This is a genomic window from Pedobacter paludis, from assembly GCF_003173575.1.
In the GTDB taxonomy this organism is placed as follows: domain Bacteria; phylum Bacteroidota; class Bacteroidia; order Sphingobacteriales; family Sphingobacteriaceae; genus Pedobacter; species Pedobacter paludis.
On sequence record NZ_QGNY01000007.1, the window covers coordinates 1 to 57,671 of the forward strand.

At 42.3% G+C, this 57,671-nt stretch carries 49 protein-coding genes, 1 tRNA gene and 1 pseudogene (1 of these 51 running past the window's edge); 30 read left to right on the forward strand and 21 right to left on the reverse strand.

What is annotated here, in order from left to right; all coding sequences use genetic code 11:
- Positions 1-101 precede the first annotated feature (101 nt).
- The 3 genes from DF947_RS17595 to DF947_RS22130 all read left to right on the forward strand — a co-directional run bounded on the left by DF947_RS17595 (position 102) and on the right by DF947_RS22130 (position 2,794).
- On the forward strand, positions 102-896 hold the full coding sequence (locus DF947_RS17595) for a 3'-5' exonuclease (RefSeq protein ID WP_146202937.1): 795 nt from the start codon (positions 102-104) through the stop codon (positions 894-896).
- Between the two features lie 152 nt (positions 897-1,048).
- Entirely contained in the window at positions 1,049-2,215 is a 1,167-nt protein-coding gene (locus tag DF947_RS17600; RefSeq protein WP_109931371.1) for a tetratricopeptide repeat protein, read from the forward strand.
- 180 nt (positions 2,216-2,395) lie between these two features.
- Positions 2,396-2,794 (forward strand): DUF5655 domain-containing protein, encoded by a 399-nt coding sequence (locus DF947_RS22130; RefSeq protein WP_146202938.1) that lies wholly within the window; start codon positions 2,396-2,398, stop codon positions 2,792-2,794.
- A 39-nt stretch (positions 2,795-2,833) separates the two neighbouring features.
- On the opposite strand, the gene DF947_RS17605 is transcribed toward DF947_RS22130, so the two are convergent.
- Entirely contained in the window at positions 2,834-3,274 is a 441-nt protein-coding gene (locus tag DF947_RS17605; RefSeq protein ID WP_146202939.1) for a hypothetical protein, read from the reverse strand.
- 163 nt (positions 3,275-3,437) lie between these two features.
- On the opposite strand from DF947_RS17605, the gene DF947_RS17610 reads away from it, so the two are divergent.
- The 5 genes from DF947_RS17610 to DF947_RS17630 all read left to right on the forward strand — a co-directional run bounded on the left by DF947_RS17610 (position 3,438) and on the right by DF947_RS17630 (position 10,454).
- Positions 3,438-4,214, forward strand: coding sequence for an ImuA family protein (locus DF947_RS17610; RefSeq protein WP_109931373.1), 777 nt, complete (start codon positions 3,438-3,440; stop codon positions 4,212-4,214).
- Positions 4,215-4,221: 7 nt separating this feature from the next.
- Positions 4,222-5,706, forward strand: coding sequence for a Y-family DNA polymerase (locus DF947_RS17615; RefSeq protein WP_240615406.1), 1,485 nt, complete (start codon positions 4,222-4,224; stop codon positions 5,704-5,706).
- A 5-nt stretch (positions 5,707-5,711) separates the two neighbouring features.
- Positions 5,712-8,900 carry an error-prone DNA polymerase gene (locus DF947_RS17620; RefSeq protein WP_109931375.1) on the forward strand — a complete coding sequence of 1,063 codons (3,189 nt, stop codon included), beginning with the start codon at positions 5,712-5,714 and terminating at the stop codon, positions 8,898-8,900.
- A 122-nt stretch (positions 8,901-9,022) separates the two neighbouring features.
- A complete protein-coding gene (locus DF947_RS17625) occupies positions 9,023-9,835 on the forward strand; it encodes a helix-turn-helix domain-containing protein (RefSeq protein WP_109931376.1) in 813 nt (270 codons plus the stop codon).
- Positions 9,836-9,902: 67 nt separating this feature from the next.
- Entirely contained in the window at positions 9,903-10,454 is a 552-nt protein-coding gene (locus DF947_RS17630) for a cupin domain-containing protein (protein ID WP_109931377.1), read from the forward strand.
- A gap of 403 nt (positions 10,455-10,857) precedes the next feature.
- On the opposite strand, the gene DF947_RS17635 is transcribed toward DF947_RS17630, so the two are convergent.
- The 3 genes from DF947_RS17635 to DF947_RS22430 form a co-directional block, all read right to left on the reverse strand.
- Entirely contained in the window at positions 10,858-11,406 is a 549-nt protein-coding gene (locus tag DF947_RS17635) for a hypothetical protein (RefSeq protein ID WP_109931378.1), read from the reverse strand.
- A 159-nt stretch (positions 11,407-11,565) separates the two neighbouring features.
- Entirely contained in the window at positions 11,566-12,075 is a 510-nt protein-coding gene (locus DF947_RS22425; protein ID WP_205940816.1) for an FAD-binding domain-containing protein, read from the reverse strand.
- Positions 12,076-12,335: 260 nt separating this feature from the next.
- The gene (locus DF947_RS22430; RefSeq protein WP_205940821.1) at positions 12,336-12,947 is read right to left on the reverse strand and encodes a deoxyribodipyrimidine photo-lyase; all 612 of its coding nucleotides are present in this window, start codon (positions 12,945-12,947) and stop codon (positions 12,336-12,338) included.
- Between the two features lie 326 nt (positions 12,948-13,273).
- Between DF947_RS22430 and DF947_RS17645 the strand changes: the two genes are divergently transcribed.
- Together DF947_RS17645 and DF947_RS22135 are read left to right on the forward strand one after the other, a co-directional pair.
- On the forward strand, positions 13,274-13,855 hold the full coding sequence (locus DF947_RS17645; protein WP_109931379.1) for a UPF0758 domain-containing protein: 582 nt from the start codon (positions 13,274-13,276) through the stop codon (positions 13,853-13,855).
- A 107-nt stretch (positions 13,856-13,962) separates the two neighbouring features.
- Positions 13,963-14,400 (forward strand): DUF6908 domain-containing protein, encoded by a 438-nt coding sequence (locus DF947_RS22135; protein WP_146202940.1) that lies wholly within the window; start codon positions 13,963-13,965, stop codon positions 14,398-14,400.
- 63 nt (positions 14,401-14,463) lie between these two features.
- On the opposite strand, the gene DF947_RS17655 is transcribed toward DF947_RS22135, so the two are convergent.
- Positions 14,464-14,871, reverse strand: a complete 408-nt coding sequence (locus tag DF947_RS17655) for a hypothetical protein (RefSeq protein ID WP_109931381.1) — start codon at positions 14,869-14,871, stop codon at positions 14,464-14,466.
- A 433-nt stretch (positions 14,872-15,304) separates the two neighbouring features.
- Here DF947_RS17655 and DF947_RS17660 point away from each other — a divergent pair, with 433 nt between their 5' ends.
- Entirely contained in the window at positions 15,305-15,757 is a 453-nt protein-coding gene (locus DF947_RS17660) for a DUF6908 domain-containing protein (protein WP_158526290.1), read from the forward strand.
- A gap of 153 nt (positions 15,758-15,910) precedes the next feature.
- Here the strand turns inward: DF947_RS17660 and DF947_RS17665 are convergent, their stop codons facing one another.
- Entirely contained in the window at positions 15,911-16,228 is a 318-nt protein-coding gene (locus tag DF947_RS17665; RefSeq protein ID WP_146202941.1) for a hypothetical protein, read from the reverse strand.
- A gap of 435 nt (positions 16,229-16,663) precedes the next feature.
- Here DF947_RS17665 and DF947_RS17670 point away from each other — a divergent pair, with 435 nt between their 5' ends.
- Entirely contained in the window at positions 16,664-16,867 is a 204-nt protein-coding gene (locus tag DF947_RS17670) for a hypothetical protein (RefSeq protein ID WP_109931385.1), read from the forward strand.
- 10 nt (positions 16,868-16,877) lie between these two features.
- A pseudogene (locus DF947_RS22705) lies at positions 16,878-17,657 on the forward strand (recombinase family protein); the annotation flags it as partial.
- 742 nt (positions 17,658-18,399) lie between these two features.
- Here the strand turns inward: DF947_RS22705 and DF947_RS17685 are convergent.
- Positions 18,400-18,473: transfer RNA gene (locus DF947_RS17685), tRNA-His, on the reverse strand.
- A 176-nt stretch (positions 18,474-18,649) separates the two neighbouring features.
- Here DF947_RS17685 and rnhA point away from each other — a divergent pair.
- On the forward strand, positions 18,650-19,123 hold the full coding sequence (gene rnhA / locus DF947_RS17690) for a ribonuclease HI (RefSeq protein WP_109931389.1): 474 nt from the start codon (positions 18,650-18,652) through the stop codon (positions 19,121-19,123).
- 22 nt (positions 19,124-19,145) lie between these two features.
- On the opposite strand, the gene fbp is transcribed toward rnhA, so the two are convergent.
- From fbp to gloA2, 4 genes are all read right to left on the reverse strand, one after another.
- Positions 19,146-20,225 carry a class 1 fructose-bisphosphatase gene (gene fbp / locus DF947_RS17695; RefSeq protein WP_109931391.1) on the reverse strand — a complete coding sequence of 360 codons (1,080 nt, stop codon included), beginning with the start codon at positions 20,223-20,225 and terminating at the stop codon, positions 19,146-19,148.
- A 19-nt stretch (positions 20,226-20,244) separates the two neighbouring features.
- A complete protein-coding gene (locus DF947_RS17700; RefSeq protein WP_109931393.1) occupies positions 20,245-20,736 on the reverse strand; it encodes a metallophosphoesterase family protein in 492 nt (163 codons plus the stop codon).
- Positions 20,737-20,882: 146 nt separating this feature from the next.
- Positions 20,883-21,584 carry a tRNA1(Val) (adenine(37)-N6)-methyltransferase gene (locus tag DF947_RS17705; RefSeq protein WP_109931395.1) on the reverse strand — a complete coding sequence of 234 codons (702 nt, stop codon included), beginning with the start codon at positions 21,582-21,584 and terminating at the stop codon, positions 20,883-20,885.
- A 76-nt stretch (positions 21,585-21,660) separates the two neighbouring features.
- Positions 21,661-22,044 (reverse strand): SMU1112c/YaeR family gloxylase I-like metalloprotein, encoded by a 384-nt coding sequence (gloA2, locus tag DF947_RS17710; protein WP_109931397.1) that lies wholly within the window; start codon positions 22,042-22,044, stop codon positions 21,661-21,663.
- 313 nt (positions 22,045-22,357) lie between these two features.
- On the opposite strand from gloA2, the gene purL reads away from it, so the two are divergent.
- Complete coding sequence (gene purL / locus DF947_RS17715; RefSeq protein WP_109931399.1) at positions 22,358-26,026, forward strand: phosphoribosylformylglycinamidine synthase; 3,669 nt, start codon at positions 22,358-22,360, stop codon at positions 26,024-26,026.
- Between the two features lie 188 nt (positions 26,027-26,214).
- Here the strand turns inward: purL and DF947_RS17720 are convergent, their stop codons facing one another.
- Positions 26,215-27,054 carry an energy transducer TonB gene (locus tag DF947_RS17720; protein WP_109931401.1) on the reverse strand — a complete coding sequence of 280 codons (840 nt, stop codon included), beginning with the start codon at positions 27,052-27,054 and terminating at the stop codon, positions 26,215-26,217.
- Between the two features lie 202 nt (positions 27,055-27,256).
- On the opposite strand from DF947_RS17720, the gene DF947_RS17725 reads away from it, so the two are divergent.
- Positions 27,257-29,431, forward strand: a complete 2,175-nt coding sequence (locus DF947_RS17725; protein ID WP_109931813.1) for a glutamine synthetase III family protein — start codon at positions 27,257-27,259, stop codon at positions 29,429-29,431.
- An 838-nt stretch (positions 29,432-30,269) separates the two neighbouring features.
- On the forward strand, positions 30,270-31,451 hold the full coding sequence (locus DF947_RS17730) for an AIR synthase related protein (RefSeq protein ID WP_109931403.1): 1,182 nt from the start codon (positions 30,270-30,272) through the stop codon (positions 31,449-31,451).
- 66 nt (positions 31,452-31,517) lie between these two features.
- On the opposite strand, the gene DF947_RS17735 is transcribed toward DF947_RS17730, so the two are convergent.
- The 3 genes from DF947_RS17735 to DF947_RS17745 form a co-directional block, all read right to left on the reverse strand.
- Complete coding sequence (locus DF947_RS17735) at positions 31,518-31,799, reverse strand: hypothetical protein (RefSeq protein ID WP_109931405.1); 282 nt, start codon at positions 31,797-31,799, stop codon at positions 31,518-31,520.
- Between the two features lie 269 nt (positions 31,800-32,068).
- Entirely contained in the window at positions 32,069-33,142 is a 1,074-nt protein-coding gene (locus DF947_RS17740) for a hypothetical protein (protein WP_109931407.1), read from the reverse strand.
- A 135-nt stretch (positions 33,143-33,277) separates the two neighbouring features.
- A complete protein-coding gene (locus DF947_RS17745; RefSeq protein ID WP_109931409.1) occupies positions 33,278-34,030 on the reverse strand; it encodes a sigma-70 family RNA polymerase sigma factor in 753 nt (250 codons plus the stop codon).
- 1,030 nt (positions 34,031-35,060) lie between these two features.
- On the opposite strand from DF947_RS17745, the gene DF947_RS17755 reads away from it, so the two are divergent.
- From DF947_RS17755 to DF947_RS17775, 4 genes are all read left to right on the forward strand, one after another.
- Entirely contained in the window at positions 35,061-35,306 is a 246-nt protein-coding gene (locus DF947_RS17755) for a helix-turn-helix domain-containing protein (RefSeq protein ID WP_109931413.1), read from the forward strand.
- A gap of 908 nt (positions 35,307-36,214) precedes the next feature.
- Entirely contained in the window at positions 36,215-37,171 is a 957-nt protein-coding gene (locus tag DF947_RS17760; RefSeq protein ID WP_109931415.1) for a hypothetical protein, read from the forward strand.
- A 31-nt stretch (positions 37,172-37,202) separates the two neighbouring features.
- A complete protein-coding gene (locus tag DF947_RS17765; protein ID WP_146202942.1) occupies positions 37,203-37,862 on the forward strand; it encodes a hypothetical protein in 660 nt (219 codons plus the stop codon).
- Between the two features lie 1,196 nt (positions 37,863-39,058).
- On the forward strand, positions 39,059-39,574 hold the full coding sequence (locus DF947_RS17775) for a sigma-70 family RNA polymerase sigma factor (protein ID WP_109931421.1): 516 nt from the start codon (positions 39,059-39,061) through the stop codon (positions 39,572-39,574).
- A 176-nt stretch (positions 39,575-39,750) separates the two neighbouring features.
- Here DF947_RS17775 and DF947_RS17780 read toward each other — a convergent pair whose 3' ends face one another.
- The 3 genes from DF947_RS17780 to DF947_RS17790 all read right to left on the reverse strand — a co-directional run bounded on the left by DF947_RS17780 (position 39,751) and on the right by DF947_RS17790 (position 41,871).
- The gene (locus DF947_RS17780; RefSeq protein WP_146202943.1) at positions 39,751-40,764 is read right to left on the reverse strand and encodes a hypothetical protein; all 1,014 of its coding nucleotides are present in this window, start codon (positions 40,762-40,764) and stop codon (positions 39,751-39,753) included.
- Between the two features lie 295 nt (positions 40,765-41,059).
- A complete protein-coding gene (locus tag DF947_RS17785) occupies positions 41,060-41,458 on the reverse strand; it encodes a hypothetical protein (protein WP_146202944.1) in 399 nt (132 codons plus the stop codon).
- A 95-nt stretch (positions 41,459-41,553) separates the two neighbouring features.
- Positions 41,554-41,871, reverse strand: a complete 318-nt coding sequence (locus tag DF947_RS17790) for a hypothetical protein (RefSeq protein ID WP_109931427.1) — start codon at positions 41,869-41,871, stop codon at positions 41,554-41,556.
- Between the two features lie 1,182 nt (positions 41,872-43,053).
- Here DF947_RS17790 and DF947_RS17800 point away from each other — a divergent pair.
- Entirely contained in the window at positions 43,054-44,130 is a 1,077-nt protein-coding gene (locus tag DF947_RS17800; RefSeq protein ID WP_109931431.1) for an aminotransferase class V-fold PLP-dependent enzyme, read from the forward strand.
- 188 nt (positions 44,131-44,318) lie between these two features.
- Here the strand turns inward: DF947_RS17800 and DF947_RS17805 are convergent, their stop codons facing one another.
- The 3 genes from DF947_RS17805 to DF947_RS17815 all read right to left on the reverse strand — a co-directional run bounded on the left by DF947_RS17805 (position 44,319) and on the right by DF947_RS17815 (position 48,791).
- Entirely contained in the window at positions 44,319-44,633 is a 315-nt protein-coding gene (locus DF947_RS17805; protein ID WP_109931433.1) for a hypothetical protein, read from the reverse strand.
- Between the two features lie 199 nt (positions 44,634-44,832).
- Positions 44,833-45,417, reverse strand: a complete 585-nt coding sequence (locus DF947_RS17810; RefSeq protein WP_109931435.1) for a hypothetical protein — start codon at positions 45,415-45,417, stop codon at positions 44,833-44,835.
- A 26-nt stretch (positions 45,418-45,443) separates the two neighbouring features.
- On the reverse strand, positions 45,444-48,791 hold the full coding sequence (locus tag DF947_RS17815; protein ID WP_109931437.1) for a TonB-dependent receptor: 3,348 nt from the start codon (positions 48,789-48,791) through the stop codon (positions 45,444-45,446).
- Positions 48,792-49,500: 709 nt separating this feature from the next.
- On the opposite strand from DF947_RS17815, the gene lpdA reads away from it, so the two are divergent.
- From lpdA to DF947_RS17855, 8 genes are all read left to right on the forward strand, one after another.
- Positions 49,501-50,889, forward strand: coding sequence for a dihydrolipoyl dehydrogenase (gene lpdA / locus DF947_RS17820; protein WP_109931439.1), 1,389 nt, complete (start codon positions 49,501-49,503; stop codon positions 50,887-50,889).
- Between the two features lie 134 nt (positions 50,890-51,023).
- On the forward strand, positions 51,024-51,863 hold the full coding sequence (locus tag DF947_RS17825; RefSeq protein ID WP_109931441.1) for an MBL fold metallo-hydrolase: 840 nt from the start codon (positions 51,024-51,026) through the stop codon (positions 51,861-51,863).
- Positions 51,863-52,423, forward strand: a complete 561-nt coding sequence (locus DF947_RS17830; protein WP_158526291.1) for a GNAT family N-acetyltransferase — start codon at positions 51,863-51,865, stop codon at positions 52,421-52,423. Before DF947_RS17825 ends, DF947_RS17830 begins: the two co-directional genes overlap by 1 nt.
- A gap of 826 nt (positions 52,424-53,249) precedes the next feature.
- Positions 53,250-53,609 carry a hypothetical protein gene (locus DF947_RS17835; protein WP_109931445.1) on the forward strand — a complete coding sequence of 120 codons (360 nt, stop codon included), beginning with the start codon at positions 53,250-53,252 and terminating at the stop codon, positions 53,607-53,609.
- Between the two features lie 255 nt (positions 53,610-53,864).
- A complete protein-coding gene (locus tag DF947_RS17840; RefSeq protein WP_109931447.1) occupies positions 53,865-54,392 on the forward strand; it encodes a ferritin in 528 nt (175 codons plus the stop codon).
- A gap of 442 nt (positions 54,393-54,834) precedes the next feature.
- Positions 54,835-56,283, forward strand: coding sequence for a circularly permuted type 2 ATP-grasp protein (locus tag DF947_RS17845; protein ID WP_109931449.1), 1,449 nt, complete (start codon positions 54,835-54,837; stop codon positions 56,281-56,283).
- A gap of 9 nt (positions 56,284-56,292) precedes the next feature.
- A complete protein-coding gene (locus DF947_RS17850; RefSeq protein WP_109931451.1) occupies positions 56,293-57,228 on the forward strand; it encodes an alpha-E domain-containing protein in 936 nt (311 codons plus the stop codon).
- A 53-nt stretch (positions 57,229-57,281) separates the two neighbouring features.
- On the forward strand, positions 57,282-57,671 hold the beginning of the coding sequence (locus DF947_RS17855) for a transglutaminase family protein (RefSeq protein ID WP_109931453.1). 597 nt of this gene lie beyond the right edge of the window; 390 of the gene's 987 nt are visible here — the first part of the coding sequence; it begins with the start codon at positions 57,282-57,284; the stop codon falls past the right edge of the window.

Here is a 57,671-nt window from a genome sequence, read left to right on the forward strand (position 1 = left end):
CTGTAAAATTGGGGAGAGAAGATTATATTTGACCTCCTTTAAGCTACTTGAATCAAACCCCAGAGGCAAAAAGTCGGCTGCACACTTTGGAATAAAACGGAGTGGATACTATTGCTGAAATCCCCAACATGTCGCTGGGCAGGTACGGATTACTGAAGGCCTTGAAAGCAGCGAGCCCTGAGTCGAAGCTGTATGCGGTCGGGGATGACTGGCAGTCGATTTTCCGCTTCACGGGAAGTGATATCAGTATCATTACGCAGTTCTCCAGACATTTTGGGGCAACGGCTGCCAACAGTGTCCTGCAGACCTACCGTTTTAATGACAGGATCCTGGCTTTAAGCAGTAGCTTTGTGATGGCGAATCCCTCGCAACTGAGCAAGCAGCTGTCCTCTCCTTTTAAGGCCAGCCTGCCCCCTTTTGTGCTGGTGCCGCAGGTCCTTTCGGGAAACAGGGCGCAGCGGGCCCTGCAGAAGTTCGATGTGCTTTGCGGGGTGGTGGGCAGGATTTCGATGGACCATACCTGTGGAACGGTGTTTCTGATAGGCCGTTACCACCACAACGCGCCGCCGGACCTGCGGGAACTGCAGCGGCTTTACCCTAAGTTTAAGCTGGTGTACCATACCGCGCATGCCTGTAAGGGACTGACCTGCGAGGTTTCGGTTTTGCTGGATCTGGATGGCGGGGTGTACGGTTTCCCATCGGAAATGGCGGATGATCCGATTTTGGGGAATCTTTTGCATGAGGGGGAAAGTTACGAAAACGCGGAGGAAAGAAGGCTGTTTTATGTGGCCCTGACCCGGGCGCGCCATCAGGTGTATCTGCTTTTTAATCCCAACAACCGCAGCAAGTTTATCGATGAACTGATTTCGGATTTTGGCGTAGGCCGGGATGTTTAGTGGAATGAACGGTATGGGCCTTGCCTGCTGCAGTTTTTCCAGTTATGGCCTACCCTTCCCCCCGGGCGGATTCAGTCTGTAAAACTATATGTTCCACTTGTTTTTTTAAGCGGGAAATTATGCCAATCTTTAGTCAACCAAATTGACCTCGAATGAATTTTGCTCTGATCCTGCTCCTTGGCGGCATTTTGTGCCGGATTTCTTTTATGCTTATTACCGTTATCCATGAACTGGGGCATGCGCTTACCGGGATGCGGTTTTCCGCAGCCGGTGCGACTGTTTACCTGGGCTCGCATGGGGACGTTCATGGATCCTACAAATGCTCAGCGGGCAAACTTACTGTGTATATCCGCAGGAATCCTTTTAAATGGAGCGGCGGGATGTGTGTACTGGATGACCATTCTTTTTCGGTAAACAAAAAAATTGTCGAGCTCCTGGCGGGTCCGCTTAGCCCCTTTCTGATGGCCGCAGCGGCTTTTTCCCTGTCGATGTATTTCGATGCGCACGGTTCGGTCAGACTCCTTCTGGCCGTTTTTCTGGGCGTATCCATTTTCAGTATGTTTCAGAGCCTGATCCCTTCCTCCAGACCGGTGACCACTTTTCAGGGAAAGCAGGTGAACAATGACGGGCGGCAGATCCGGAACCTGGTCAGGATAAAGCGGGCGGAGCCTGCGCTTAACCGGGCAGTGGCGCTGTACGATGAAGGAAATTATGCACAGGCGGGGATGCTCTTTGAGCAGCAGGTGCTCAAGGTAATCCGGGAGCCGGAAATTTTCAGGCTTGCGACCCTGGCTTACCTGCATTCGAAGGACTACGAAAAGGCCTGGCTGTTGTCGGTTGAGCATTTAAAGGTAGCCGGCTTTGAGGCTGACGATTTTTCCAATGCGGCGCTGGCCTGCTCGAACCTGGATAAAACTGAAGAGGCAGTCCACTATTATCGGCAGGCCCTGGCCCTGGATCCGGACCATAAATATGCACTGAACAATTTTGGCTTTACCCTGAATGATATGGAACGCTACGGGGAGGCTGTTGCTGTGTTTGACAGGGCCATCGAGGTTGATCCGCTATTTGCCTATTCTTATTGCAACCGCGGGCTGTCCAGGATTATGCTCGGGGATGCAGCGGGCGGCCTGGCGGATATAGAGAAATCCCTTGGCCTGGATGCGGAGAATGCCTACGCTTACCGTAATCTGGGCATCTATTACCTTAGGCAGGGCGATGCACCAAAGGCCCTTGAGCTGTTTGGGAAAGCGAAATCCGCTGATCCCTGCACGCATAAAATAGATTATTTTATGGAAGCGGCCGCAAAGTTGATCTAGCAATTGATGGTGTATGGCCCGGCATGTCCTCTCTGAGGCAAGGCTGTGGAACTGGCCTGAAGCTTATCACCCGCGCGTATCTGCTGAAGCTTAATTGATGCTCATTTCCCGGCTTGTACAGGTAGCGGTCTCTGTGAGGCTACGGCATGGTTTTCGCTATATCTGGGTAAAAAAAAAGCGATGAGCTGGACCTGCCCCGACTGTGACCGTGAACTGCCCTGGAAGGATTACCGGCATTATTGCCGGCGGGTAGACCTGGACAGTCTGTTTGTCGGGCGATCGGCCGAACTGGTGCTGGCCTTTGATAAGATCCTTGCGGAGGTGTCCTGCTGGCCGGGGGTACTGATCGGGGTGACCCCGAACTGTATTGTGTTTACCAGAAGGGTTGGCTTTCTGATCATCCGGCCGATGAAAAAAGAGCTGGATATCAAGTTTTATTCGGCGGTGGCGCATCCGGAAAAGCCGGTGGCCAAAAGTGCCGCCTCGGGCAAAAAATTTGAGAACCACATCCGGATCAAAACTGCCGATGAGGTTGGTCCGGGACTGTTTATGTACATCCGGAAATCATACACGTTCTAGTTTTTTTGGTCCTGCTTAAGGCCGGATTTCCCTTTTGCTTCATTTTTTTGCCGGAACGGTTTTGTCCATCGAAAAGCCATGGCTGAAAAGTTTGAGGCAGATCTCCCATTCATCCTGGAGCATACCGGAGATATAGGTTGAAAAGATGCGGCTGAAGGCCGCAAAGTTGATCTCCGCTTTGCATACCACAAGGTACTCGTGGTCGGATTGCATGATGACTTCCCTCAGCTGCTTTGGCCAGCGGCCGAGCAGTTCTTTGGGGAGGAAATTAAAGCCGGCCCTATCGATGGCAAGGGTAATCTCCCGGAAGAGCGTTTCCTCTATTTCGGGAAGATAGACCTGCGTCCACTGGCCCTGCTCCTTTTGCAAAATGCCTATGATCTCCCCTTCCGGCAGTACCTGCCAGGGTCCGGTATTGCCGAAGCAGATCAGCTGGCAGCAGATGTTGTCGGCCGATGAAAAATGATCGATTTCCGTCATTTGTTTTGGATTTTGTCTTCTCGATTCTTTAAAATTACTAATTAATTTAGTATTTATCAACATTTTAGCCGCTATAAATCTTCGTTTGAACCGGTTTAAAACCATTCGAATTTATATTTGTTAACAATTTATAATTACTAATATTTTTAGTATTAATTTTGTAATGCTATTAAAATTTTCTTTTTCACTTAAAATTCCCCGGAGCATGCTGAGCGGCAAAAAGGCTATTGTATCGCAGTTGCAGGAGCGCATCCTATCACTGGAAGGCTATAAGCCCGGCGTGGAGGGAAGGGCGATGTCTTCGGGTGCGGGATGTTTGGACGCAATCTTTCCAATGGGCAGGATTCCGCTTGGGGTGCTGCATGAATTTATTGCGGGCGATATGGAATCCCTTGCCTCGACAGGCGGCTTTATCGCTTCGCTGCTTGCGCGTCTGATGGCGGGAAAAGGTGGCTGCATGTGGGTAAGTGCTTCCCGGAAAATCTTTCCCTCGGCCCTGGCAGCCTTTGGGCTATCGCCAGAACGCGTGGTCTTTATTGATTTAGCTTCGGACCGGGATGTATTATGGGCCGCGGAGGAAGCGCTGAAATGTGATGGGCTTTCGGCTGTGGTGATGGAGGTATCGGTGATCAGCTTTGCGCAGTCGAGACGGCTTCAGCTGGTAATGGAAAAAAGCAGGGTAAGCTGTTTTACGCTGCGAAAGAATATGGAAAAATTATCCTCTACAGTGGCAGCGGTCAGGTGGCAGGTATCAGCCTTGCCCAGCGCGCCCAAGGACGGGCTGCCCGGTCTGGGCTTTGCGCGCTGGCAGGTGGAGCTGCTCAAAGTGAAAAACGGGATTCCGGGCAGCGTGGTGCTGGAATGTGTGAATGGTAAACTCTCTGCCGTGGATATTATGGATGATTTGGACATGGAAGAAAGGGAGGCGCAGTATGGCTAGGCGGTACATGTCGATCTGGTTTCCCTCACTCTTGGTCGACTGGAAAAGGATCAAGCGGCCCGAGTTTGCTGGTATTCCTCTGGTTTTTGCCGACAAGGTAGGAAACCGGGTGGTGGTTACGGCAAGTTCTGCTGAAGCGGGCGCGCTTGGTGTTTATCCGGGCATGCCGCTGGCCGATGCGCGGGCGATCCTGCCGGAGCTGGAAGTAGTGGAAAACCAGGGGCATCGCAACATGGTTTTACTTCGCCATCTGGGCCAGTGGTGCATCCGCTATTCGCCGCTGGCGGGCGTGGACGGAGAAGACGGACTCTTGCTGGATATCTCGGGCTGCGCACATTTATGGGGCGGGGAAAAAGGGTACCTGAAGGAAATTGTACTCCGGCTCCGGGGTGCTGGGTATTTTGTCCGGGCAGCGATCTCGGATACCATCGGTGCTTCCTGGGCCGTGGCCAGGTTTGGAAAAGTCTCGCCCATTGTCGCTTCTGGCGGGGAACTGGAAGCGCTATCCCCTCTGCCGCCCATGGCCTTGCGGCTGGAAGCGCTGTCCTCTGCGAAACTGATTAAACTGGGACTATCCAAAATCAGCCTCTTTATCCATATGCCGCGTTCGGTCTTGCGGCGCAGGATTGGCGAGGCGGCGGTGGAAAAGATGGAGCAGGCACTGGGCATGCGGGAGGAAAGTTTTACGCCTGTGGAATTGCCGGCGGAGTTCTCCGGGCGGCTGCCTTGTTTAGAGCCGGTACGGACGCGAACAGCAATTGAGATTGCGATTCAAAAGCTGTTAGAAGGACTTTGTAAGAAACTAAAAGGTGAGGGATTAGGCTTGCGTTCGGCTAGGCTGCTCAGCTACCGGATTGATGGGAAGGTACTGGAAACCAGAATCGGAACGGGCAGTCCGAATATTTCAGTTTCGCATTTAAACAAGCTGTTTTCGCTCAAGATCGAAGAGATCGCGCCGGGCCTGGGTATTGAACTGTTTGTGCTCGAAGGACTAAAAGTGGAAGATTTAAAGGTACATCAGGAATCCATGTGGAAGGTTTTGGGAACTGAGGATTCGGGGATGGCTGAACTCTTGGACCAGATCTCGGGAAAGTTTGGGGCGTCCGTGATCCGGCGGTACCTGCCCCAGCCCTATCACTGGCCCGAGCGATCGGTTAAGGTGGCGGAGAGCCTGGATGAGCCAGTTTTAACCCCCTGGCGGACAGACCGGATGCGCCCGGTGCAGCTACTGGGTATTCCGGAAGCCGTTAGGGTGAGCGCCCCGATCCCTGATTATCCGCCGATGCTTTTTATTTACCGGGGCGTTAAGCATCTGGTCAAAAAAGCGGACGGTCCGGAGCGTATTGAGCGGGAATGGTGGCTGGATGCCGGGGAGCACCGGGACTATTACCAGGTGGAGGATGAAGCGGGCAGACGCTACTGGCTTTTCCGCTCCGGGCATTATGATGAAAAGAAGACTTCTGGCTGGTTTATCCATGGATTTTTTGCTTAAAGGTGATGGAATATACAGAGTTACAGGTGACCAGTAATTTTAGTTTTCTTCGGGGCGCTTCTCACCCCGAGGAACTCATCGGGCAAGGGGAATTGATGGGTTATAAAAAAATAGCGATTACCGATAGAAATACGCTGGCGGGTATCGTGCGGGCGCATGCCGCGGCCAAGGATAAAAACATTTCTTTGATACCCGCCTGCCGGCTGGATTTGCTTGACGGACCATCTTTGCTGGCTTATCCCAGGGATATCGAGGCTTATGGCAGGCTGTCGGGCTTGCTTAGTCTGGGAAACCTGCGGGCAGAGAAAGGTCAATGCCATTTGTATATGGAGGATGTATTTTCGGTCTCTTCCGGCATCGAATTTATTGCGGTGCCTCCGGCAGAGCTTAACCAGCTTTTTGATTTTGAAGATGCTTTTAAGTCCCAACTAGGGGTTTATAAAGAGGCTTTGGGCAGTGCCCTGCATTTATCGGCAAGCCGGAGTTATAGCGGGGATGACCATAAGCGCTTATTCAGGCTGGATAAACTGGCAGCTTCTTTAGGAATTCCGCTGGCGGCAACCAATGACGTGCATTATCACTGTCCCGCCCGCAGGGAGTTGCAGGATATATTGACCTGCACGCGGGAGAAATGTACGATACACAATGCGGGACTGCTATTGCACCATAACGCCGAGCGTCATCTGAAGGACAAGGCGGAGATGTCCAGGCTCTTCAGGCAATATCCCTCAGCGATCAGCAATGCTTATGCGCTGGGGGAACGGTGTCATTTTTCACTGGACGAGCTGAAATATGTTTATCCCGATGAGATCACTTCCGGCGGGCGGTCCCCGATGGAAGAACTGGTTTATCTGACCTGGAATGGGGTCGCTGAAATTTTTGGGGAGGAGGTTCCGGAGAAGATTCGATCGAACATTGCCCATGAGATGAGTTTTATTCGGGAGATGGATTATGCACCATACTTTCTAACGGTTTATGATATTGTAAAATTCGCCCGCAGCAGGGGCATTCTTTGCCAGGGACGCGGTTCGGCGGCCAATTCCACGATCTGTTATTGTTTAGGGATTACTTCGGTCAATCCGGCCAAATTTGATCTGCTTTTTGAGCGCTTTATCTCTTCAGCCAGAAATGAGCCGCCGGACATTGATGTGGATTTTGAGCATGAACGGCGGGAAGAAGTGATCCAGTACATCTATGAAAAATATGGACGGGACCGGGCGGCGATTGTGGCGACTGTCACCCAGCAGCACCAGAAAGGGGCCATCCGGGATGTGGGCAAGGCCATGGGGCTGTCTGCTGATACGGTTGGAAAATTATCCGGTGCGCTCTGGCAGTATACTGATGAATGGTTTGATGAGGCAAGGATTTTGGAAGCCGGGCTGAATCCCAAAGATGGGCATTTAAGGAAGGTACTGGAGCTGACTTCGCAGATGATGGGCTTTCCACGGCAACTGGGCCAGCATACCGGGGGATTTGTGATTACCCGTGGCAAGCTGACCGACCTCTGCCCTATTTTAAATGCCAGAATGGCGGACCGGACCAATATCGAGTGGAATAAGGATGATATAGAGGCGCTGGGATTTTTAAAGATCGATGTGCTGGCGCTGGGCATGCTGACCTGTATCCGCAAGGCCTTTGATCTGGCAAAATTACATTATGGACTGGATCTGACTTTGGCCAAGATCAATGAAAAGGATGACCCGAAGGTGTATGAGATGATCAGCCATGCCGATACCATCGGGGTATTCCAGATCGAGAGCCGGGCGCAGCAGTCCATGCTGCCCAGGCTTCGACCAAACTGTTTTTATGATCTGGTGATCGAAGTGGCCATTGTACGGCCTGGCCCGATCCAGGGGGATATGGTGCACCCTTACCTGCGCAGGCGGAATGGAGAAGAGGCGATCGAATATCCCTCCAAGGAATTAGAGGAGATATTGGGGCGGACGCTTGGCGTGCCGCTGTTTCAGGAACAGGCGATGAAGATTGCGATTGTCGCGGCAGGCTTTACCCCTGCCGAAGCGGACGCCCTGAGGCGAAGTATGGCGACCTTCAAGTTTAAGGGGCTGGTCAACCAGTTTGAGCGGAAGCTGATTGACGGGATGACTTCCCGGGGCTATAGTGAGGACTTTGCGAAACGTATCTTTAAGCAACTCGAGGGTTTCGGCAGTTATGGGTTCCCGGAGAGCCATGCGGCAAGTTTTGCGCTGCTGGTTTACGTATCGTGCTGGCTGAAATGTTACTACCCTGATGTCTTTGCTGCTGCCTTGCTGAACTCCATGCCGATGGGCTTTTACCAGCCCGCCCAGATTGTCATTGATGCCAAAAACCATGGGGTCGAGGTACTGCCGGTGGATGTGAATTATTCTTTCTGGGACAATGTACTGGAGAAAAAATCGGGGAAGTATTATTCGATCAGGCTGGGCTTTCGTCAGGTGACCGGGATCCGGGAGGAGGAAATGGCTGTACTGCTCAGCAGACGAGTGACTCCCTTTGCTTTAGTCCATGAGCTGATGGATGCGGGGCTTTCGCTATCGACGCTGGAAAGGCTGGCGGATGCGGATGCGTTCCGCTCTCTGGGTCTGGACAGAAGGCGGGCACTCTGGGAAGTCTCTGCTCTGGCGGATCGGCCGGTGGAACTCTTTAAGGGGCAGGCATCGGAATCTGCCTCAGAGGGGCAGATCAGTTTGCCGCTGATGGCGGATTCGGCGCATGTGGTGCAGGATTATGCGGCTACCGCGCTGTCTTTAAAAGCGCATCCGGTGAGCTTTGTTCGGGAAAAGCTGTCATTGCTTAGGATTTTATCGACGCGGGAAATTGCGGAATCGCACGACGGGAGATTGGCGAAAGTGGCGGGATTGGTACTGGTTAGGCAAAGGCCTGGGACGGCCGGCGGGGTGTGTTTTATTACCATTGAGGATGAAACGGGGGTTGCGAACCTGGTGGTGTTTGAGGGACTTTTTACCAAGTACCGCAGGGAGGTGTTGGGCGCTAAACTGTTGATGGTGGAGGGCAAGGTACAGAAGGAAGGCGAAGTGGTGCATGTGATTGTGAAAAAATGTGTGGATCTTACCGGGCTGATGAAAAACCTGGCGCAGGATGAGCTAGCGGATGCTTTTATTCCAGTGGATAAACGGACGCAGGTACGGCAGCAAGGGAGTGACCTGGTATTGCCCTCGGGGCGGAATTTCAGGTAAACCGGTTGGTCATCCTATCCAGGAAGATAAATTTTATATCCGAGTTATCTTCAAGATCATTTTTACAGTAAGCTAACGTTTTGTACATAAATTACTTACCTTTAAATCCATAAGGAGTCTGTATGCACTTACGAGAAATTTATCCCAGTCCTGCACTCAGCCAGTTCATCAGGCTGTATCGGATCATAGATTTTGAATTTCAGCATTCGCTCCCCATACCTCCAAAGGCTTATTCTCCCAGGCCCGAACAATGCCTGCAGTTTTTCCCTTGTCCAACGCTGATCGAATATCAAGGAAGAAAGGTGAAGCCCAAGAATGCGCTGCTGATTGGTCAGCATACCATCGTGAACCAACGGACCGTGTTTAAAAAGTTCCTCTCCCTACAGGTGGTCTTTCAGCCAGATGCTTTGCACAGGTTACTAGGGCTTTCGCTTGAGGAACTAACGAATGAATCCATCGAGGCGGAACTTGTGCTGGGCAGTGAGGTTGAATCGGTTAATGATCAATTGTACCATTCTAGAGACCACCGGCATATGATTCAGATTGTGGAATCCTTCCTGTCGAAATTGTTCGGTAATACCCTGTATGATCCGCTGCCCATCGATCGCATGACGCGACTGATGCTTGAGCCCACGCAGCATTTAGATTGGTATGTATCGAATGCCTGCCTTTCTCACCGGCAGTTCGACCGCAAATTTATACAGCGGGCGGGCATTTCTCCTAAGGAGTATCTCAGAGTTGTACGCTTTGACCAGGCCTACCGGATGAAAAACGCTTACCCTGAAATGAGCTGGTTTAATATTGCAGTGGCCTGCGGTTATTATGATTATCAGCACCTGAGTAAAGAAACGAAGGCTTTCACCGGTCAAACGCCATCATCCTTTTTTTCGATGGGTTCTCCGGAAAGACTTCTTGGTACTGAGGAGGTGTATTAAAATGTCCATTTTCTACCACTAAAGCGTTCGCCAGTTTGCCGATTTTTGTCTGTCAAAAGACGATAAAATGGAAAGAAAAAAATTCATACAACAGGGTATTGGCGCAGTAGCATTACTGGCGCTTGGCAAAAATGCAATTGCGGCTAACGCTTCGGCAAAAAAGCCTTTTAAGATCGATGCCGGCAAAGGTAGGTTCAACGAATCCTTTCTCTACAAGGGCAAAAATCCAAATGACATCAAAATTTCAGGAAAGGATACCGATGGGCAGGTTGCGCTATTTGAATACATTGGCCATGAAAAAATAGGGCCTTCCTATCATGTTCATTTTGACCAGGACGAGGTGTTCTATGTGGTCTCGGGCAATTACCGCTTTGTGGTGGACGGCGAGACCTTACTGATGGGTCCGGGCGATACCATATTCCTACCTCGAAATATCCCACATACCTGGATACAGCAAAGTGACGAGGGAAAGTTGATTTATTTTGTTCAGCCTGCAGGTAAGGCGGAGGATTTTTTCAGGACCATGAGTAACCTGAAAGGAATACCTACAAAAGCGCAGATCGAAAAAATCCATGAAGAATGTGGAATGAAAATCGTTGGACCTGCATTAACACTGTAACTGGTGACATAACCAGCGATTTAATCAGTATCAATTTATTTTGATTTATTAAACTGGTCATATTTTTCCTGTTTTGTGCCGGGCTAACTTTGTGTTAACAAAAAAGAAAAAAATATGGTAATGTATAGGTGCTCTTTATCCCGGATGCTTTTAATTAGCTTGACTTTTAGCTGATATTTTTGCATCAGGCTTTCACATTCTTCCCTGGTGTCTTCATGCAGGCTTCCCTTAACTGTAATTGGCCATGTCTGGTTAAAAAACTCAGTTTTCTTTTTTGTATAGGGTAAGAAGGCCAGTACAATGAGATATGGATGCTCCCGCAGGCAGTGCCGAAGTAATAGCCGCCACCGATGCCAGCGACCGCCGAGAAAGAAAAGTTTCGATCTTTTATGCGAGCGAATCGCTATTTCTTTTCTACTCCATTTATTCTTAGTCTTGTCCAATTGCCAGGGAAGCCCTGCCCTTTGATATAACTTACCAGATATGGGTGACCTTTCAGATTGGGGTGATAGATATAGTCAAAAGAAAAGCTGATCTTGGTATCTGTCTTCTCGGTAATGGTGACTTCCTGATCAATGTCACTGCCCTGACCGGTGGTGAAGAACTTATCGCCTATTTTGCCGTTAAAACTGCCCTGCTGGATTTGCATAGTCGGATATTTTGGATCGCTGGCGATCAGTTTACCGCTTTCATCGATGCGCAGGTATGATATGGCTATCCCGTCCCCGCCAACGAGTGAGTAAAACTGGTAATATAATTTTCCGCTGATCATCACGCTATCCTTGATTTCGGTGTAGTTTTCTTTGTTCATATACCAGAGGTTACCAACCTGCATCGGAAGAAAGGAATTTACCTCTGCTGCAGTGCGGACGAGTGTCTGCTTTTTACAGGCGGTGAGCGTGGCTGCGAACAGCAGAATTAAAAGCGTGGTCTTTAGGGCGTTGTTTTTCATTGTTGGTTCCTTTTCAGCTTAAACGGGCGAAAAGCACTGGATGCTACAGATAACGGCAATTATTTGTTGTCTTTGATTTTCAGACATCTTAATGGTGTTTTTATTTATGGAGTGTACACTAGAACTGGCCGGTCTTTTCAGGATCAAGAAAATATTGGTTTAGCCTTTCGGTTTTATCTTTTTAATCAAGTTAATGGCCCTGCTCCATTTCGGATAAATTTCGATGGGCTTAGGGTAACCCTTGAACTGGTGCTCCCAGGGAATCAATACTTCCAGGTTATTCGCTGTTTTGAGCTCCGGGATCCAGTGCCGGATGAAATCCTGCGCCTTATATTTATTGGACTGGTTAACCGGGTCGGTGTAGCAGATCTCAAAGGCCTGCACGTGCCAGTTCATCCAGTTCGAGCTTACGTCGTAATCGATGGGTTTGGACTCGAAATATGCAGCTCCCCAGGTCCAGTCTATCTTTAGGTCATGCACGAAATAGCTCGCGCAGTTGACCCTGCCCCTATTGCTCATGAAACCGGTCCGGTTCAACTGCCTCATATGGGCGTCGATAAAGGGAATGCCGGTCTTGCCCTCGCGCCATTTCTTGAATTTAGTCGGATCGTTTTCCCGGGCATAGGTTTTGTTTTTGTAGCCATTTGGTCTTAAAGATCTGATCCCCAAAGCGCATGGACTTAAAGCTAAAATAGTCCCGCCAGACCAGCTCAAAGATCAGCCACCAGGTGCTCTGGTTCTTTTTGATTTTCTCTTCGTATGCTTTTACCTTTTCATCGATTTCCCTTGGTGATATGCAGCCCAAGGCTAAATAGGGCGAAAACTTGGAACTGTAGCCCATGCCTTCGGACTGGTTTCTGCTCCAGCGGTAATGGGTCAGTTCCTCGGATCTGAACGTGTAGTATTCCAGTCTTTCCAGCGCGGCATCTTCACCGCCATTGACGAATAGGTCTGGCGGGTTTGTATTCCTTTAAGGTGAAGCCATAATCCTTGTAAGAGGGGAATCTGGTGGCCTTGACCTTTTTAATTGGGTTTAGCTTTTTTGGGATGTCGAGGGTTTTCCTGGGCTCAGACTCCTTTCCGGCAGGAATGCGGTAGGCCTGACTGGTCAGGGGAATCTTGGCGGTAGAAAATGGGATATCGTCTTTATGGTACAGCGTCTTGCCCCAGAAAAAATGGAACTCCGTTTCAGGGAGTTCTTCCCTTAAGCTTTTGATGCGGTTCAACTCATAATTGGCATACTCCTCTTCTGCATAGATATCGGTAATCTGAAATTGTTGAACGAGTTCAGGAATGGTAGTTCGTGCGGATTCGATGCCGATAGTGAGTTGCCCACCGATTAGCTTCAGGTTAGCCTTGAGGTTATTAACCGACTGTTCCAAAAATCTAAAACGGTTGATGTCTGCCTTTGGGAAACCCAGATCATGGTTTTCGAAGTCTGATTTTTCCAGGCAGTAACAGCAGAGCACTTCACTGCATTCCTGTTGCGCGGTGACCAGGGCTTTGTTGTCGTGCAGCCGCAGATCGTTTTTAAACCAGATAAGTCCCCGTTTTTTTTGTTTTCATGTGTTCCGTGTTTTCCCTTATGGTCAGAAAAGATTGCCCCGCTGTCACTCTCTTCCCAACAATAGGCATCGTTTAGTCTGACATTTAAGCTAAACAATATGAAGAGCGGAAATGTTGCATCACCTTTTTTCTTAATAGCCAACTTCTTCTCCTTTCCAAGCTGGGCGCTGAATTTTATCCGATTTTACCGCGTAAAAAAAACTGGAATCGGATAAGGGTCTGGGTGTTCGGGTAAGTTGTTTTTGCACCGACTGTTTCATTCGGAACTGTGGAGTTTTGCTAGACAATTAAAAATCTTAGTATGAAACGAAATCCAATTTTAGCATCAGAATCCTTTATGTCATCCGCCAAAAGGTTCTACTTTTTTGATTTGAAATTAGCCGCAAACATGCGCTATTACCTCCAGATCACCCGTAGCGATCTTCGGGAAGATGGCAGTTACCAGCGGCACGTTATGATTGTTTTTGAAAGTGATTTCCCTGAGTTTATCTCGGGATTCACCTCGCTATTCTCCATGATGAGCTATTATGCCCGTGGTTATCAAAACTCGAAAGCCATTCTGCAGGAGCATCGCCAGTCCAGGGGAATAAAATCCCTGCCTGAAGAAGCAAGGCCACGGGAGCGCATGTACGACCAGGGCGCAGCTGCGCTGAGCGATTGTGAGCTTCTTGCTATTCTCCTCGGTGCAGGCTCTCCTGGCGAAACCGCGCTGGAACTTGCAGCACGCATCATTACAGGGCATGGTGGAGAAATAGATGGATTGAAAGGCTGCAGCTTTGCTTCCCTATGCCGATACAAAGGCATGGGTCTGGCTAAAGGCTGCGCGGTCATGGCGGCGCTGGAGCTCGCGAAAAGGATCAGTGCCGGGGCAGCCAGTCGCTGAAAGCCCGGGTGCATGACCGCATTTAGGGAAATCGGTACCCTATCGAAATAAAAAAAATGAAATCAACTTAACTGGAGGCGCAACCGGTGAAAGGGCGCAACATCATTATGGAATCTTTAGATCTGAACAGTACTAAAATCTTCTGCGAACTGTTGGAACGCATGAACGGAAAAGGGCATTGTAAATTACTCAGTCCGGGCTACACGCCCCTGACCATCGAAAAACTGGGCGGAAAATTCTCCAGTATCTGGGGTAAGGGGCACTTTTATAGCCTCTGCCATTACTGCAAACGTCAAGGGGATTTGATGCAGGACCCGGAGATGTGCTTTCTGGTGGTGGACAACCGGGAGTTTCCGCAAGATTTTGAGTCGGTGCACATCCTGCCCTATAGTTTTCAAAATGCACTGCTTGGGATTTATGAGGAAAGCATCACCTTTCTGAGTGACAGCGTTGGCGTATTTTTACCAAGAAAGCATAGTGAGCATCTGGACTTCGCAACGATGTGGCTTGAGAATATAAAGTTTCAGTTTCCGGTCGCGACATAAACAACAGGCATCGGATTGTTCTTTTTACTTTGACTCATTGAGGAAGTGAGTCCGACAGGCGTTTTAAATCTTCGCCTGGTCCGGAAAATCTTTGACAAAGGTGAAGGTCTCCCCAACACAGATACATATTTCAAACATGCAGAACCAGGTCATGCCCTGACTGTCTGTGAACGAACTGGTACAGAACCGGGGATTGACCCCCATAAGAAGAAACTCCTCGGTTTTCATCGTTCCGCTCACATCAGCTTCCATTGGTCGGCGATATACCTTTTTTAGCAGTTCGTAGTTTTTTTTGATGATCCGGAAAATTTCCGGAGTATTTTCGTGTTCTTCGATTTTCTCAGCTGCCCGTTTTCTTCGGTTGAAGTTGTTCCGGCAGCTGTCATTGCAGAAACGCTGATCGCTCCGCCCATGCAATACCCTGCCGCAGTAGTCACATGTTTTCCTGGTCTGAGCTATATCCGGGTTCATCGGTAATTAACTGGTTATTTGATAAATGTACGACTTTATAGCATAAGGTTGTAGGCTGCTTTTCGTGTTTTTTTTCTAAGCTGGCAGTCATCCCCGCCTGTCCGCTTTCGCGGGACGGAAAGTCCGGGGGCTTAGGTTCTTGCTGGATGATTGGAGGCGTGCTTTGGACAAGTAACTTTTCTGGCTTGTTTACGCAACAAATTTCTGATCCGCAGCTTCGCGCGGCAAGGCGGCTCCGCTTTGCTGCGCTTGTTTTGCAAAAAAAATCTCCAGCCCTCCGGGTCGTATTTTTTGTGCAAAAGCCTTGACCGGACTTACTGCTTTGATCAGGTGAGGGTGCTTAACAAAAAGCCAGAAAAGGCTCCTGCCGAAAGGGAGTAGGTAGGTTGAATTACTGATTAAAAGTGGAGGCGCTATTCGTCCAGCAAGAAAAATGAAAATCTATTGTTTAAACCCAGAATGCACTGCGATACTCTGCAGGTTGATTGAACTCGCCCAAAGCAGACCTGGTCAAAAACTTGAAAACGGTTCACACCCGTCCCTTGAGATCAATCTGTTGGGAACTTATTCAAATGCGGGCTTTGGAGCGGCTACTTTATTCACCCTCGGCCAGCATATCCGGCAGGGCGACTATCTGCTGAAAAATCCCGAAATGACCTTTATGATGATCGATGGCAGACAACATGCGGATGGTTACGAATTTGTAGTCGCAACGCCATGCCGTTTTATCAATGAGGCGGTTGATGTTTTTGAGGATAGTATCGAATTTCAGAACGACAGCGACGGCATGGCCATCAATGAACTGGATCTTCACCGCAAACATATTGCCTTTGCAGAAAACTGGCTGGAAAAATTGGAGGGACAAGGGTTTCTGGACCCGTTTTAGGCTGTTGTTTTATGCACGCTGGGATGGGTTTGGCCTATTCCAGCGTGATAATTTGTGCTGAATGCGGCCGGTGTTAAAAATCGCGGCCCTTATGGGAATTGAGGAGTGGGAAGAAAGTGATCATTGATCAGAAATAACCTGTTCGGAAAGATTTTATTTGTTCTCCTTGCGCCAGCGTTTGGCAGGCCGTTTGACCGGTCGGATGGAGAAAACAGATTTACGTGTCTGAGGGTAAAGTCTCGGCGCCAGAGCGGTGGCGCTGTAAGCGGTACCGAGTTCCGAACCGACAATTGTTAAACCGCTGGTGCGATCAATGAAGGTAATGCCGCTGAGTTTTCCGTACTTGTCCTTTTTGATCCTGGTTTCAATGCCCTGGATCTTTAGCTCCAGGCTAAAGCGGTAAATGGTGAGCTCGCTGAAACGGGACAGGATTTCGTTGATCCCGGTCCTGATGCGTTTTCTGCTCTCCATCTTCGCCATATGGAGTAAGCTGCCTGTTAAGGGCTGGCCTTTGCTTTTTCCAGTTTTGGGAGGATAAAACAACCGGGGCTGGACATGCGATTGTGGTGGCACGATTCCTTCCAGGGCGACAATACCGGGATGCTCGGTAAACAGTCTCCTGCAAACCTACCCTAAGGAGTCTGCATGGGATTCCTGCAAAAGCATATGAAGCTGTGCGAGGAGTTTTCGAGAGACACGGATAATGATGGCCTGGTTTAGGACATCTTCGGGGTTTGTCTTTTTGCCCATGGTGATGATAATTTAATTCCGGGCCTAAGATTGCCAAAAGAAAAACTTGGATATCCATAGTAGATAAATTGGGACTTTAGAGCGGCTATTCCTACCCTAGTAGAGTGGCTATTTCCTTCACGCTAGTGATGTTTGCTTACTAAATGAGGAAATGATTTGGAAAAGTTATTAAAAGCACGAAAGATAGACCCAAAGTTTGCCCAGGCATTTCTGGCGGAATACGGCACGCAGATTACTGTGGAACAAGCCAGCAGTATGCTGGTATTATTGGAAAAATTGAGTAAATTGGCATTGGAGGCGGTACTCGCGCAACCGCCCCATCAGGAACGCTCCCCATCGGGAGCAATGGTTAAACCTTAAATTTAATAAAATGCAAGTTGCAGATTTGTACATCCGCGTGAGTACGGATGAGCAGACCAAGGGCTATTCGCCCAGAAGTCAGGAAGCAGTTCTTCGGGATTACTGCTACGCCAAGAACATTGAGGTCCGCTATGTAGTGTTTGAGGACTACACGGCCAAACACTTTGACCGGCCCGAGTGGAAACGCCTGATGGCGCTGCTGCGCCGGCAGCAGAACCAGTCGAATCTGCTGCTGTTCACCAAATGGGACCGATTCAGCAGAAACGCTTCGGATGCGTATCAGATGATCGGCACGCTGAAAAAACTGGGCGTTGAGCCCCAGGCCATCGAACAGCCGCTGGACCTTTCCGTACCGGAGAATAAAATGATGCTGGCCATTTACCTCACCGCACCGGAAATCGAAAACGACCGCCGGGGATTGAACACGAAAGCCGGCATTCGCCAAGCCAGAAAGGAAGGCCGTCATACCGGAAAGGCGGTGCGGGGCTATATCAACAGAACTGCTGAGAACGGCCGCAAGTACATCGCCGTTAACGAACCGGATGCGACTTACATGCGCTGGGCCTTTGAGCAGGTTGGCGATGGGATCTATTCCTCCGAGTCCATTCTGAATCGGGTGCGGGAGAAAGGATTAAATATTGACAAGAATACGTTCATGTTGAACTTAAGGAACCCGGTCTATTGTGGACTGATCAAGGTTGCCGAGCACCACGACGATCCCGAGCATCTGGTTCGCGGACAGCATGAGCCGCTGATCTCTGAGGAGCTTTTCTGGCGGGTCCAAAAAATTATGAACAGCAGGAAACGCTTTTCGCAGGGCACGAGCATCGCCACACCAAAAGATTTGATTCTACGCGGTTTCCTCAAATGCAACAAGTGCACAAGAAACTTAACAGGAAGTGCTTCCAAGGGAAACCGATCATATTCGGTTTATTACCATTGCCGTTCAGGTTGCGGTGTTCGTCACCGAGCGCTCGATGTCAACGCTGCTTTTATATATGAGCTCACTCAATATATCCCAAGACCGGGGTATCCGCAGCTCTTTGTCAAAAGTATAGTGGATGCCTACAATGACCAGGTGACTGAAAATAAAAGATATGCCTTTCAGATACGTGAAAAAATAGCGGAATCGAACCAAAAAATTGAGCGTGCGAAAGGATTATTGCTCGATGGAGCGATCACTCAGGCAGAGCATCGCAAGGTCAAAGATGAGATGAGTTCGACAGTTGTAAGCTTGGAGTCTCATTTAAGATCCCTGAACGTACAGAAATCGACACCAAATCAGGTCAAAATCCTCGCTGAGAAAGCGGTAAGGCTACTTTGCGAACTTGACAAACTTTTTGAAATGTGCAATATTGAGGCAAAAAGGCTCTTAATTGGCACTTTTTTCCCTGAAAAGTTGAATTATTCTGAAGGTAGATGTCGAACCCAAAAAGTCAACAGAGTGGCCGAGCTTATTTACCTGAAAAACAAAGAGTTACGAGCAAAAAAAAGCGGCCAAAAACTTCTTGAAAAGCCTTTGACCGCTCGGGGGTGGCTGATGGGGCTCGAACCCACGACCCTCGGCACCACAAACCAATACTCTAACCAACTGAGCTACAACCACCGTGTTTTTTAGTGTCACAAAAGTACGACTTTTAATATTTCTTGCAAATATTTTTATACCTCAAAATAAAAAAAACATTTAAAACTCTATTATTCAATTATTTGAATTTCGATTCAAACATTAATAAATCTTAAAATACCTTATTTTAAAGCTAAAAACTTAGATTTGCTTCCTTTATGATCGAAATTTATACAGACGGAGCAGCAAGCGGAAACCCCGGGCCAGGTGGTTACGGAACCATTTTAAGAGCCGGCCAGCACTATAAAGAGTTGAGCGGTGGTTTTAGAATGACAACCAACAACCGAATGGAACTGCTTGCGGTTATTAAAGGACTGGAAGCATTAAAAAGCTTAAACCAGAACGTAACCGTTTATTCAGATTCTAAATATGTGGTAGATGCCGTTGAAAAAAAATGGGTTTTCGGTTGGGTAACCAAAAATTTTAAAGATAAAAAAAACAAGGATCTTTGGCTCCGCTTTCTTGAACTGTATAAACTGCACAAAGTAAAATTCATTTGGATTAAAGGCCATAATGATCACCCAGAAAACGAACGTTGCGACCGCTTAGCTGTTGCGGCATCGCAAAACAAAGCCGAATTGGCCATCGATACTTTTTTCGAAGTCGAAAGAAATAAGGCTACACTTTTATAATGTGGCTATTTTTTTAGCTCGATCAGTCGATACCGCCAACAATCCCCAAATCTTCTAATTTGGCTTCGGCCCGATCTACAACAGCATTTAATTTTGAGCTGTAAATCATCATCATCTCTTCTGCTTTTTCCACCATCAGCTTAGAGCCTATAAAAACAGGAACCCTTTGATGCAGTTCCGTTGGAACCAGATCCAGAACCCGATCAAATCCCGTACTGGCCTTCCCTCCGGCCTGTTCAATAATGAACGACATCGGATTGCATTCGTAAAGCAGTCTCAGTTTCCCGTTAGGCGATCTCGAAGTTGTTGGGTAAATATAGATTCCCCCCTTGATAAGATTCCGGTGAATGTCTCCAACCATAGATCCAATATACCTCGAAGTATAGGGTCTTTTGGTTGCATCATCTTCTACCTGGCAGTATTTAATGTATTTTTTCACTCCATCAGGAAAATGGCCATAATTCCCCTCATTTACCGAATAAATGTATCCGGTTTCCGGGATTCGCATTTGCGGATGCGATAGACAGAATTCACCTATTGAAGGATCCAATGTAAAGCCGTTAACGCCAACACCCGTAGTATAAACCAACATAGTCGATGAACCATAAATGATATATCCAGCGGCCACCTGTTGCGTTCCTTTCTGCAAAACATCTTCAATAGTCGCTCTGCCCTCTATAGATTTTCGCCTATAAATAGAAAAGATGGTTCCAACAGCAACATTTACATCGGTGTTTGAAGAACCATCCAAAGGATCGATACATACAATATACTTTGCATTTTGAGATACTGGCGATTCAATATGGATAATCTCATCTTCTTCTTCCGTAGCCACAATACAACATTCGCCACCGCTGGTAAGGGCTGCAATAAATTGCTCATTGGCATAAACATCCAGCTTCTTTTGTTCCTCACCCTGAATATTTGTGGTACCCATATCTCCTAAGATATCAACCAAACCGGCCTTGTTAACCTCACGGTTTACAATTTTTGCTGCAATGCCAATATCCCTGAGCAACCTAGAAAGTTCACCTTTGGCATAAGGGAAATCTGCCTGTTTTTCTATAATGAATTGTCCTAGTGTTTTAACGCCACAAACCATACTTAGTGTATTTTTTACATTATCTACCCGATAACTCTATGACCTCTAAGGTATGAATATTTTCTTCAGAAATGCAAAACCGAACCAAAGTTCTTACTTTATGCCAGCCATGTTTTCCCGCCGCACCGGGGTTTATATGCAAACTTTTAATCTTTTCATCGAACATAACCTTTAAAATATGCGAATGCCCGGTTATAAATAATTTTGGTGGGTTAGTGTACAATTCTGACTTTATAGAAGAAGCATATTTACCCGGATATCCGCCTATATGCGTCATTAAGACGTTTATTCCCTCGCAACTAAATCGATTTTGTTCAGGAAACGCTGCTCTTATCTCCAGATCATCTATATTTCCAAAAACACCACGAAGCGGTTTAAAGTTGGCCAGAGGTTGAGCCACATTCGGCCCAAAATCGCCGGCATGCCAGATTTCATCACAACTTTCAAAGTGCTTAAATACCGCATCATCTAAGTATCCGTGTGTGTCAGAAATTAAACCAATTTTTTTCATTAAGTGGCAGGATTTTAGAAGATTTTATGATTTTTAAGATTCAAATTATATGAAATTTATGACGCAAATATAATTATAAGGAAGTTGCGTTTTGCTCCCAATCATACACCTGATCATGCCTTATCCTTAAATCCCGAAAATCCTGATCAAAAAGACAAGAAAAATTCCTTCAATAACGCCTTATACTCTTGAGTATGGTTTTTAAAAGATTTGTAGATGTAAAAGTCACTTTCCACACAGTTAAGCTCTACTTTACTTAAACAGATCATCTGCCTGAAAGTTGGCTTATCTTGATCTGAATGGATGTTAATCTTTTCGGTAAGGAAAAACTCATATTTTGAAGCCAAATCAATTACATGATCTGCTTGTTTTACAGGGATAATTAACCACAAACTTCCAGTATCGTTTAGCAAGCTGGAAGATTTCCGAATTAACATTTCAAAAAAACCTTCATCTGCATGGCGGGCTATTCCTTTCTTAACTTCGGCACTCTTTAAATCGTTTACAAAAAATGGCGGATTGGAAACTATCAAATCAAACGGTTCAGTATTATTATAGTTTTCTATGGATAAATTGTGAACAGATAACCTATTGGAAAAAATTGACTTCTTAAAGTTTTTTTCAGCCGCTACAGAAGCCTCCTCATCTATTTCTACGGCATCAATAATCGCCTGATTAAAACGCTGCGCCAGCATCAAAGCAATTACACCAGTGCCTGTTCCAATATCTAAAATCCTAGTGGGCTTCTGATGTGAAACTGAAGCGGCCAATAAAACACCATCGGTATTAATTTTCATGGCGCAACCAGATTGGTCTACTTCGAACTGCTTAAACTTAAAAATGCTCATAAATGGTGTATGTTGTGCGATTAAGCCTTGTCATTTTTTTCCGATTGTTTAGAAAATTGACAAAGTTATTAGCAATCTATTTCTCGTACAACTCTAATGGCAAACCATCCGGATCATTAAAAAAAGTAAATCGCTTATCTGTAAACTCGTCAATTCGAATCGGCTCTGTAACAATCTGATGCTCAGCTAATCTTGCAATCTCCGCTTCAATATTATCCACTTCAAAAGCCAGATGGCGTAAACCTTGTGCCTCTGGTCTCGATGGACGGGCTGGCGGATTTTCAAAAGAAAAAAGTTCAATCTGATACAGACCATTTACGGCAAGATCAAGCTTGTAAGATTTACGTTCAGCCCGATAAACTTCGCCCAAAACTGTAAAACCCAATTGGTTAACATAAAAATCTTTCGATTTTTCGTAATCTGAACAAATTATGGCAATATGATGAATCCGATTAAACATATAGAAAGAAGTAAATTTATAATGCGAAGATAGATTTGGGCAAAGTTGCAGAAAAAACCGAGCGTTTCCAATGCCCAAATTTGCTTAATCGATTACAAGAAACAAATCTATCCAAAATGCTTCACCATGTGATCATCCTGAAATCGCATCATTCTCTCATCCACTAATTCTCTCATTCCCTAATTCCCTCATCCACCAATTCCCTCATCCACTCTCCACAATCGCGTCATTATTTCCACATTCTCGAATTCTCTCACGCAATCCTTCAATCATTAAAATTAAAAAACCTATTTTTGCACATCAAAAAAAAAGCATGATTCATTTCTTCTTAAGTCAGTCGCAGGCGGTTTTTGTACTTCAAACAGATAAAACGCTTTCTCCCAGTGATATTACTAAACTTGAATGGTTATTTGGCGGTGCCAAGTGCTCGCAAGAAACAGCCTTAACCGGATTTTTCGTAGGCCCAAGAGCAGCCATGATTACGCCATGGAGCACCAATGCGGTAGAGATTACCCAGAATATGGACATGCAGGGAATCATCAGAATAGAGGAATTTGCAAAAGTTGCTGAATATTTTTCAGATTACGATCCCATGCTTTCGCAAAAATACGGTCAAATTGGTCAGGAAGTTTTCACCATCAATGTAAAGCCCGAACCAATTTTAGAAATTACAGATATTGCCGCCTACAACAAACAAGAAGGTTTATCCCTTAGCATTGAGGAGGTGGATTACCTAAATGCCTTGGCATCCAAACTGGAAAGACCTTTAACAGATTCTGAAGTTTTTGGTTTTTCTCAGGTAAATTCAGAGCACTGCCGCCACAAAATCTTCAATGGCAAATTCATAATCGATGGCATAGAACAGCCTTCTTCCTTATTCAAACTGATTCGTAAAACTTCAGAAGAAAACCCGAACGATATTGTTTCGGCATATAAAGATAACGTAGCTTTCATCAAAGGTCCGGTTGTACAGCAATTTGCCCCAAAAAGAGCAGATGTACCCGATTATTATGCAACCAGCGATTTTGAATCGGTAATCTCCCTAAAAGCAGAAACTCATAATTTTCCAACTACGGTAGAGCCCTTTAACGGTGCGGCTACAGGTTCTGGTGGCGAAATTAGAGATCGATTGGCCGGCGGACAAGGCTCTTTGCCTTTGGCAGGAACAGCAGTATACATGACTGCCCTTTCCCGTCTTGAAGAAAACAGACCATGGGAAGCTGGCGTTGAAGAACGAAAATGGCTTTACCAAACCCCAATGGATATCCTAATTAAAGCCTCAAACGGCGCTACTGATTTTGGAAATAAATTCGGTCAGCCTTTAATTACAGGTTCCGTTTTAACTTTCGAGCACGAAGAAAACAACCGTAAACTGGGTTTTGATAAAGTGATCATGCTTGCTGGTGGCGTTGGTTATGGCAAGGCAAGTCAGGCACAAAAACAAAAGCCGCAAACCGGCGATAATATTGTTATTCTTGGTGGCGAAAACTATAGAATCGGGATGGGCGGTGCCGCAGTTTCTTCTGCAGATACTGGTCAGCATGGCTCTGGCATCGAATTAAATGCCATCCAGAGGTCTAACCCCGAAATGCAGAAAAGAGCGGCCAATGCAGTGCGTGGAATGGTAGAAAGCGAAGAAAACTTTATCGTTTCCATTCACGATCACGGCGCAGGCGGTCATTTAAACTGCTTATCCGAATTGGTAGAAGAAACCGGTGGATTAATCAATTTAGATAAACTTCCGGTTGGCGACCCTACCCTATCTGCGAAAGAAATTATCGGAAACGAATCTCAGGAAAGAATGGGATTGGTAATTGGCAACCAGCACATCGATACGCTTCAAAAAATTGCCGATCGCGAACGCTCCCCAATGTATACTGTGGGCAAGGTAACAGGCGATCATCGTTTTACGTTCAAATCCGAAACCTCTGGAATTAAGCCAATGGATTTCGATTTGAAGGATATGTTTGGCAGTTCGCCCAAAATCGTAATGGAAGATCAAACCATCGATCGTAAATACCAGCCCATTGCATACGATTCGACGAAAATAAACACCTATTTAGAGCAGGTGCTGCAATTGGAAGCCGTAGCTTCAAAAGATTGGTTAACCAATAAGGTAGATCGTTGTGTGGGTGGCCGTGTAGCCAAACAGCAATGTGCCGGCCCGCTACAACTGCCATTAAATAATTGCGGTGTAATGGCTTTAGATTTTCAGGGCAAAGAGGGTATTGCCACTTCGGTTGGTCACGCACCCCTTTCAGCTTTGATTGATCCCGCAGCAGGCAGCCGCAATGCAATAGCAGAATCACTTTCCAACATCGTTTGGGCACCTTTAAAAGATGGATTAAAAAGCGTTTCGCTTTCGGCCAACTGGATGTGGGCCTGTAAAAACGAGGGCGAAGACGCAAGATTATACACAGCCGTTAAGGCCTGTTCAGATTTTGCAATCGATCTTGGAATCAACATCCCAACCGGAAAAGATTCCCTATCCATGAAACAGAAATACCAGGATGGTGATGTAATTGCCCCAGGTACGGTAATTATTTCTGCCGGAGCAAATTGCGATGACATCAATAAGGTAATCGAACCGGTACTCCAAAAAGATGGTGGTGCCATTTATTACATCAACCTATCTAACGATACATATAAATTAGGCGGATCTTCTTTCGCACAAATCCTAAATAAAATCGGTACCGAAACACCTGATGTTAAGGATGCCGCAAAATTAAAAACCGCCTTTAACACCATTCAGCAATTAATTAAGGAAGACAAAATCCAGGCAGGTCACGATATTGGAAGCGGTGGTTTGATTACTACCCTTCTGGAAATGTGTTTTGCCGATCGCAATTTAGGCGCATCGATAGATTTAACTCCTTTGGCCGAACAAGATACAATCAAGCTTTTATTTGCAGAGAACATTGCCCTGGTTTTTCAGGCAGACGCATCAGCAGAAAGCGTTTTAAAGAATGCAGGAGTAGCTTTCCACAAAATCGGCGAGCTAACTCCATCCGCTACGCTTAAAATAAAAAATACAGCTGAACAGTTAAGTTTCGATATCGATCATCTGCGTGATGTATGGTTTAAAACCTCATACTTATTAGATAAAAAGCAAAGTGGACCGGTTAAGGCAAAAGAACGTTTCGACAATTATAAAAACCATGTTTTAAACTACACGTTCCCTTTAACTTTTAATGGAAAGAAACCCCTAATCGATTCTACTAAACCCCGTCCAAAAGCAGCCATTATCCGCGAAAAGGGAAGCAATTCTGAACGCGAACTGGCGAACGCAATGTATTTGGCAGGTTTTGATGTAAAAGATGTCCACATGACCGATTTAATTACGGGCAGAGAAACATTAGAAGACATTCAGTTTATTGGTGCAGTGGGTGGCTTCTCCAATTCAGATGTTTTAGGCTCTGCAAAAGGCTGGGCCGGAGCATTTATGTACAACGAGAAAGCAAAAATTGCATTAGAAAATTTCTTTAACCGCCCTGATACACTTTCGGTTGGCGTTTGTAATGGTTGCCAGCTCTTTGTAGAGCTTGGATTAATCAATAAGGATCACGAGGAGAAACCAAAAATGCTCCACAACGAAAGTGGTAAACACGAAAGCATTTTTACATCCTTAACCGTTGCAGAAAACAATTCAGTGATGCTTTCTACGCTGGCAGGCAGTACATTGGGCGTTTGGGTTTCGCATGGCGAAGGCAGATTCTCATTACCTTATACCGAAGATCAATATAAAATAGTGGCCAGATACGCATACGAAACCTATCCGGCAAGCCCGAATGGTTCTGATTACAACACGGCAATGATGTGCGATGAATCTGGCCGCCACTTGGTGATGATGCCTCACATCGAACGCTCCCTATTCCAATGGCATTGGGCCAATTACCCTAAGGGACGCAGAGACGAGGTTTCCCCTTGGATGGAAGCTTTTGTAAACGCTCGTAAATGGGTAGAAGAAAAGGTTAAGGGCTAAATCGCTTAAGGCAGAAGGTTCTAAATTCCTATATATTAAACAACAAAGGCCTGAGTTTTCACTCAGGCCTTTAATCCAACCTCACTTTGCCCATTTATTTTGGAGCGTTAAATAAATACAGGCTTAAAACATATATTCTCGATGGAAAAGTTTCGTACATACTGTATCTCTTCCACCCCTTTATCCCTTTACATCAAATTAAAATTAATGGGCATATTATACCTTACCCTAACCGGAATGCCCTTATTTTTTCCCGGCTTCCATAATGGCGATTTCTTGATTACCTTCATTGCTTCCTCATCGCAACCGTAACCAATTCCCCTAAGCACCTTAACATCCGTAATCGATCCATCACGCTCTACAACAAAGCTCACAAACACTTTACCCTTCACCCCTTCTTCCTGCGCCTGCGATGGATAGCGTAAATTACGTTCCATATATTTGGTAAAAGCTTTCATTCCGCCCGTAAATTCCGGATATTCATCAACGCCATTTATATCGTTTATCTCCGTTGTGTTTACGCCACTACCTTCGTCTTTCCCTAAGCCAGAACCCTCTCCATTGCCTGTAGTCGTTGGGATTACCAAATTTGGTTTAATTTCTCCATCTTGGGTTTTGGTACTCACAACAGCACTTTCAATGTCCTTAATCGTTGGCGGTTCTTCTATATCTTTTCGGTCAACCACCACAATATTCGAAACCATCTTAACCGTTTTAACCTTAACGGGCTCTGCCTTTGCTGGCTCTACTTTCTTTTCAGGCTCAACCTTTTTCTTCATTTCATGAATTGGTTGCAAGTCCACTACGGTTGTCATATTTTCTACAACAATCTCCTTCGGAAAAATCTTCGCATAAATAATTGGAGAAAAGCACAGTAAAAGAAACAGACTGCCAGATGCCAAAAGGGCTCTGGTCATGATGGTCGACGACTTAGATCTCAGTTCATAAGCGCCATAAGTTTTGTTGCGGTTTGCAAATACAAGATCGAGCCACTCGGTTTTGTATACGTTAATTGAAGAATTGAACATAGCTTTTAAGTTTTATACCATGATGTAGGAAATTCTTCAATTCCATAAAACTTTAAAAAATCTATATTATTTGCCAAAAATGAAATTTTTCATCTCAAAAACATTTTTTTATTTCATTTTCAATAAATTTCACATATTTAATGCGATTGTTTTACAAAAATTAATAAAATATGCTATTTTTGACAAAAAACATAACAAATTAATGAAAAGCTTAAGAACCATCGCATTAAAAGAGGCTCAAAACAGAATTTCACCAGAAGTTAAATCACCATCAGCAAAAATTTCTGACTTTTTTGGCTCTAATGTATTTGATAAGAGAAAAATGAGAGATTTCTTATCTAAAGACGTGTATGAAAAATTAATATCATCCATCAATCAGGGTGAATTAATTAATTCTGATGACGCTAACCAAATTGCTACAGCCATGAAAGCTTGGGCAATGAGCGCTGGCGCAACACATTACACGCACTGGTTCCAGCCATTAACGGGTACAACTGCAGAAAAACACGATTCATTCTTTGAACCAAGCGGCGACGGCGCAATTGAAAAATTTGCAGGCAGCGCTCTAGTTCAACAAGAACCAGATGCATCCAGTTTCCCTAACGGCGGTATCCGCAATACCTTCGAAGCTCGTGGTTACACTGCATGGGATCCTTCTTCTCCAGCTTTCATCATGGAAAGTAAAGCAGGTAAAACACTTTGTATCCCTACAGTTTTTGTATCATATACCGGTGAAGCCTTGGATTATAAAGCACCATTGTTAAAAGCATTAGCTGCGCTTGATAAAGCTGCAGTAGATGTTTGCCAATATTTCGATAAAAGCATTACTAAAGTAAATGCTTCTTTAGGTATCGAACAAGAATATTTCTTGGTTGATGAGTCTTTATTCAATGCTCGTCCAGATTTATTGTTAACTGGCCGTACCTTATTCGGACACATGTCTGCTAAAGGTCAGCAATTGGAAGATCACTATTTCGGATCTATTCCAGAGCGTGTATTCAGCTACATGGTCGATTTCGAAAACGAAGCCCTAAAATTAGGCATTCCTTTAAAAACCCGTCACAACGAGGTAGCACCTTCTCAGTTCGAATGTGCGCCGATTTACGAAGAAATCAACCTAGCCATCGATCACAATCAATTGTTGATGGATTTGATGGAAAAAGTTGCCCGTCGTCACCACTTCCGTGTATTATTGCACGAAAAACCATACGCAGGCATCAACGGTTCGGGTAAGCACAACAACTGGTCGTTAATTACCGATACAGGTAAAAACTTATTGGCACCGGGCAAAACGCCTAAAAACAACTTAATGTTCCTTGCTTTCTTTGTAAACACAATCAAAGCCGTTAGCGAGCATGCAGATTTATTACGTGCAAGTATTGCCTCAGTAAGCAACGATCACCGTTTAGGTGCTAACGAAGCGCCACCGGCAATCATCTCAATCTTCTTAGGTTCTCAGTTAAACGATGTATTGGATGAAATCGAACACTCACGCATCAGCAAAAAAATAAAAGAAGATAACGCACTTTGGTTGGGCATCCCTAAAATTCCACAAATCTTGTTGGATAATACAGATCGTAACCGTACCTCTCCTTTCGCTTTTACAGGTAACAAATTCGAATTAAGAGCAGTGGGTTCTTCGGCAAACTCTTCAGCACCAATGACGATCTTAAACGCGATCATGGCAGAGCAGTTGGTTAAATTTAAGGCCGAAGTAGATAAGTTAATCAAGAAAGGTGATAAAAAAGACATCGCCCTATTAACCGTAATCAAAAAATACATCAAAGAATCGAAAGCAATTCGTTTCGAAGGTAATGGTTACAGCCAAGAGTGGGAAGATGAAGCATTAGCACGTGGTTTATCAAACATCAAAACTACGCCTAAGGCTTTAGATGCTTATTTATCAGAAAAATCAGCAGAATTATTCGCCGCTACAGGTATCTACAGCAAACGTGAAATCCATGCCCGTCATGAAATCATGTTGGAAAACTTCTACAAAAAACTTCAGATCGAAGCACGTGTAATGGGCGAAGTTGCAAATACCGCAATCATCCCTGCTGCAATTGCATACCAGAACTCATTAATCGCAAACGTAAAAGGATTAAAAGAAATTGGTGTAGACAGTAAGGTTTCTATCGATATCGTTAAAAAATTAACAGAGCATTTAGAAATTGTGAAAACCAATATCGATGCCATGTTAGAAGAACGTAAAGTAACCAACAAGCTGGAAGACACCCGCGACAAAGCGATTGCTTACGATGAAAAAGTTAAAACCTATTTTGAAGTAATCCGCTACCATGCAGATAAATTGGAGCAAATCGTTGATGATAGCGTTTGGCCTTTACCAAAATTCAGAGAATTATTATTCATGAAATAACATTTAAGCCACAAGGTTTAAGGTATAGGGCGTAAGGTGTAAACTTTACGCCCTTTTTTTTGGAGCAGGATTTTTAGGATTTAAAGATTTTAAGATCATCCGTCATAGACTTAATTTCCTACACGGCAGGCTTTTTCTTCTTGTTTCTTAGCTGTTCTTAGGTGTCTCAGGTGGTAAAAAAATTCTCAAACCCTAAAACTTATATATCCTTACATTTCTTATACGGTAAGCTTTTATCCTGTTCTCTTAGCTGTTCTTAGGTGTCTCAGGTGGTAAAAAAATTCTCAAACCCTAAAACTTATATGTTCTTACATTTCTTATATGGTAAGCTTTTTGCCCTGTTTTCTTAGTTGTTCTTAGGTGCCTCAGGTGGTAAAAAATTCTCAAACACTAAAACTTACATGTTCTCACATTTCTTATATGGTGGGCTTTTATCCTGTTCTCTTAGGTGTCTCAGGTGGTCAAACAATTTTTAGATCCTAAAACTTATATATTCTTACATTTCTTATTTGGTGAGCTTTTATCCTGTTTCTTAGCTGTTCTTAGGTGTCTCAGGTGGTCAAACAATTTCCAACCTAAAACTTATATGCCCTTACATTTCTTATATGGTAAGCTTTTTCTTTCCTGTTTTTGTGGTAATCAATTTTCCCAAGACTTTTATGTTCTTACATTGTCTTATTCTCTTAGATGTTCTTTGTTGTCTTAGTTGGTAAAAAAATTAAATATTTAGTCCCCACTCGATTTTTTAACCTGATACTTTAGCCTTTTTACTCCCAACTAAAAACCTTTTGCCTTTTACCTTCCACCTTTTACCTCGAATCCTTATCTTTGCGCCAACATGAGTGATAACAGGTACAATCAGCGTGGCGTTTCGGCCTCAAAAGAAGATGTGCACAATGCCATCAAAAACATCGATAAAGGAATTTTCCCGAAAGCCTTCTGCAAAATCATCCCCGATATTTTAGGTGGCGATGAAGCCTATTGCAACATCATGCATGCCGATGGTGCTGGCACCAAATCATCTTTAGCCTACGTTTACTGGAAAGAAACAGGCGATCTTTCCGTTTGGAAGGGCATTGCGCAAGATGCCATCATCATGAATCTCGATGATTTAATCTGTGTAGGGGCTACCGATAATATTCTATTGTCATCGACCATCGGCAGAAACAAAAACTTAATCCCGGGCGAAGTCATTGCCGAAGTCATCAACGGAACAGAAGAAATCCTCGCCGACCTACGCGAGCAGGGCATTTCCATCTACTCTACAGGTGGCGAAACAGCCGATGTAGGCGATCTGGTCAGAACCATCATTGTCGATTCTACCGTAACCTGCCGCGTAAAAAGAGCCGACATCATCAGCAACGACAACATCAAGCCAGGCGATGTAATTGTGGCATTGGCCTCATCCGGACAAGCAACTTACGAAACCGAATACAACGGCGGTATGGGCTCTAACGGATTAACCTCCGCCCGTCACGATGTATTCGAAAAATCCATTGCCAACAGCTATCCAGAAAGTTTCGATCCTGCAGTTCCTTTCGATCTGGTTTTCTCTGGTCAGAAACAACTAACCGATGAAATCGAAGTAGAAGGATTCGGCAAAATTACCGCCGGTAAACTGGTGCTTTCACCTACCCGCACCTATGCACCGGTAATAAAGCAGATTCTCGAAAACTACCGCAGCCAAATCAATGGCATTGTTCACTGCAGTGGCGGTGCCCAAACCAAGGTACTACATTTTATCAATGACAATATCCACGTTATTAAAAACAATTTATTTCCGGTTCCACCGCTATTCCAGCTCATTCAAGAGCAATCAGGCACCGATTGGAAAGAAATGTACAAGGTATTCAACATGGGCCACCGTATGGAATTATATGTCCCTCAAGAAATTGCGCAAAACATCATCGAAATCTCCAAAAGCTTCAACATCGATGCACAGATTATTGGCCGTGTAGAAAAAGGCAGCCAAAAACAGGTGACAATTGAAAGCGAAAAAGGAACTTTCGTTTATAATTAAGTAATTACTGTATCAAAGCAAAAAGCCTTATAGATTTATTTTCTATAAGGCTTTTTTGTTGGTAGGTTATTCCCTTTCTATAAATTTATGAAAAGTACTTTCCGCTCCATCGCTTTTCTTATCTTGATATAGAAAGTCCAATTTATGCTTATCAAATGTCTCAAAAAAGGTATCCCAATCCGTTTCCTTTAAATCCGACTTACTTTCACTATGCTTAGGGAAATGTATTCTTAAAATTCCACCGCCCTTGCTGTCTTTGGTATCCTCAACTATGGCAGGTACACCACCATGTTTTTCTGCCCATGCTTGTATCGTTGCATGATCATGTGTCTGTTTTGAACTACTCATTGCTTTATAATTAATGTTTTGGATAAATAGATACTTATAAAATTAAAATAGCGGTCAAAAAGTTTTAAATATTTGAGATTAAAAAAACTAACAAAACCAATCTTTCTGCTGCCTTACCCCTGTTGGTCGAGATTTGTAATCTCGTCCCCATGAGCTGTGGATTTGTAATCCACACAATAAAACCAACCCTTCCTTAAAAACACTGCTGGTCGAGATTTGCAATCTCGTCCCCATGAGCTGTGGATTTGTAATCCACACAATAAAACCAACTACTCCACAACTACGGTTATCCCCACAAGCTTGGCCTTGTACATAATCTTCTGCTTTAAACTGCCGTAGCTCCAGTTCTGCAACAGAAACCCATCGGCCTGGGCAATCTCTTCTTTCTCCTGCTGGTTAACCAAGATCAATGTCGCCGCACCATTTTTAAGGCAGAGGTCGATCAGGCGCCTACTGTAGAGATGCAACTTGTGGTCAATGTAGTTTTCTTCCTTTCCATTGTAGTGTTCCATGGCCTTGGTCTTCCGCATACGGCCATGTCCGCCGTGGTTGAAGGTGGCGCCACGTTGCACCCTTTGCCTTGCAGCCTGTATTGCCAATCTCCGGTACAAGAATTCCTCTCGATTGCCAATCAGATAATGCTCCCCCTCTATCTGCAGCGCAATCGGATAATTAACAGACAGCGAGGCCTCTGCGATCACGCCGTTGTCGAGCCTGTGCTCCTGCTGACCTACCTCGAAAGTGGCCAGCAGAAATAGCTTTCCATTTTCCATTACAATACTGCTGTTGCACAGCTTTATTTTTCCGTTGCACACCCTGTTCAGCAGAACCCGTTTGTGGCGGTCCTTTCCAAGGTAGGTTCGGAAGGGAATCTTAAACAGGTTGAAAACAAACTCCGGGCCATCGGCCGCGAGCTGTTTTATGCTCCGCCCCTTTATGGGCAAGGGCTGGTTCCGCTGGTAGCTCCTCAGCGCCCTGTCGCCGTTGCGGTAATCCTTAACTTCCTTGGCAAACACCGAGCTCAAGCTGTGGTTCAGGCAGCAGAGCATATCGTTCGGGATCTGCCCCTTAAACAGCCGAGAAAGCAAGCGGTTGGTGGTACCCAGCCTCGAGGTATTCAGTACCCCCTCTGGGTCTCTGGTTTGGTCTGCAAGCTTAAGATGGAAATCCTCTGTAAAATAAAAAAAGTCTTTTAGCTGTTCCTGCACAAACAAGTGGCTTGCCACCATATTCAGCGACCTAAACACAATATACCGCCAGCGGTACAGCGTCTGGTAATGCGCCTCTATTGCCACAGGATCGTTGCTGTTTAAAAAGAGCTGTATTTTTCGGGTAAGTACCATTTTGGTCAGGTTCTGGTTAGCTAAACTGGGTTTTTGTTGTATGACCTCTACTGCACCGCTTAGGGTGCCGTGCCAGTCTCGGTGCGTGCAACATTGGCCGCACCCTACGGCTGAACAAGCAGCCTCATAATAAAATCAACTGCAGATCCGGCAGGCACTTGCATAGGCAAGCCTTACCTGCCTCTCGCCCATGCCCAGTGCCGAGGCAATTTCCCCGAAACTGTAGGCCAGCTCGTAGCGCAGCCTCATTACCTGTTGCTGCACTTCATCAAGGTTTCCTTCCGTTGCGAAGCTGCGCTTCCTTCCGGCCTGCTCCAGCCTGTGCCCTTCCGTCAGTATAGTTTTGAGGTTCTTCAGCATAGCCTCTACCTGCTTGGCCACCGCATAGTCCGAAATCCCGCCAAGGTAGTAGGCCATCCGGTCGTAGCTAAAGTTGTGCTTCAGGCAAAGTTTCACCATATGTTTCTGCGCTTCGGTCAGGCTTGGCATTACCCGTTCCACCTGCATCCACTGCTCTCGGTAGGCCGCATCAGGGTTGCCATTTTCCGTGCCCATTTCATCGCTCTCCGAAAAAATACCTTCAGATAAAAGAAAATCGGGGTTTTCCAGTTCATCCAGGCGGAACAGGCTGGCTTGGAACCTGGCTTTCCCGTTTCCGTAATAACGGCTTACCGCCTTTTTTAGCTGTAGCTTCAAAAACCCGTAAATGCCATCTTCTGGCAACTGGTTCCGCAACATCCATAATCTAAGAAAGGCATCCTGCACCATCCCACTGGCCACAACATCATCTTTTACCGCCCGCGTGCACCGCAAAGCGAACAGCGCATAATACCTTTTGTAATATTGGTTAAAAACACAAAGCTGTTGTGTCGAAGCCCTTTCTTCCATATTAAACACATTTTTTTCATTCCATTATTATCCTAACATCATTGCGAGCAGGCCCTTCGCCGACGAAGCAATCCCCCGTCCCGTCATTGCGAGCAGACCCTTCGCCTACGAAGCAATCCGCCTCCCATCATTGCGAGCAGGTACTTCGCCGACGAACCAATCCCCCTCCCGTCATAGCGAGCAGGCCTTTCGCCTACAAAGCAATCTCCCTCCCGTCATTGCGAGAAGGCACTTCGCCGACAAAGCAATCCGCCTCCCGTCATTGCGAGAAGGCACTTCGCCGACAAAGCAATCCGCCTCCCGTCATTGCGAGAAGGCACTTCGCCGACAAAGCAATCCCCCCTCCCGTCATTGCGAGAAGGCACTTCGCCGACAAAGCAATCCGCCTCCCGTCATTGCGAGAAGGCACTTCGCCGACAAAGCAATCCGCCTCCCGTCATTGCGAGAAGGCACTTCGCCGACAAAGCAATCCGCCTCCCGTCATTGCGAGAAGGCACTTCGCCGACAAAGCAAGCTCTCCTTCTAAAACCTTAAAACACCCCTTTTTCTACTCCGGGTTCCTTGGCTTTAGCGCAAACAAATAGGCAAAAGGGCGATCGATGGGATGTGTAACATAATAGGAATGTTTAGGAATCGAATTGAACGCGAAAACAAGCACTACTTCGGGATGAAGCACTCTGTATAACTGTACTTGTTTGTTTTCTCGGTTCATACTCGTATGGATTATACGAGTCTTGTTGGAAAGAAAATCACAATACATGTGAGACTGCAAACCACGATTACACTAAAGTTTCTGACGCCTTACGTTAACATGGATTTACAGCAGCCCCACATCTATTTCGATGCACAAATATATACAAAACGAAAAGATATGGGCATTAAACTGCTGTCTTGCGTTAACGGCGTCAGATTTTGTAATCACAAGACTCTTATTAATGCCTTTTTTAATAATAAACGAATATAAAAAAAAATTCTAATAAGTCAATATAAACATTGACTTATGTTTTAATACAATTCTCCAGTTTGCTCTATGGAAAAAACAACCATAAAACAGTTTAAACTTGACCTTGCTAAGAGAATTAAGCAACTTAGAAAATCTGCTGGCCTTACCCAGTCTGCCCTAGCTATTAAAATTGGTTTTAAGGATAAACAAATAGTTAATACCTACGAATTAAAAGGAGCAAATCCTACAGCCTACAATTTAGTTCTAATAGCTAACGCATTGAATGTAACCTTGGATGAATTATTGGATTTTTCTCAACTGGGTGTCGAATAGCTACCTCCTACCTAGTAAGGTTTAAAGTATTATCAATAGGGCATATTTTGGCAAGAAAACTTTTAAAGTAATGGCTAAAAAATTAGGACGATTAGTTTTTTCATTATTAAAGATACAATATCCTAATGTTTGAAAAATATTTATCTATTATAAAACATCTCCCTAATTTACTCATCTCATTATATCTTTCTTGAAGGGTTTTAACAGATCCTTCTATACATAAAATGATTTAGCTATAAAGCAATGGTGCGTGTTCACGAACGAACAATATGGTTTATGAGAAAATAACATTATCAAAGGTCTTTTCGTCCGCGTAATTGAATTTATTAGCTTTAATAAGCGTACATTTTTTAATTACTTTTAGGTCTCCGTTATATCAAGAAATGTGAGATAGGTGAGATATTTCATGATAAAGATTACCCGAGAAATTCAGACTTTTTGGGAGATAGATTTGGTAGTGGCATTAAGGGTGGTATCTTGAGATTCTGCAATGATAGATTTCTTGATATTAAGTTCACAAATGATGTTTCTCAAAAACTTGTTTCACAAAACAAAATCTATTATAGATAAGAGTTTTAGTGATACAATAATAATGAAGATCGGTTACGCCCGATTTTCTAATAGAGAACAAATTTAATCTGCAAATTGAAGCTGACTGGAAAGAGCTTCAAGAACTGACGAAAATGTTCGAAATGCAAGGTTGTGCTAGTCAAAAAGTATTGGTAGGGAATTTTTACTATTTTCAGGTTTTCAATGAAGATGATAACGAAATAAGGAGAGTCTCATATCTGATTTGACATCTAATTCAAATATTATGACCGCTAAAATAGTGATCTAATTAAGTAACCTTAAAAGATTAATTTTCTCAAAAAAAGAACGTAACTTGATAAATCACATGAGATCAGATAATGACTAAACAAGAATTAAGATCGGAATATATCCGCCTATCAAGATTGCAATCAAAACAGGATGTTGACGATACGATTGATATTTTCCTAGAGTATTTTTTTAAAACTATTTTAGCGTTAAAGATCGAGAATGAAACACCCAAAGAATTGAAAGATGCTGCACTCTTGAATCAAATGCTATTCACGAAGTTGTCTCACCTTAAACAAATAATAACAGGTATAGAATTTACATCAAAATCCGGTGCTAAATTAAATAATATCATAGACCCAACAGTGGTTGGCTCATTAGTGAGAACTATTTTCGAAACTGTTGGCATGTTTAATCTTATCTATATACAGACCAGTGCTGGTGAAGAACGGTTGATATTATATAATTTATGGGTCAGCGCCGGACTTAGTTATAGACAAAGATTCACAACGTCTGCAATTAGTGAAGAAGTAAAGGAAAAAGCAAAAAAAGAGAAGCAGCAGATAGAAGATTTAAAAATTCAGATTGAGCAAACAACACTATTTAAGAATATTTCCCAAAGAGATAAAAACAGAATTTATAATAAGATTACTACAAAGGAGTACAACATCAGATTTGAAAATGAGCAAGTAAAAGGTGTTGCTGGCTTTCAAGAGTTTATTGAGAAAGCCGGTGTTAGACCACAATTAATGGACAATATGTATACACATTTTTCACTCAATTCCCATCCGTCCAATGTTTCAGTTTTTCAATTCGGAGACATGTTTAGAGCGGCGGAACCTCGCTTCTTCGAACTAGTAAATTTTAATGTGAAAAGCGCACTTTTTTTACTAGGGGTTTTTGCAGCAGACTTTATTAAATTATTTCCAGAGTTAATAAATATTTACAATGCTCAGCCATTAAGGGATCAAATAATGATTAATTTTTTCAATAGCTTCATGCGGGGCGAGGCTTACGATATTAATAAAGCATATGAGGCCATGAACTAAGGTTCAAAAATTAGTAACCATCTAATTCCCTATGAGATTAATATTAAAACACAGAAATCTATATTGCAGGATTTTTAAACTAACTACCGATGGCAAAAGTAATTCCATTGTGGGTAACTTAACGCTTTTTGATATGTTGCAACCTTACCTTCCTAATGCAAAACATACAGACTTTCATTTCACGTATTTTCGTAATGGAAATTATCATTTCTCTTTCAAATATTTTGATTCAGCTGATGGCTTTTATTATGACCGGAAGCGCTACCACAATCACGTCGCTATCTACAAATCAGAATCATCAATACTACTACACAAGGACATTGAGCCACATAGGCGGGATATCGACGAAAATGACCCATTGGATATGTTCATGATGAATGAACCATTACTACCTTGGGATAATCGTCCAATCGGCCACACTTTCTCTGTAGTTGGAATGAGTTTTTCCGAGGAAGGCCTTAAAAAAATAGATTGGCTTGAACAGGTAAATTTTGATGAGGCTACAGATTTGATAATTGACGTGGATCAATATACTGAACATGAGGTTTCATTCGGATGCGCTTTGTTCAGCGCTGGTAACCCAGCATTTGATTTTAGTTTAAACCCACCAAAAGTTCCATTTATAGAGAAAATTTTGTTGATTGATCAAGATTTATCCATCAAAGTGTACGTTATAATAATACCGAAATGAAATACTTTGATAGGGCTCAATTATTGTCTCAAAAAACAAATATTTTGGTCAACTACATTAAACACCAAAATTTGAACACAAGAAAAATTGCTAGTTATTCTTGAATGAACTGTATGTTAGATGATGAGTATAGATTATACGAAAATGGAGTAGTTATTAATATTTATAATGCTAAAATTTATTCAGGTAATCAAAACTTAAAAAGGATACTAAAAGCAAACGAGTAGAAAGAAGAAATTTAAGAAGTCCTGTTACAAAATGCCGATGAGAAAAATAAAGAATTAGTTGAAGCTCTGCTAGAATTGTAGGAATATAACATTATTAGGATTCTCCATATTAGGGCTTTATGCTTAAATTGAACCTTAATATTACCCCCTGATTTCATCTAAATAATTGACCTTTAGAGCTTCGTTCTATAGAAGTCGTGGAGAAACAAATTGGTGAACTTTGATAATTAAATGAACTTATTTGGTAATAATTACCACTTCAATATTGCCACCATTGTTTTTAAGGCGGTAAAAATAATTGGCAAACCTCCTATATTTATTGATCGAATTCTTTGAAACGTATCCAAATTTTAACCCATCTTCAATAAATCGCCCACTGCAATCATATCTAAACTTGCAGCTCTAATGTTCACCCCTACTTTCATTTCAGTAAGTTAAATATAAATACGTGGTAAGTCCGTGGTTATAACAGTTCAATTAACCAAGTGACTATTATTTAAATCACCTTGTTTAGAATACGTTTGTTAAATCTCGAATGAGAACGGATGACTGCAAGTGTAGGTAAACGTAATCCCAAGCTGTTTTTATTGTTTAACAATTATTATTATTTCTTCATTTTCTAGCATAAAGTAAAAGGTTGTGCCGTTTGCCCTTTTAACAATATTAACTCGTTCAACTATTCCGCTACGGTGGATTCTGGATTCCACAATATCACCTACTTCAATTGATAATAGGTTTTCCAAACTAAGTTCGTTACTGATCACCATTTACTAATAACAAACGTTAAAGTGCTCAGTTTACTGAATTAATACGCAGTTTCAAAACTATATGGAATATCAAAAATGTAAATTAAAACAGCCTTCAATGCCTTTAATCTATGTTTTTGAGTTTATATCGTTTATGTTACAATGTGGCCACTATTACTGGTAAAATAGTTGCAGTGATCAAAACGAACCCTATATCAAACCTATGAACAACAAACAGTTTGCCCAAGTTGTCGAACCATACAATACTTCATTGTTCAGCTTCGCAATGAAGTTTACCAAAGATGAAGATGATGCAAATGATCTTATTCAGGACACAATGGTAAAAGCATATCGTTTTTTTGAGCGGTTTGAAGAAGGATCAAACCTAAAAGGCTGGCTTTTCACAATCATGCGCAACACATACATAAACGACTACCGCCGTTTATCTAGAAGCAATACGCTTGTAACAAAGACAGACGAAATATCCTCGTCCAATTTAGCTTATAGCGCAACACACAATCAGGGTGAAGCAACCTTTGTAATGGGCGATATCAATGGAGCCTTGGCCAAACTTCCTATTGGTCTCTCAAAGCCTTTTATAAGATACGTAGAAGGCTACAAGTATCACGAAATCGCAGTTGAACTTAATATACCCTTGGGCACTGTTAAAACCAGAATCCATGAAGCTCGCAAATTGCTTTCTAAACAATTGCAAATGTATAAACAAAGAATTAGTTAATTAATAAAAGGCTTAAGCTGGCTGTTCACCAGGTCAATCAGTTTAATTATATCAAAAGGATGGAATGAAAGGTTCTATTACCCTTTTTAGGATGTGACTGGTAATTGGATCCAAAAAACTAATCTTAAATTAAATTCGTTCAAGAAAAATGTCTTCTATTCTAACCCTAATCAGAATTACTTTGGTTTCTTAGACAGATAAATGTCATAACCCATGCCTTTTGTTGGAGTTATTACAAGTTCATTTTCATCGTAATTATAAGTAACAACCATATTCACTCTAACACCTTCATTTTGTCCCCATCCTTCCATTTTGTCGTTCTTAATATTATAAACAAATCTTGGAGCTTTCTCCCATGTTGCTTTGGTACTGTTTAAGACAAACGTAGTTCCAATTTTTGTAAATGTAAAGAGTGTGTTATCTTGTTGATAGGCATACCACTTACCGATGAATTTGCTGGATGTTCCCTTCTTAGCAATTGCTGTGGGTTTTGCGCCAACTTTTGGCGCAATTGTGCTAGCCTTACTAGATTCTACCATATCTGTTCTTTTAGGAATAGTAAAATTGGCCATTTGCTTTTTAATAGCTTCAAAACCTCCTCTTTTATATATAGTTGAATAATCTTCGAAGCTAATAAGTTTAGGATAATCTGCAGTTGTTGATTTTCTCAACACTTTATATTCATTTCCATCCCAACCCCAAATGTCGGAATTCATTCCTCCGAATCTCAATTGTGGGTAACCATTCGATGGCGTTGTAAACTCGGGTAGAAATGCATTGTAGTCTAAGTCCACATTCATTATGTAGCCATCGGCTTTTGGCAGAAACATCGTTAGGTGACTGTGAGCTCTCCCTTTACCATTAATATCTGAGTAACTCAAAAAGACTTCTTCCTTACCATCACCGTTTATATCTAATAAGTAAATCTCTACTGGAATTCTATCGTTAGGATGGGCATCTTCCGTTGTAAAACCATCACCATCTGCTTTCGGAATCAGGCTTAACTTACTAAATATGTAATTTTTATCTTGAATTGATAAATTACTTCGAACATTTTTAAATAACTGTGCCGCACCTAAACTGAGTCCAATTTTATCGATATTGGGTTTATTTTCTTTATTTGTCGTAATTGATTTTGATGCGCTGCTGCTTGCCTTATTATAATAAATCTTATTGCCCCTAAATTCCATTTTAGGGGGATTTGTCAGATCTTGCTGATTGCGCAGATTGCTGATCACCTTAAATTGGCCCCTTTGATTCGCTTGGCAAATTTAATCCTAATTTATTACACGCCTTATATATCGAAAAAGCCCACAAATGCACCGAGCCTTTCTCTGCCGCATCCATGTCGTCTGTGCGTTGTCTAAGCCACCATAAATATTCAATTTCTATTAATTCCTTTCGCCATAATCAACTGCACTGCTATATTTCCAATGTCAAGCTTTATTTAGAAAAAATGCTATTTATATAAATGCACATATTAGGCTATCCTACTTCCCAGCTCAATCCCCGATCGCCCAATTCAATCTCCGGTATATCTTTCCTTTCTGGTGCTTGGAATTCAACTTCCACACCATCCCTTAAATGCCAGCAGTTGCTGATCTGGCAGGCAAAATAGCGCCGGTCTTCCTTCCGCATGCCCTCATACACATAAGAAATACCAATGGCTACAAGCAAGGCCCGGTCTCCGCCCTGCTCGGTATGGATTGTAAGTTTCGCACCCGGGAATTGGACAAGGTTAAACGATACCTTCAGATCATTTACATCCAAAATCTCATAACTGCCCCCATTCAGATCATAGTTAAACACCATAACCTTTAGGGCAAAACCATCAGATCGGGGAACAGGCCTTGCAAAATGGTTAAGGTTTATTTTTGGGATCAAGAGTTCGATTAGGCCATCAGCCTGTAGGGTAACTAGAGGCTTTTGGAGCAGGAGCTGATCGAGGCGGGAATCTGTATTGAACTCAAATCCCGCTATTAATTTAGGTCAGCGTTAATGAGTTTTTTATTGCCAAGATGCACTGGAGGTATGCCTTTAAACAGCCCGGCAATTCTTTTGGTCAGTCGGCTGGTGAGATCGCCATAGCCGTAATTCTTTACCATGGGCGCAAAGGCTTTACGAATATAGGCGGCGTTACGGCTGACCTCTCCAAAGTCGTTAGCGCTTTTTTTGCTGTTTTCGGAAAGCTGGTAGGTGTTTGGTTTACGCCTTACAACATCCTTTTTTGCCCTTCGATAAAAAATTAGATCCCCCACCTGCCCGGAAAATCGCACAATCCCATTTAATGTAGCCATAATTGTTTATATTTGGTTTAACTAAGGGATTGATCAATCCAATATAGCAATTTTCTACAGTTTTCCGCTTACAACTCCGTATTAAATCCGACTCATATCCGTATGCAGTCCGTATTCCGGCTATGCTTGCGTGCATCATGCCCCCACCCTGCTTCGAGGATGCGTCGTGAACACCTCAGTAAGGAACAAGGAATAGAAATGGGCTTATTATGCTGGCAATAGCCTGGGGTTGTGCCCTAGGGCTAGGTTGAGGCATATAATTGGAGAAGTTTTCCCGAGTATGAGGCGAAGTTGATATGGTGCTTTCACAACCACAACAGGAACGATATAGAAAGGGCGCCCAAACGCCTTTATTTATTGAGCAATGAAAAGAAAAAGAAACACCCCGCCCTGCGGGCACCCCTCTAAAAGAGGGGAATGTTAAGCGCTATAGGTTTACTGCAAATACCATATTTCGTCTTCGGGAAGGAAGGCACCTATTGGCTGATGGTGATGAATTCCTCTATTTGTGAGCTTGGAATAGGTTTATGAAAATGAAGTAGAAATTAAAAAAAACTCCCCCCCCATCCATGAGGGAAATAGCGACTGCCATAAAAATTAAGGTGGCTTCATGTAAATAAAATTACGCCATCGGTTTTATTAATCATCTCCAAAAATACTTCGCAAACAAAAAGCCCAAACGCTTCAATGCAGCGGGAGTGTAGCGCCTGCAGAGCGCAAAATCACATATTCCCGCTTCTTCCCCACCGTGCTACTGCTCATAGGTAAATGTTTTGAACATAAAAAAATAAAGGTATAACGCACCCACCGATGACGTAAAACTATACTGTAAAACTGGGATGTGGTTTGGGATGAATCTTCCATTAAAGGAAACTTGGTCAAAGATACTTAAATTTAGCATTTTAAACATACCAAAATTAAATAAACTACAAATGCGTTTATTGCCTATCCTCAAATCTTGTGCGTTTGGAACTACGGATGATTTGGGACTTTTAAAAAAAGCTGGTAAGAATAATTTTATAAAAGCGTAAAGAAAAATACTTAACCAACCACATTTAGTCTATTATTAGTCAGGATTTTCTGGGCGTTAGTTGAATTGAAAATGGCCATACTTTAATGGCCTAATTGATACAGATCTCTAAATAATAGCATCACCCTGAATACTTTCTTTTACATTTGTATATGAAAATTTCTCTTCAATTTCCTGTTCTCGAAAAATGCACCTATTTAAATACGGCAAACTCTGGATTATTATCAACAACAATAGCCGCCTGGAGGCGTAAGCACGATGTCGAATTTATGGATCTTGGCAGCGAGTTTCGCTTAAACCCAGGCCTTTTCTTTCAAACTGTTCGTGAAAATCTGGCTTCCTTGTTTAACGCAAAACCAGCAAACACCTATTTGGTGCCAAATTTCTCTTTTGGGTTCAACACCTTTTTGGATGGTTTAGACAGCAGCCACAAATTCTTGTTGCTCTCTGGTGATTATCCTTCTGTAAATTATCCGGTGCAAAGCAGAGGATTCGAATGTGATTTTGTAGAATTAGGCTCAAAACTGGAGGAAAGAATTTTGGATAAAATCAGCACCTCAAAACCCACTGCCTTTGCCTTCAGTTTGGTACAGTATGTCAGTGGAATTAAATTGTCAGATCAGTTTTTAAAAACCCTGAAAACAGCATTTCCCGATATCTTGTTAATGGTAGATGGAACGCAGTTTTGCGGTACCGCACCTTTTAATTTTGAAGACTCGGCAATCGATGTGTTAATTTCCAGCGGTTATAAATGGATGCTTGGAGGTTATGGTAATGGCTTTGTGTTCATAAAAGATGCAGCAAAAGGCCACCTCTACAACAAGCGTAAAACAAACAGCTTACCAACAGAGCCCTTTTTGCAGGGTAAAGATCATCTGTTAATGGCTTTCGAACCTGGCCACTTAGACACCACAAGTTTTGGCACCCTTAACCAGTCGATCAATCACTTGAAAACATTGGGGCTGGATTACATCGAATACGCAACCCAAACCTTAACGCAAAAAGCCAAGGCAGCATTTGCAGAGCGGGGATTGTTAAGCGAAGCTGTACTCGAAAGAGCGGAACATTCCACCATCTTGAGTTTAAGTTTAAGCCCTCAAATGGTGCAGAAAGTCCAGCAGGCCAACATCATCTGTTCGGCAAGGGGTGCCGGAACCCGTTTCTCTTTTCATTATTACAATACAGAAAACGAACTGAATAAATTATTGGAGGTTTTAGACGGCAAATAAAATTGGAACCAAATGATTCGGTTCTATAGATTTAGATCAGGGTACAAATTTATTTTTGCCTTGATCTAAGTTAAATCAACCCTACAAATTCCACCTCACATCATCCATTTTACATCATCCATTTTACATCATCCCTTTTACATCCTCCATTTTACATCATCCCTTTCACATCATCCCTTTCACATCCTCTACTCGTTTCCTTTAAAAACATTAACAACATTGGTTTTCCACGGTATGTAGCCCAAATCGCCACAAACTGTGGCAACCTGCTCCTCTACCGATTTCGGAACATCGTTCACCACCCGCCACCTGATCTTGTACTTCGGATTATAGCTAATGTAAACCACCAAATCATCATCACGCTTGCCCACGGAGGCTAAAAACTTTAAGGATTCTTCTTGAAGGGCCGTCGCAGCTTTCTTTAATCGTTCGTTCATAATTTTTCCTAAAGAAAATTCTGGGCGGAAATCTGTTTCCAATATGGCTAAAACTGTAACTGTCATAAAATAAAATACGCGCTTTCGTCTTGATAAAAGGGGAAGCAATATGCCTGCTTCTGAAAGACAAATTTATACTAATTATTTTAGCAAACAAATTCCCCGTATAATTTTTGAGTAAAATCCATCAAATAAACGGGAAAATCTTGGCATAAAAAAAGCCCCCGATAATTTCGGGGGCTCAATTTTATAAGATTAAAAGCGACTAAAGTGCGGCTCTTAATCCGAATTCAGAAAGTGCAAACGTGTATTCTGCAAGCGTTACATTCGCCGCATCCTGAGCAACGATAATAATGCTGGTTCCTCTCGATTGAGATACAACACCGTTACTTGCAGTAAATAAACCTTTACCAATCTGGCTTAAGTTAAAAGTGTAGGTAAGTCCCCATACCGGGTTAGAAGCATTTCCGTAGGCACCCATGGCAGTTACGACCGGAGCACCTGCTACCGGAGTTGCTGTTGCAGCCAATGATACATTAGTAGCCGTGAAAAGTGCCGTTCTAACAGAACTGGTAACGGTTGTCGCACCCGCAGTATTGCTTAAATAATAAACAGTCAATTTAGGGATAACTTTTGATGGGAAAAGTTTTTCACCAACAATATAGTTAAGCGTTACAACACTGGTACCTACTGTACCAGTTGCCGATATTGCATTGCCTTTCGCCAGTTCAATCGTTGTAGCGCCTGTGCCGGCAACTTCTACTTCAGCATTAGGGTCTTTCTTGCAAGCACTCATTGATACAATGATGATACTAGCGATAACCGTAATTTTTGATATAATATTTTTCATTTTTTTCAATTTATATGGATAAACGACTAGTTGAAATTGTAACGAACGCCAAACTGCATATAGTAAGTCGAAGAAATGGTTTGAGAAGTACCAAAAGTTTCTCTAACAATATCTCCTTGAGCATTCGCCAGTCTAAAGGTTGGTTTGGTGAACGAGTTGATCGATGAAACGTTTTGAGGAACCAAAATCGCTGCATTGTTCACAAAGTTTACATTACCCCACTTGCGGTTTAACAAGTTGCCTACGTTAAAGATATCAACCGTAAACTGGAAAGAGTTTTTGGTTTTACCATAGTTTCTGAAAACTTCTTGGGTCAATCTTAAATCGAACTGGTTTCTCCAAGGTGAAGTAGCCGCATTACGCTCAGCATACTGTCCTTTGTGCTCGCTTAAATATTTATCGTTATTGATGTAATTCATAAAGATATCGCTTTGCTCTTGAGCGCTATAAGCTCTTTGATAACCTGTAGTTCCAGATGGAATGTTTACAAAGGTAATTTCCGATGCATCGCGTGGAATATAAATTAAATCGTTGGTTTGTCCGTCACGGTTAAAGTCTGCACTGTAACTGTAAGAGAATCTACCTTGTTGAGAACCTGAATAGAATAGCGAGAATGAAGTCGCTAAGTTTTTAAGGTATTCTTTTCGGTAAGAAATGTTTGCAACAACACGGTCAGGGTTTAAGTTGCTCGAATAACTTAATGTCGGGTTGTTTGCGTTGGTCGAAGTGAATGGAATAGACCATAAGTTCAACAATTGGTCACCACTTCCATCACCGTAGTTACGTTGGTCAGAACGGGTATAAGCAATCATCGCAGAAAGTCCGTTAGAGAAATTCTTGGTCAGTTGCGCAGTAGCTTGCCAGTTGTAACCGCCTTTAGCATTGCTCATCTCGACTACGTTAAGGGCAGATGTTCCGGTAGCACTTGGTAAACCTGCACTCGTAATGTTAACAACCTGTCTCGATGTTACCGAACTTCCATAAAATGGTCTGTTATCTGGGTAACCTGCAATATTTAAAGTTGTTGGGTTTTGTAAGTTAACGTTTTTGGCTACGGCTACATATAAATCTTTACCGTAAATACCTTCTAAAGTTCCAATAATACCGCCTGGTAATTTAACATCAACAGCGAAACTCGATTTCCACGTTTGTGGGAATTTTAAGTCTGGAGCCAAAGCACTGATGGTTCCAGGGATACTGGTTCCGGCTGCTGGTGCTGCCGTAGTTAAGTTTGGAGCAATGCTTGGGTTAAATAATGGCGTTGAAGCACCTGAGTAAACCTGAGTGTACTGCAATAAACCAGCATCACCCGATTGAGCAACGATCCATACAAATGGTACACGTCCTGTAAAAATACCGGTACCGCCACGTACTTGTAACGAACGGTCGCCCATTACATCCCAGTTAAATCCGAAACGTGGTGAGTAGGTAATTTTGTTGGCTGGTAAAACACCGGTATCGATTTTTCTGCCATCAGCAAAAGTCTGAGCCGCAACCAATGGATGGGTTCTGATTTCCGATACATCTGGATAAGTAGCTTGTTCAACACGTAAACCGGCAGTTAATTTTAAACGGTCAGAAACGGTAAACTCATCTTGTAAATAAGCGGAGTACTGAGCAAATTTAAAGCTTGGATAAGCTTGAGAACCATCAGCAGTTAATGGATAAGTTACCGAATACTGCAATGGTCTGGCATTGTTATAAAAATCAGCATAAGAAGCAAAAGTATAGAAACCTGTACCAAAACGTTGGAAACCGTTTTTAGTCGTGCTATATTCTGCCTGTACACCTAAAGTAATGTTGTGTTTACCCAAAGCCAAACTTAAATCATCACTGTAAGTATAACCTTTAACATCTCTTAAGTTACCATAAGTAAACGGCTCGTAACCAAATGTAGTAAGAACACTACCGGCTGATGTACCCGTTTGGGTATTGTTTAAGATATCCACTAAAGGAAACGGTGAACTGTCAGAAGTTCTAGGGTCGTTTTGGTGCGAATAAGTTGCACGCAATACGTTGGTAATTTTACTTCCAAAGTTCGAGTTTAACTCAGCAACTGCAGAATATAAATTTGCCGCTTGATAATAATTCGAGTTTGAGAAATTCAGACCAGCGTTAGTAGCTGTTCCCGATCTACTGTTACCGTAACCAAGGTTACCTGTAACGCCAGAACCAGTAACAGAGGTAGAAGCCGAACTAGGGCTGGTACTTTCTACTTGGTTGTAACGCACACTGAAACGGTGGCTTTTGGTAATGTTCCAGTCTAAACGGGCAAAGAATTTTTCGTTATCACTAATGTTGGAATAACCTTGGTAAACACCAGGATCATAACCATATTTAGAGATTAAATAACTTTTTAGTGCATCTAAATCCGATGCAGTTGCTGGCGCCACAGTAGTTAAGCTACCATAAGGCTGTCCAGGTGTAGCCGCAATTCTATTATTTCCTGGCTCAATAGTATGTTTCTTTTCGTAATTGGCAAAGAAGAACAATCTATCTTTGATAATTGGTCCACCTAAGCTAAAACCATAGTTTTTCTCATCTAATTTCTGAATCGAAGTTTCTGGAATTCTATAAGTCTCACCAATTCTTCTTCCTTGCTGATCATCTCCACGCATGGTGTAGAAAGCATTTCCTTGGAATTTGTTTGTTCCAGAACGGGTAACCGCACTAACAGAACCACCAGTAAAACCCGATTGGCGAACGTCGTATGGCGTTACGTTAATCGAAATTTGCTCCAACGCATCAATAGAAATTGGAGAACCATTCGCTGGAATGTTCTGTCCAATACCAAACTGATTGTTAAAGTTGGCACCATCTACAGTAAAGTTGTTCGAACGGTAGTTACCACCACCAATCGAAGTACCGTTTGCCTGTGGAGTTAAACGCGTTAAGTCGTTAACACTACGGGTAATAGAAGGCAAATTCTGAATCTCAGCTCTTGTAATAACAGTGTTCGCACCTGTTTTATTAGAGTTCATAATTGCACTGGCTCTTTGTCCAACAACTTTTACCTCAGATAAAGTAGCGCTATTATCAACTAAAACTAAGTTTAAAGAATATGGCTCACCTAATTTTAAATAAACTTCAGTTAATTTTTCAGGTCTGTAACCTACAAAACTCACTTCAATGGTGTAAGGACCGCCAACACGCATACCACCAATGGTAAAGCGTCCGTCATTGTTTGTCGATACGGTGTAAACGGTACCCGTTGGAGTGTGCGTAGCTTTTACACTTGCACCAGGTAAGGTGCCTTTGGCATCCTTAATAGTACCAGTCATTGACGATGTAGTTACCTGTGCATTTGCACTTAAGGTAATCCCTACAAAAGCCACAATAACAAGCAATAATCTTAAAAGTAAAGATTTCTTCATACTTTGTTTTTTAAATGTTTTTTTGTTGTTAAATTAAATCGGGGGTGATTTTATGCCGCAAATGTAATTAATAATATTTAACAGATTTTAACATTCAATGTTAAATTATCGTTAACTCCCGCAAAACTTTTCAACAATTAACATGGTTTTCAAGCCTTATAACTTTCAGTTTATCAATACTTTGCCTTGACAACTAAATTATTACTAAGAAATACCCCAAAAAGCTATAATAAATGCAGTAAAAATTACTCAAAAATAGAATTTTACTAAAAACACATTCCAACATTTAATTTTTTCGCAATCAAATGCGCAAAAATCAGTCGGCAACAAATCTTTGGTCTGATTTAATGGGAGAATTGAAAAAATTCAATTCCTTAAAACGAAATTTCGTAAAGTTTAACGGCAACAAGGTTTTATTTCTGCGAATCAATCAACTGCATCCTTAAAAAAGTCAGCCAATAATTTCATCCTGCCTATAATATATGAATGCTTTGTAAATTTATAACGCCTAAACGTTCAATCGAACAATTAGACTGCACCGTTTAACATTTTTTTTTTAGTTTTGGGGATTAATAAGAAACGGAAGTTTTTTAAAACGTAATGCTGATATACTTTATAAAAGCGAGGGAAATCTGTTCCAAGAGCCTTCTCCTACCCCGGAGATTACAATGAATGCAAAACAATTAAAAGAAATCTCTTTAATATAGATATGAACTACGACGTTATTGTTTTAGGCAGCGGCCCAGGTGGCTACGTAGCTGCAATCAGAGCTTCTCAATTGGGACTAAAAGTTGCAATTGTAGAGCGTGAATCATTAGGTGGTATTTGTTTAAACTGGGGCTGTATCCCTACAAAAGCGCTTTTAAAAAGTGCTCAGGTTTTCGAATATATTAATCATGCGGCCGATTATGGAATTACCACAGCAGGTGCAACTGCAGATTTTGCGGCAGTGGTAAAACGCAGCCGCGGTGTTGCGGATGGCATGAGCAAGGGCGTTCAGTTTTTAATGAAGAAAAACAAAATTGACGTGATTATGGGAACGGGTAAAGTTAAGCCCGGAAACAAATTAGAGGTAAAAGGTGCAGATGGTTCTCAACAGGAATTATCAGCCAAAAATATAATTATTGCAACGGGTGCCCGTTCAAGAGAATTGCCAAACCTGAAACAGGACGGTAAAAAAATTATAGGTTACCGCCAGGCCATGGTGCTTCCAGAATTACCAAAAACTATGGTAGTTGTAGGTTCAGGTGCTATAGGCGTTGAGTTTGCTTATTTCTACGCAACAATGGGAACGAAAGTTACAATTGTAGAGTTTATGGATAATGTGGTTCCGGTAGAAGATGAAGATGTGTCTAAACAATTGTTGCGCAGCCTTAAAAAGGTTGGCATCGATGTAATGACTTCTGCTTCTGTTGAATCCGTTGATACAAGTGGTGCAGGCTGCAAGGTTTCGGTAAAAACCGCCTCAGGTATGCAAACCATCGAAGCAGACATCGTACTTTCTGCAGCGGGTATTGTAGCAAACATCGAAAACATCGGCTTGGAAGAAACAGGCATCAAAACCGAAAAAGGCAAAATCGTTACCGATGAGTTCTACAACACTTCCGTAAAAGGATATTATGCAATTGGCGATGTGGTAGGCGGACAAGCCTTAGCACACGTGGCTTCTGCCGAAGGGATTATCTGTGTAGAGAAAATCGCTGGTCAGCATGCCGAGCCATTAGATTACAACAACATCCCTGGATGTACCTATTGCACACCGGAAATTGCTTCTGTAGGTTACACAGAAAAGGCAGCGAAAGCAGCGGGTTACGAACTGAAAATCGGTAAATTCCCATTCTCGGCCTCAGGTAAAGCAAGTGCAGCCGGTGCTAAAGATGGTTTTGTAAAATTAATCTTTGATGCCAAATACGGAGAATTATTAGGTGCGCACATGATTGGCACCAACGTAACCGAAATGATTGCCGAAATTGTAGTGGCCCGCAAATTGGAAACAACAGGTCATGAAATGATTAAATCCGTACACCCACACCCCACCATGAGTGAAGCCATTATGGAAGCCGCCGCTGATGCTTACGGAGAAGTGATCCACTTATAAAATATGTACAATGGTTGATGGGATATGGAAATCAACCGGACTGAAAACCTGTTAATTAATTTTGACAGGTTTTTTCTATTTTTAACCAGGCTTACATTCCATTTTACATCTTACCTATACCATTTTACGTTAATATGAAACTCCACACCATAAATACAGGCTTATTCAAACTCGACGGTGGCGCAATGTTTGGCGTTGTACCTAAGGCAATTTGGCAAAAAACAAATCCTGCAGATTCAAATAACCTATGTACCTGGGCGATGCGATGCCTTTTAATTGAAGATGGAAATCAGCTCACTTTGGTTGATACAGGAATTGGCGACAAGCAGGATGAAAAATTTTTTAGTCATTATTATTTGCATGGCGATGATACAATGTATAAATCATTAGCGAATTTAGGTTTCAGTAAAGCTGATATTACCGATGTATTTTTAACCCATTTACATTTCGACCACGTGGGCGGAGCCATAGTTCGCGATGGAGAGAAACTTATTCCCGCTTTTAAGAATGCAACATATTGGAGTAACGAAAAACATTGGGCTTGGGCAACAGAACCGAATGCCAGAGAAAAAGCATCATTTTTAAAAGAAAACATCTTACCGATTCAGGAAAGCGGACAGATAAAATTCATCGAAGAAAAGGAAAATATCGAATGGCAAAAAGGAATTAACATCAGCTTTGCTTACGGACATACCGACGCCATGATGCTTCCAAAAATAAGCTACAAAGGCAAAACCATTGTTTACATGGCCGACTTACTTCCGTCAGTAGGTCATTTACCCCTTCCCTACGTTATGGCCTATGATATGTTTCCATTAAAAACATTAACCGAAAAGCAAGCCTTTTTAGAAGAAGCAGTTGATAATAACTACATATTATACTTAGAGCACGACCCGGTTAACGAATGCTGTACCTTGCAAAGAACCGAAAAAGGCATTCGAGTGGCAGAAACCTTCAATTTAAGCGACATTTAATGATTCGCAATGCAAAACCTGATGATGCTAAAGCTGTTGCACCCTTAATTATTCAGGCTATGTGTGAGCTGGCAAAAAAATTCAGCCATACCACTGATGTGGAGAAAACCCTGGCACTGTTCGAATATTTTTTCAGTCAGAAAGACAATCAATACAGTTATGAAAACACTTTGGTTTTTGAAGAAAGTGGGCAGATTTTAGGTTCTTTGAATGCCTATGATGGTGGCAAACTTTCTGAGCTAAGGAAAACTTTCACCAATTATCTTCGGATACATAATAATTTAAAAGATTTCCAACCTGAAGAAGAAACCCATGCGGGTGAGTTTTATTTCGATACGATTAGTGTTTCGCCTTCTGCTCAGGGAGAAGGAATAGGGAAGCAATTAATTGATGCGGGAATTGCATGGGCTAAAGAACTCGGACATAAAAAAGTTGGCCTTCTCGTCGAAGTCGAAAATGATAAGGCTTCAAAACTTTATCAGAGTAAAGGCTTCGAAATTCAGAATAAAAAGAAATTCATGGGCGGTTTGTATCACCACATGATTTATCAAATTGCCTAAAGACGGTTGAAACGACATTTGGAAAATTATTTTTTATTTTATCCTATAACTTCCCACCAACCTATAGATTTCGCAATACCTCAATACAATAATTTCAACTCACCTTCAACCCTGATTAGTGGCTTAACCAAACTTCAGATTTATAATAAAGGTTGGTGTACTATCCATCTTTCCCTCAACTTATACGGTCTTATATTTCTTATATGGTTAATTTCCTAAAGCAGTTCTACTTATCCTATCAGTTAGCGTCTCACCAACCTATAGATTTCGCAATACCACAATACAATAATTTCAACTCACCTTTAACCCTGATTATGGCTTAACCAAACATCAGATTTATAATAAAGGTTGGTGTACTATCCATCTTTCCCTCAACTTATATGGTCTTATATTTCTTATATGGTTAATTTCCTAAAGCAGTTCTACTTATCCTATCAGTTAGCGTCTCACCAACCTATAGATTTCGCAATACCACAATACAATAATTTCAACTCACCTTTAACCCTGATTAGTGGCTTAACCAAATATCAGATTTATAATAAAGGTTGGTGTACTATCCATCTTTCCCTCAACTTATATGGTCTTAAATTTCTTATATGGTTAATTTCCTAAAGCAGTTCTACTTATCCTATCAGTTAGCGTCTCACCGACCGAATATGTCTTAACAAAAATCAGATTATAAAAAAAAATGTTGAACTACCCATCATTCCCTTAGTTTATATCATCTTACACTTCTTACATGGTTAATTCCCTGGAATATTGTAGCCTAAAATTTATTTCCACTTTTATTTGTATTTAATCTAAATAATAGCAATTTTTGCACTCGATGGAAAAAGCATGTGTAGACATTAACGAACTGATTAACGTATTCTCAAATACTCAAGGTTCTATTTATCAATCTGATAAGTTAAACTGCTTTTATGTTGATTTCGGAGGGAAATTTGCTCGCTATAATTGCCTGTCATTACAGAAACTAAAAAAGATAGTCGAGAATATCGATGTTGAAGCATTACTCTTAAATACGAACAGAGCCGATTTCGAGCTGGTAACTTTTAACGGTTGCGAACACATATATCTTTTAAGCGCTTTAGAAATTGTAGCATTGAAAGATTTACTTCACGGCACTTTTACCATGTTTAAACTTAACCACATGGTTAATGATTGCTTAAACAGATTGGTTTATTAAAGATCTTATCTTCTATTACACTGTTTTTCATCTTACATTTTTCATTCCCACCTTACATTTTCCATTTTCCATTTTCCACCTTACATTTTCCATATTACATTTCCCATATTACGTTTTCCATATTACATTTTCCCTTATTTAAACTCATTATAAATACCTACTTTACAGCAATTTAGACTAATTTCATATAGCAAATAGTTCACACAATCTAGATGATTAGGTGTTACATTTGTATTGTTATTAAAGCACAGAAACATGAAAGATCTAATGCGTATCAAATGTTTAATATCTCAGGATATTGAAACACTTTTAAATCAGCAAATTAAAAAAGAAGCTCACTCTTCTTCACTATATTTATCAATGTCGTCTTGGTGCGATCAAAATGGTTTCGATTTTTCGGCAGATTATTTTGCAAAGCAATCTGAAGAAGAAAGAGTGCACCAGTTAAAACTGTTTAAATACGTTTTAGATATGGGCGGTAATGCTGTATCACCTGAAGTAACAGGAATTAAAACCGAGTTTGCAGGTTTCAGAGAAGTTTTCGAAGATGCTTTGGAAGCAGAAATTGCAATTACCCAAAGTTTCAAAAACATAGCATCTAGATGCCACAAAGAACAGGATTTTGTAACAATGGAATTCTTAAACTGGTTCCTGAAAGAGCAACGTGAAGAAGAATACAAAGCACGTAGGGCATTAGAATTGTTCGAAGTAATTGGTGAAGAAGGAACAGGAAGATGGGAAATTGATAAACACGTAAATAAAATCACGTATTCAGAACAATAAACAACAAAACATATATTGAAAAAGCTGTCTTAATTATTTAAGATGGCTTTTTTTTTATCGGCCATTTCTACACACTCATAAAACAACAAAGCTTCCTTGGTTTTATCCTTGGAAGCTTTATTTAGTTTAGGTTGTTTGGTTTATGTTGATTATGAATATCCTGTTTTGAACGTTTTTATAAAAAAAGCGCCGTTACCAGCGCTTTTTTTAAACCAAATATATAATAATAATTAACGAGCATTACAAAAGTACAAACTTTATTCATATTAGCAAGTAATATTCACAAATAAATTAAAATATTTTATAAAATATTTATAAAACACTTTAAATGAGGTAAAAATATATAGACATGCTCTAAAAAAACTTGGTAAATTTATTTTTTTATACAATTAATACGACTTTTTACTTTCAAAATCATACTTTAAGGAAATATTTAAGTCAAATGATAGAAAATTTTATAAAAAATTACTTAAATCATCCAAACACTTACGATGAAATGTTCTTAAATGGTGATAATTATAGAAATCACTATTCAAATTTCATTAATAATTTCTCAAAAGAATCGCTTGATAACCTAAACAAAAAGGAAGAGTTGGCCAAAAAACTGTTTATGAGCCAGGGTATAACCTTTACCGTTTACGATAGTGGCGAAGGAATTGAGAAAATTTTTCCTTTTGATATCATCCCACGCATCATTACCTCAAGCGAATGGTCGTTTATTGAAAAAGGAATTAAACAAAGACTAAAAGCCTTAAACCTTTTTCTTAAAGATGTTTACAGTAACCAGTTTATCCTTAAAGATAAAATTGTTCCTATTAACGTTATTTATTCCTGTCCGCATTTCCTTCGCGAAATGCATAATGTGAATGTGCTTCACGATATTTATATCCACATTGCAGGCATCGATTTAATTCGCGATCACGATGGGACCTTTTATGTGCTGGAAGATAATCTCCGCACCCCCTCGGGCGTAAGCTACATGCTCGAAAACAGAGAAATTACCAAAAGACTTTTTCCTGATCTTATTCCGCAGTGTGGTGTAAGAAGTGTAACCGAATACCCGGCAATTCTATATAAAAACTTAATGGCACTTTCGCCACGAGCTGTTTCTAACCCAACAATAGTATTGTTGAGTCCAGGAATGTATAATTCTGCCTATTATGAGCATACCACCCTGGCCCGGTTAATGGGTGTCGAATTGGTAGAAGGACGAGATCTGGTGGTTAAAAACCAAAAGGTTTTCATGAAAACAACCACAGGTTTACAACAGATAGATGTAATCTATCGTCGTGTGGATGATGATTATATAGACCCTTTAGTGTTCAACCCAAATAGTGTGTTGGGCGTTGCAGGTTTGATGGGCGCCTACCGGAAAGGAAATGTGGCCATTGTAAACGCAGTTGGCAATGGCGTAGCCGATGATAAAGCGGTTTACACCTACGTTCCAGATATGATCAGATATTACCTGAATGAAGAACCCATCCTTAAAAATGTACCCACTTATCAATTAAGCAACCGCGATGAACTCGAACATGTGTTTGCCAACATCAATAAAATGGTGGTTAAAAAAACCAATGGAAGTGGCGGTTACGGAATGCTGATGGGACATGCCGCAAGCGAGCAGGAAACCGAAGAATACAAACTGGAAATTTTAAAAGACCCGAGAAACTTTATCGCCCAGCCAACCATCAGCCTCTCTTCTGCCCCATGTTTTATTAACGGCAAATTGGCGCCACGCAGAATAGATTTAAGGCCCTTTGCCTTAAATGGCCCTGATGGAATTTCCATTGTACCCGGCGGATTAACTCGCGTAGCGCTAAAAGAAGGCTCGCTGGTGGTGAACAGTTCGCAGGGCGGAGGCAGTAAAGATACATGGGTTTTAACTTCTTAGAATACAAATATGTTAAGTAGAGTAGCATCAAGCTTATATTGGTTAAGTAGATATGTAGAGCGCAGCGACGGTATGTTGCGCATGTTAAAAATAAATTATGCCTCATCTCAGGATACCATTCAGGAATTTACCTGGAAACCTGTCATTAGGATATTTTCTTCTGATGATGAAAACGAATTGTTGAATATTCAGCATGACAGTCGTGCCGTAATCGAATACCTTTTATTAAATCGTGAAAACCCAAATTCAATTTTAAACATCATTACCCTGGCCCGCGAAAATGCCCGAAGTGTTCAGGAACACATTCCGAAAGATTTATGGCAATGTTTAAATGAATACTACCACACCGTTAAAGACGAAAAACTGCTTTGGTATGTGCAAAAAGACGATCCGATTACGGCCTTAGATATCCTCATTAAGCAGGTAATGCTTTACCACGGAACAGCAGATAGTGCGATGGAACGCGGAGAAAGCCGAAGCTTTATGAAAATTGGCAAGCATCTTGAAAGAAGCATTCAATCCATAGATATTTTAGACATTAAATTTAGCTCCATAAGCACCAATCCCGATTTGTTAACGGATATCGCTTATTGGAAACACTTGCTTTTATCGCTGGGCGGATATGAGTTATACTTAAAAACTTATCGTCAGGGTTTTGATGCTAAAAACATCATCGAGTTGGTTATGCTAAACAACGATTTCCCCCGCTCTGCACTTTACTCCATGAACAATATCGAAAGGTACTTCGGGCGATTGAAAAGCGAAAACAACATCGAACATTACAATAATTTATCCTTTAAAATAGGTCGGTTGCGAAGCATGATTACCTACAGCTCGGTAAATACCATGGGTGAAGAAGAACTGCACAATTATTTAACGCAGATTAGAGCCGAACTTTTTGGCATTGGAAATTCGTTAAACGAATATTATTTTGCAAATTCATAAAGAAATAATCATCCCGATTAGTCCAATTACGAATAGAATTAACAAAAGCATATATGCCAATTTTTAAAATTAAACACATTACCAATTATAAATACGAGTTGCCTGTTCGGGATAGTGCAAACCAGATTATTTTATTCCCGATAAAAGACGATTTTCAAAAGGTGGTCAAACATGATTTGAACATCTCTGGGAGTCCCGAAATAGAAATATTTATAGATTACTATGGAAATGAGGTTGGAACATTTACCCAAAACGAACCACACACACAGTTAAAGATCTTTTCGAAAGTAAGTGTAGAAACTTTCCCTAAACCATTACCTCAAGACGATATGTTTAGCAGCGAACAGTGGAACGGTTTGGACTTAATAAAATACGAAGTTCCGTACATAGACTATTTACGTCAGGAAAGTTTTGATGGGATTGTGCAGTTAAAAGAAACCGCA

Bases quoted from the DNA above. Each gene is read 5' to 3' on its own strand.
- fbp (WP_109931391.1), bottom strand. From the start codon at position 20,225: ATGGTTTGTGGCGTTAAAACACTAGGACAATTCATTATAGAAAAACAG.
- DF947_RS17600 (WP_109931371.1), top strand. From the start codon at position 1,049: ATGAATTTTGCTCTGATCCTGCTCCTTGGCGGCATTTTGTGCCGGATT.
- DF947_RS17810 (WP_109931435.1), bottom strand. From the start codon at position 45,417: ATGAAAAATATTATATCAAAAATTACGGTTATCGCTAGTATCATCATT.
- DF947_RS17775 (WP_109931421.1), top strand. From the start codon at position 39,059: ATGAACAACAAACAGTTTGCCCAAGTTGTCGAACCATACAATACTTCA.
- DF947_RS17660 (WP_158526290.1), top strand. From the start codon at position 15,305: ATGAAAATCTATTGTTTAAACCCAGAATGCACTGCGATACTCTGCAGG.
- DF947_RS22130 (WP_146202938.1), top strand. From the start codon at position 2,396: ATGAGCTGGACCTGCCCCGACTGTGACCGTGAACTGCCCTGGAAGGAT.
- DF947_RS17705 (WP_109931395.1), bottom strand. From the start codon at position 21,584: ATGAGCATTTTTAAGTTTAAGCAGTTCGAAGTAGACCAATCTGGTTGC.
- DF947_RS17720 (WP_109931401.1), bottom strand. From the start codon at position 27,054: ATGTTCAATTCTTCAATTAACGTATACAAAACCGAGTGGCTCGATCTT.
- purL (WP_109931399.1), top strand. From the start codon at position 22,358: ATGATTCATTTCTTCTTAAGTCAGTCGCAGGCGGTTTTTGTACTTCAA.
- DF947_RS17830 (WP_158526291.1), top strand. From the start codon at position 51,863: ATGATTCGCAATGCAAAACCTGATGATGCTAAAGCTGTTGCACCCTTA.
- DF947_RS17630 (WP_109931377.1), top strand. From the start codon at position 9,903: ATGGAAAGAAAAAAATTCATACAACAGGGTATTGGCGCAGTAGCATTA.
- DF947_RS17635 (WP_109931378.1), bottom strand. From the start codon at position 11,406: ATGAAAAACAACGCCCTAAAGACCACGCTTTTAATTCTGCTGTTCGCA.
- DF947_RS17835 (WP_109931445.1), top strand. From the start codon at position 53,250: ATGGAAAAAGCATGTGTAGACATTAACGAACTGATTAACGTATTCTCA.
- DF947_RS17755 (WP_109931413.1), top strand. From the start codon at position 35,061: ATGGAAAAAACAACCATAAAACAGTTTAAACTTGACCTTGCTAAGAGA.
- DF947_RS17745 (WP_109931409.1), bottom strand. From the start codon at position 34,030: ATGGAAGAAAGGGCTTCGACACAACAGCTTTGTGTTTTTAACCAATAT.
- lpdA (WP_109931439.1), top strand. From the start codon at position 49,501: ATGAACTACGACGTTATTGTTTTAGGCAGCGGCCCAGGTGGCTACGTA.
- DF947_RS17805 (WP_109931433.1), bottom strand. From the start codon at position 44,633: ATGACAGTTACAGTTTTAGCCATATTGGAAACAGATTTCCGCCCAGAA.
- gloA2 (WP_109931397.1), bottom strand. From the start codon at position 22,044: ATGTTTAATCGGATTCATCATATTGCCATAATTTGTTCAGATTACGAA.
- DF947_RS17730 (WP_109931403.1), top strand. From the start codon at position 30,270: ATGAGTGATAACAGGTACAATCAGCGTGGCGTTTCGGCCTCAAAAGAA.
- DF947_RS22135 (WP_146202940.1), top strand. From the start codon at position 13,963: ATGGAATCTTTAGATCTGAACAGTACTAAAATCTTCTGCGAACTGTTG.
- DF947_RS17735 (WP_109931405.1), bottom strand. From the start codon at position 31,799: ATGAGTAGTTCAAAACAGACACATGATCATGCAACGATACAAGCATGG.
- DF947_RS17605 (WP_146202939.1), bottom strand. From the start codon at position 3,274: ATGACGGAAATCGATCATTTTTCATCGGCCGACAACATCTGCTGCCAG.
- DF947_RS17665 (WP_146202941.1), bottom strand. From the start codon at position 16,228: ATGGAGAGCAGAAAACGCATCAGGACCGGGATCAACGAAATCCTGTCC.
- DF947_RS17790 (WP_109931427.1), bottom strand. From the start codon at position 41,871: ATGGCTACATTAAATGGGATTGTGCGATTTTCCGGGCAGGTGGGGGAT.
- DF947_RS17850 (WP_109931451.1), top strand. From the start codon at position 56,293: ATGTTAAGTAGAGTAGCATCAAGCTTATATTGGTTAAGTAGATATGTA.
- DF947_RS17725 (WP_109931813.1), top strand. From the start codon at position 27,257: ATGAAAAGCTTAAGAACCATCGCATTAAAAGAGGCTCAAAACAGAATT.
- rnhA (WP_109931389.1), top strand. From the start codon at position 18,650: ATGATCGAAATTTATACAGACGGAGCAGCAAGCGGAAACCCCGGGCCA.
- DF947_RS17840 (WP_109931447.1), top strand. From the start codon at position 53,865: ATGAAAGATCTAATGCGTATCAAATGTTTAATATCTCAGGATATTGAA.
- DF947_RS17825 (WP_109931441.1), top strand. From the start codon at position 51,024: ATGAAACTCCACACCATAAATACAGGCTTATTCAAACTCGACGGTGGC.
- DF947_RS17800 (WP_109931431.1), top strand. From the start codon at position 43,054: ATGAAAATTTCTCTTCAATTTCCTGTTCTCGAAAAATGCACCTATTTA.
- DF947_RS17765 (WP_146202942.1), top strand. From the start codon at position 37,203: ATGAGATTAATATTAAAACACAGAAATCTATATTGCAGGATTTTTAAA.
- DF947_RS17610 (WP_109931373.1), top strand. From the start codon at position 3,438: ATGCTATTAAAATTTTCTTTTTCACTTAAAATTCCCCGGAGCATGCTG.
- DF947_RS17780 (WP_146202943.1), bottom strand. From the start codon at position 40,764: ATGGAATTTAGGGGCAATAAGATTTATTATAATAAGGCAAGCAGCAGC.
- DF947_RS17655 (WP_109931381.1), bottom strand. From the start codon at position 14,871: ATGAACCCGGATATAGCTCAGACCAGGAAAACATGTGACTACTGCGGC.
- DF947_RS17815 (WP_109931437.1), bottom strand. From the start codon at position 48,791: ATGAAGAAATCTTTACTTTTAAGATTATTGCTTGTTATTGTGGCTTTT.
- DF947_RS17760 (WP_109931415.1), top strand. From the start codon at position 36,215: ATGACTAAACAAGAATTAAGATCGGAATATATCCGCCTATCAAGATTG.
- DF947_RS17845 (WP_109931449.1), top strand. From the start codon at position 54,835: ATGATAGAAAATTTTATAAAAAATTACTTAAATCATCCAAACACTTAC.
- DF947_RS17740 (WP_109931407.1), bottom strand. From the start codon at position 33,142: ATGGTACTTACCCGAAAAATACAGCTCTTTTTAAACAGCAACGATCCT.
- DF947_RS17700 (WP_109931393.1), bottom strand. From the start codon at position 20,736: ATGAAAAAAATTGGTTTAATTTCTGACACACACGGATACTTAGATGAT.
- DF947_RS17625 (WP_109931376.1), top strand. From the start codon at position 9,023: ATGCACTTACGAGAAATTTATCCCAGTCCTGCACTCAGCCAGTTCATC.
- DF947_RS17615 (WP_240615406.1), top strand. From the start codon at position 4,222: ATGTCGATCTGGTTTCCCTCACTCTTGGTCGACTGGAAAAGGATCAAG.
- DF947_RS17645 (WP_109931379.1), top strand. From the start codon at position 13,274: ATGAAACGAAATCCAATTTTAGCATCAGAATCCTTTATGTCATCCGCC.
- DF947_RS17620 (WP_109931375.1), top strand. From the start codon at position 5,712: ATGGAATATACAGAGTTACAGGTGACCAGTAATTTTAGTTTTCTTCGG.